Source organism: Bradyrhizobium symbiodeficiens (assembly GCF_002266465.3).
Classification (GTDB): domain Bacteria; phylum Pseudomonadota; class Alphaproteobacteria; order Rhizobiales; family Xanthobacteraceae; genus Bradyrhizobium; species Bradyrhizobium symbiodeficiens.
Genome location: NZ_CP029427.2, coordinates 57,672 through 114,586, shown reverse-complemented (window position 1 = coordinate 114,586; position 56,915 = coordinate 57,672). Strand labels below are relative to the sequence as shown.

Here is a 56,915-nt window from a genome sequence, read left to right as displayed (position 1 = left end):
GGCCATCAGCTTGTAGACCGGCTTCACGGCGCCGGTCGCAGCCATCATGGTGGCGGTGCCGACCTCGAACACCTGCATGATGTGCGGCGCGTTGCCGGCACGGAACGCCGCGATGCCCGCGTTCATCGTGTCGGCGTAATTGCCCTTGTAGGTCGGGACGACCTTGTAGTCGCTCTGCGCCGCGTTGAAGTCGTTGGCGAGCTTGACGATGACGTCGTTGTTGGCGCCGGTCATCGCGTGCCACCACTGGATTTCCGTCACGGCCAGCGCCGGCGACGCCGTCATGCCGATCGTGAGTGCAAATGCGGTAGCCGCGCCAAAATGTCGAAGAGCCATCAAGTAAACCTCCCTTGGCCGTCAAAAGATGCGCTTGCGCTAGCAGCGCCATATGACGTTCACATGACTGTGTAAGCGGGCGAAACGAAAGCGGCAAGCGCTGGAAAAGGGAAGCCGGCAAATAGGCGAAGACGGAGCGGGGCAGCCGCCTCCGTTCGCGGTGCACACGCGTGGATCGCGCCGCAGTGCGGCATTGATGTGAGGTTGGCGATCAGCTACTGGCTCGAAAACCTCCCCCGCGTGCGGGAGAGGGAGTGCACCACCGTTGACGCCCGTCTTACCTCAGCGCTTGCGCTCCGGCCCGCAGACGGTGCCCTTCTCGACCATTGCGTCGATCTCGGCCTTGGAATATCCGAACTCGCCGAGCACTTCCGCCGAGTGCTGGCTGAATTTCGGCGGCAGCCGGCGCAGGCTCGGCTTGCTGCGATCGAGCCGGATCGGCGATGCCACGCCCTTGTACCAGTCCTTCTCGATAATATCGCCGCGCGCGATCGTGTGCGGGTTCGTCAACGCCTGGTCGATCTTCTGCACGGGCCCTGCAGGCAGGCCCGCGGCGAGCAGGCGATTGCACAGCGGCTCGGCCTCGTGCTGGCTGAACACGGCGGCAAGCTCGGCGCGCAGCGCCTCGCGGTTGGCGATGCGGTCCTTGTTGCGGGCAAAGCGCGGATCGGTGCCGAGCTCGGGCTTGCCGATCTCCTTGGCCAGCTTGCGGAAGGTGCCGTCATTGCCGACGCCGATGAAGATGTTGTCGGTCTTGGTCGGGAAGATCGCATAAGGCACGAGGTTGGGATGCTCGTTGCCGGTGAGCGACGGCGGCTTGCCGTGCATGAAATAATTCGCGGTGTGCGGATGCATGATGGCAAGGCCGGTCTCGTACAGCGTGGTCTCAAGGAACTGGCCCTTGCCGGAGCGCTGCCGCTCCGACAGCGCCATCAGGATGCCGATCGCCGCGTAGAGGCCGGTGCCGATGTCGACCAGGGGCACGCCGATCCGCATTGGTCCGCTCTCGGGCGAGCCGGTCGCCGCGATCATGCCGGTCATGGCCTGGATGATGGCGTCATAGCCGGGATTGCCGCCGCGCGGACCGTCGGCGCCGAAGCCGCAGATCCGGCAATGCACGAGGCGCGGGAATTTCTTGCTGAGGATTTCGTTGCCGATGCCCCATTTCTCCAGCGTGCCCGGCTTGAAATTCTCGATCAGGACGTCGGCCGTCTCGAGCATCTTGAGCAGCACGATGCGGCCGCCCTCGGAGGCGAGGTCGAGCCCGATCGAACGCTTGTTGCGGTTGATGCCGATGAAATAGGCCGCGTCCTCTTCGTGGAAGGGAGGACCCCAGTCGCGCACTTCGTCGCCCGCGGGCGGCTCGACCTTGATCACGTCGGCGCCGTGGTCGGCGAGAATCTGGGTGCAGTAGGGACCGCCGAGCACGCGCGTGAGATCGATGACGCGCAATCCGCTCATTGCGCCCAATGCTGCTCCAGAACTGGCGGCTTCAGTCATGCCTTCGCGTCCCCTGTGTCGGTCATTTGATCACAGGCCTAGCGAGGTTTCCCGGTGCCAGCAATGGCGCCGAGCGTAGGGGGTCATGCAGGCGCACGCCGCATGCCGCGGCATGGCAAATGGCAGCGGCCGGCCCGGGGGGATCCCGGGCCAGCCAATCCGCAATTTCGGTCAGACGACCGTCAGGCGAACGTCGACATTGCCGCGCGTGGCATTGGAGTACGGGCACACCTGGTGCGCCTTCTCGACCAGCGCCTCGGCCTCTGCGCGGGCGAGGCCCGGCAGCGAGACGGCGAGATCGATGTCGAGACCGAAGCCGCCCTCGGAACGCGGGCCGATGCCGACGGTCGAGGTCACGGAGGCATCAGCCGGAACCTTCGGCCCGCCCTGCGACGATACGAACTTCATCGCGCCGATGAAGCAGGCGGCATAGCCGGCCGCAAACAGCTGCTCGGGATTGTTGCCGGCGCCGCCGCCGCCGCCGAGCTCCTTCGGCGTGGTGAGCTTGACATTCAGCGAGCCGTCGAGGGTCGCAGCCTTGCCGTCGCGGCCGCCGGTGGCCTTGGCGCTGGTCTTGTAGAGGACGTTCACGGACATTGTCGTCTCCTCGGGTCTTCCGGTTGGGGTAAGTTCTGTATCGCAGACAATTAGATTGTGCGCAATTGAAATTGGCATGGCTCACATTTAATTGTTCGCAATTGAATGTGCCGCCCGCCGGCACCAGAATGGGAGGAAATCCCGTGAGATTCTCCATGCCTCGAAAACACTCGGCAGCGGACGCGCCGCTGCGGCTCGACAACCAGATCTGCTTCGCGGTCTATTCGGCCGCGCACGCCTTCAACCGCGTCTACAAGCCGCTGCTGGACCGGCTCGGCCTGACCTATCCGCAATATCTGGTCATGCTGGCGCTGTGGGAGCGCGACGACGTGCCGGTCAAGGACATCGGCGAGAAGCTGTTCCTGGATTCGGGCACGCTGACGCCGCTGCTCAAGCGGCTGGAGGCCGCGCATCTCGTGAGGCGCACGCGTAGCAGCGAGGACGAGCGCCAGGTCCTGATCGCGCTGACGCCGCAGGGGCATGCGCTGAAGGAGAAAGCGCGCGCCGTGCCGCAATCGATCCTGGCAGCGTCGGACTGCTCGGTGTCGGAGCTGGTCGCGATGAAGGACGAGATCGTCGCGCTGCGGGATCGGCTGAATGCGGTGATCGGGGAGTAGGTGCTAGAGGCGCTTCTTGGCAAACGCTCGGCCGGAAGCTGACTTCAGGTACTTCTCGAATGCGACGGCCTGCTTCTCGTTGCTGAAAGCGATGTAAGTCTTGATGCGCCATGGCCCGTATCTCGAGGTATGCGGCACCTCGCCGGTATTGTGCTTTGCAAGCCGGGCTCGAAGGTCGTCGGTGATGCCGATGTAGAAGTGGAGCGAATCGAGGCTTTCGAGGATATAAACGTACTTCATGGCGGATCGTCCCCGCCGTTCAGCCTATTGGATATGCATGCGCTTTCCGAGGCCCGGCTTCGCCCTTCGGGCTACGTCGCGGCAGCCTTCGCTAGCTTCGCTACGATAGAGCGGAGCTGGCTTGCCGAGCCGAAGCTCGCGAAGCGAGCGAAGGCTGGTGGAGCCAGGCGGGATCGAACCGCCGACCTCTTGCATGCCATGCAAGCGCTCTCCCAGCTGAGCTATGGCCCCTTAGTCCTTGTGGGGATCCTGGTGGATCACCCGCACCGGCGAGCCCTGGTGACTCGCGCGGTGCACCCTTTTTCACAGATCAGGGCTGATCTCAAGTCTCTTCATCACCTCCGACATCACCAATGATGTCGGTAACGTCCTCATCGCCCTCTTCTTCGTCGGCAATGAAGGTCGAATCATCGTCATCGTCGTCGTCGAGGGTCTCGTCGACCTCGATATCGTCCTCGGATTCGGGCACGACGGCCTTGACCTTGCCGCTGTTCTCCTCGGCGTCGGCCTCCTCGAGCGAGACCTCCTCGACCTCCGCCGGCTCCGGCGTGGCATCCGCCGTCGCCGCGTGCCGGGCTTCGGCGCCGCGGGGCACGCGCGCGGGCGCGACGGGGGCGATCGGCACGACTTCGCCGGTATAGGGCGAGATCACCGGATTCTTGTTGAGGTCGTAGAACTTCTTGCCCGTGGTCGGGCAAATACGTTTGGTTCCGAGTTCTGACTTGGCCACGGCAGGAATCCTGGGAATGTCTGAAAAGCGGTGTTTCACTTGGCTAGTTGGCGGGCCGCTGTCAATAGCGCATTACGGGAGAACGACATGCCCGTGACGGGGTGCTGACCATGTGGTACCTGCGCCGAGCCCCCCTCGAGGGCGCATCCAAGGACCCAATCGTGACCCATTCCGACCAAACGAGGCCGCTCCAGGCTCGCGCCAGCGGGCCCCTGACCGGGAAAGTACGGGTGCCCGGGGACAAGTCGATCTCCCATCGTGCCCTCATCCTGGGTGCGCTCGCGGTGGGCGAGACCAGGATTTCGGGTCTGCTGGAGGGCGAGGACGTCCTCAACACCGCCAAATCGATGCAGGCGCTGGGCGCCACCGTGGAGCGGACCGGCGATTTTGCCTGGAAGGTGCAGGGCGTGGGCGTCGCGGGCTTCGCCCAGCCCAAGGCTCCGCTGGATTTCGGGAACTCCGGGACCGGCTGCCGGCTGGTGATGGGCGCCGTCGCCGGCTGCCCGATCTCGGCGGTTTTCGACGGCGACGCCTCGCTGCGCAGCCGGCCGATGCGTCGGATTCTCGATCCCCTGGAAAAGATGGGTGCGAAGGTCATCTCCGGCAGTGAGGGCGGCCGTCTGCCCCTGACCCTCCAGGGTGCGCGCGATCCGCTCCCGATCACCTACAAGACCCCGGTCGCCTCGGCCCAGATCAAATCGGCGGTGCTGCTGGCGGGCCTGGCTGCGCCGGGCACCACAACCGTGATCGAGAGCGAGGCCAGCCGCGACCATACCGAGCTGATGCTCAAGCATTTCGGCGCCGATATCACCTCCACGCGCGAGGGCACGCATGGCCGCAAGATCGCACTGGTCGGCCAGCCTGAGCTGCACGGCGCCACCGTCGTTGTGCCCGCCGATCCCTCGTCCGCGGCGTTCCCGATCGTCGCCGCGTTGATCGTCGAGGGCTCCGATGTCGTGCTGACCGACGTCATGACCAATCCGCTGCGCACCGGCCTGTTCACAACGCTGCGCGAAATGGGCGGCTTCATCGAGGAAAGCGAAGTTCGCGGCGATGCCGGCGAGCCGATGGCGCGCTTGCGTGTACGCGCCTCGAAGCTGCGCGGCGTCGTGGTGCCGCCGGAGCGCGCGCCCTCGATGATTGATGAATATCTGGTGCTGGCGGTGGCAGCCGCCTTCGCCGAGGGCACGACGATCATGCGCGGCCTGCAGGAGCTGCGCGTCAAGGAATCCGACCGCCTGGAGGCCACCGCCGCCATGCTGCGCGTCAACGGCGTCAAGGTCGAGGTCTCCGGCGACGATCTGATCGTCGAAGGCCGCGGTCACGTCCCCGGCGGCGGCACGGTCGCCACCCACATGGACCACCGCATCGCGATGTCCGCCCTGGTGATGGGCTGCGCCTCCGATCAGCCGGTGACCGTCGACGACACCGCCTTCATCGCCACCAGTTTCCCGGACTTCATTCCGATGATGCGTTCGCTAGGGGCCGAGTTTTCATGATCATCGCCATCGACGGGCCCGCGGCCTCGGGCAAGGGGACGCTCGGCAAGCGTCTCGCGCATCATTACGGCTATCGTCATCTCGATACCGGCGTGATCTACCGTGCGGTGGCTTATGCCCTGATGCAGTCCGGTCACGATCTCCGGGACGAGGAGGCTGCGGTCGCGGCGGCGCTGGAACTCGATCCCGAGAAGTTCGGCAATCCGGCCCTGAAGACCCAGAAGGCCGGCGAGGGCGCCTCGATCGTCTCGGCGATCCCGAGGGTCCGCGAGGCCCTGGTCAATTTTCAACGGCAATTCGCCGCCGATCCGCCCGGTGCCGTGCTGGACGGCCGGGACATTGGAACCGTGATCTGCCCGCATGCGGACGTGAAGATCTTCGTCGTGGCCGACCCAAAAGTCCGCGCGCGCCGCCGGACCATGGAGGCCAAGGCAAGGGGCGAGGAGGCCGACGAGGCCGCCGTGCTCGCCGACATCATCCAGCGCGACGAACGTGACAAGAACCGGGCCATTGCGCCTTTGAAACCGGCCGCGGATGCTTACTTGCTTGATAACTCCCAACTGGATATAGAAGGCGGCGTCCGGGCCGCCATCGACATTATCGAGGCCGTCCGAGCGGGCCGGTTGCGGGGTTAAGCCGCTGCCGTCATTGGAGGAAGCGCCCGCTCCCGCTCTTTGAGGTCGATACGTCGGGTCCTTCCGGGACCGGCGCGATCCAGGCTCCGGACATAAGATTTCCACGTATCGAACGCGCGGGCCTCAGCCGGCCCGCTTCCGCTGTTCCGGCGCAAACCGGAGCAACGAGCGGTCGCTCGAAGGTTTTGTGGACCTTCCGACACTGCGCGCCCGATACGCCCTTGAACCCAACGGCCGGCACGACTTCCGCAACTGGAGAACAAATGGCTTCGACTTCCGCTGATACCTATAGCCCGTCGCGCGACGATTTCGCCGCGATGCTCGATGAGTCCTTCGCAGGTGGCAACCTGCAGGAGAGCTCCGTCATCAAGGGCAAGGTTGTTGCAATTGAAAAGGACATGGCCGTCATCGACGTCGGCCTGAAGACCGAGGGCCGCGTCGCCCTGCGCGAATTTTCCGGCCCCGGCCGTGACAGCGAACTGAAGGTCGGCGACGAGGTCGAAGTGTTCCTCGATCGGATCGAGAACGCGCTCGGCGAAGCCGTACTGTCGCGCGACAAGGCGCGCCGCGAAGAGAGCTGGGGCAAGCTCGAGAAGGCGTTCCAGAACAACGAAAAGGTCAACGGCGTCATCTTCAACCAGGTCAAGGGCGGCTTCACCGTCGACCTCGACGGTGCCGTGGCCTTCCTGCCGCGCTCGCAGGTCGACATCCGTCCGATCCGCGACGTTGCGCCGCTGATGAACAACTCACAGCCGTTCCAGATCCTCAAGATGGACCGCCGCCGCGGCAATATCGTCGTGTCCCGCCGCACGGTTCTCGAAGAGACCCGCGCCGAGCAGCGTCAGGAACTGGTGCAGAACCTCGAAGAGGGTCAGGTCATCGACGGCGTGGTCAAGAACATCACCGATTACGGTGCGTTCGTTGATCTCGGCGGCATCGACGGCCTGCTGCACGTCACCGACATCGCGTGGCGCCGTGTCAACCACCCGACCGAGGTGCTCTCGATCGGCCAGACCGTGAAGGTCAAGATCATCAAGATCAACCACGAGACGCACCGCATCTCGCTGGGCATGAAGCAGCTGCTGGACGATCCGTGGCAGGGCATCGAAGCCAAGTACCCGCTGGGTGCCCGCTTCACCGGCCGCGTCACCAACATCACCGACTACGGTGCGTTCGTCGAGCTCGAGCCGGGCATCGAAGGCCTGATCCACGTCTCCGAGATGTCGTGGACCAAGAAGAACATGCACCCCGGCAAGATCGTTTCGACCTCGCAGGAAGTCGAAGTGCAGGTGCTGGAAGTCGATTCCGTCAAGCGCCGCATCTCGCTCGGCCTCAAGCAGACCATGCGCAACCCGTGGGAGGTCTTCGTCGAAGGTCACCCGACCGGTTCGACGGTCGAGGGCGAGGTCAAGAACAAGACCGAGTTCGGTCTGTTCCTGGGTCTCGAAGGCGACGTCGACGGCATGGTCCATCTCTCCGACCTCGACTGGAAGCTTCCGGGCGAGCAGGTGATCGACAACTACAAGAAGGGCGACATGGTGAAGGCCGTGGTGCTCGATGTGGACGTCGAGAAGGAGCGCATCTCGCTCGGCATCAAGCAGCTCGAAGGCGACCCCTTCGCCGAGCCGGGCGATGTCAAGAAGGGCGCGGTCGTGACCTGCGAAGTGCTCGAAGTGAAGGAAAGCGGTATCGAGGTGAAGATCGCCGGGACCGACTTCACCACCTTCGTCAAGCGCTCGGAGCTCGCCCGTGACCGCAACGACCAGCGCGCCGAACGCTTTGCCGTCGGCGAGAAGGTCGATGCCCGCGTGATCCAGTTCGACAAGAAGGCCCGCAAGGTCCAGGTGTCGATCAAGGCGCTCGAAGTTGCCGAAGAGAAGGAAGCCATCGCGCAGTACGGCTCCTCCGATTCGGGAGCAACGCTCGGCGACATCCTCGGCACCGCGCTCAAGAACCGCGACAGCAAGTAAGCGAAACGCATTTCGCTGCATCGAGCCCCGGCGCGAGCCGGGGCTTTTTTGTTGTGCTTATCGTTCTTGTAGCCCGGATTACGCTGCACTCGATCCGGGCTACGCAGCCGGGCCTCAAGAGGCCTTGTTTTCTTCAAATTGCGCCGCAATTGATGTATCCAGATAAGCCGTTGGTCACGCTGTGAGGGCACAACGCGTCCGGCCTTTCATTTGGAGATATCTAGATGTCGCTCGATTCGGACATCATCGTCGATCGCCGCAGGATCCGCCGCAAGCTGACGTTCTGGCGCGTGATGGCTGCGCTGATCGCGATAGCGGCGATTGCGGGCTTTGCGCTGATCGCGACACCCGGCGCGCGCGGCACCTTCGCATCCGCCGGCTCGATCGCGCGGGTCCAGATCGACGGCCTGATCCGCAGCGATTCCGATCGCACGCAGGCGCTGGAGCGGCTGGAGAATTCGCAGGCCGCGGCCGTCATCGTTCACATCAACTCGCCGGGCGGCACCACCGCCGGCTCCGAGCAGCTCTACGATTCGCTTGTCCGGCTTAAGGCGAAGAAGCCGCTGGTCGTGGTGGTCGAGGGCCTGGCTGCCTCCGGGGGCTACATCACGGCGATTGCCAGCGACCACATCATCGCCCAGCAGAGCTCGCTGGTCGGGTCGATCGGCGTGCTGTTCCAATATCCCAACGTCAGCGAGCTCCTGAAGACCATCGGCGTCAAGGTCGAGGAGGTGAAGTCGTCGCCGCTGAAGGCTGCGCCCAACGGTTTTGAGCCGACCAGTCCCGAAGCGCGGGCTGCCCTCGATGCGCTGGTGAAGGATTCCTATGCCTGGTTCAGGGGATTGGTGAAGGAACGGCGTGGCATGGATGACACGCAGCTCGAGAAAGTGGCTGATGGCCGCGTCTTCACGGGACGCCAGGCGATCGATCTCAAGCTGATTGATCAGATCGGTGACGAGAAGACGGCGGTGACCTGGCTGGTCGAGCAGAAGAGCGTCAAGAAGGGTCTTCCGGTACGCGACTACAAGCTCCAGCCGCGCTTTGGCGATCTGCCGTTCCTCAAGACGGCGGCTGCTGTCACGCTGGAAGCGCTCGGTTTGGGCTCGATTGCGCATCAAATCGGGCAAACCGGCGTCGCGCAAGCGGTCGATCGGTTTGGAATGGACGGAATGCTGGCCCTGTGGCAACCGGCCGCCTCAAATTGACGGGCCGGGCGAGCGCCTGAGGGTTTTCCCGTCCGACGGGCGTCGGGTCAGCCCGCTTTTTCGGCATTTGTCACGCATTTTCACGACGCCCAGCCTTGATTTAGCGTCTTGACAGATCAAGGTATTTTCACGGAAATGGTCATCCGCACGCTCCCGGGTCCTATCTCTCGATGATCAAATCCGAACTTGTTCAGCGTATCGCCGAGCACAACCCGCATCTATACCAGCGGGATGTCGAGAACATTGTGAATGCGATTCTCGAAGAGATCGTAGCGGCCCTCGCGCGCGGTGACCGCGTCGAGTTGCGCGGCTTCGGTGCCTTCTCGGTCAAGCATCGCCCTGCACGCGCCGGGCGCAATCCACGCACCGGCGCCCACGTGCCTGTCGATCAGAAGAGCGTTCCGTTCTTCAAGACCGGCAAGGAAATGCGCGAGCGGCTGAACCGCGACCATCCGGATCCCGGCGCGCCTGACTAAGGATGTCGTCGTCGGGGTTTAACCTGATAGCCGCATGATGCGGCCGCAAGCTTGATTCAAGACGAGCGATCGCGATGCGAAAGTTCCTGACCGCGCTGATCGTGATACCGCTGGGCCTGATCCTGGTGGCCTTCGCCGTTTCCAACCGGCACTTCGTCACGGTCTCGTTCGATCCCTTCATAGCGAACGACCCGTCATTGTCGGTGACGCTGCCGCTGTTCCTGCTCATGATCCTGGTCGCCGCCCTCGGCGTCTTCGCCGGCGGCTGTGCCGTCTGGTTCGGTCAGCGGCACTGGCGGCGCGCGGCGCGCCGCCACGAGGCGGATTCACGGGCTGCCAGGCTCGAACTGGCCGATTTGCGGGCCCAGGCGGCCGCGGCAAAGCCCGGCTCGCAGCGCCTTCCCGTTCCCTCCGGGGTCGGGCTTTACGGGCCCATCGGGCGAGACAAGCAGCGCGCGACGTTGTAGAAGCGGCCCGACCGAAAACCCCGTTTTCCGGCCGCACCTTGCGGCCTCCATTTGCTTTGAGACCATGTCCCTGCTCGTCAAAATCTGCGGCCTGTCCACGCGCGAGACGCTTCAAACGGCGCTCGAGGCGGGTGCGGATATGGTGGGGTTCGTGTTCTTCCCGCCTTCGCCGCGGCATCTGTCCCTGGAGCTCGGCCGGGATCTCGGCCGCCAGGCGAAGGGGCGCGCGCTCAAAGTGGCGCTCACCGTCGATGCCGATGATGCGACGCTCGACAACATCATGGATGCGCTGTCGCCGGACATTTTCCAGCTGCACGGCAAGGAGAGCGTGGCGCGGCTGCGCGACATCAAGCAGCGGTTTGGCCGCCCGGTGATGAAGGCGGTCCCGGTCGAGGTCGCTGTGGATCTTGCCGTGCTGCCCGGCTACACGGCGGTCGCCGACCGCATCCTGTTCGACGCGCGGGCACCGAAAGACGCGACGCGGCCCGGCGGCCTCGGTACGCCCTTCGACTGGCGCCTGCTCGGAAACCTCGAGCTCAAGCTGCCGTATATGGTTTCGGGCGGCCTTCATGCGCAGAACGTCGCCGAGGCTCTTCGCGTCACCGGCGCGGGCGGCGTCGACGTGTCCTCCGGTGTCGAGAGCGCTCCCGGCGTGAAGGACCCCGAGATGATCAAGGCCTTCATTCGCGCCGCGCGCGCTAGCCAAGAGTTGAGTGTTCGATGAACATCGCCAAACCCAATTCCTATCGCAGCGGCCCCGACGATCGTGGCCATTTCGGCATCTTCGGCGGCCGCTTCGTCGCGGAAACCCTGATGCCGCTGATCCTCGATCTGGAGAAGGCCTACACCGAGGCCAAGGCCGATCCGGCGTTCCAGACCGAGATGAACGGCTATCTCAAGAACTATGTCGGCCGGCCCTCGCCGCTTTATTTCGCCGAGCGCCTTACCGAGCATCTCGGCGGCGCCAGGATTTACCTGAAACGCGAAGAGCTCAACCACACCGGCTCGCACAAGGTGAACAACGTGCTCGGCCAGATCATGCTGGCACGGCGCATGGGCAAGAAGCGCATCATCGCCGAGACCGGCGCGGGTCAGCACGGCGTCGCCACCGCGACGCTATGCGCGCGCTTCGGGCTCGAATGCATCGTCTACATGGGGGCCGTCGACGTCGAGCGTCAGCAGCCCAACGTGATCCGCATGGAGATGCTGGGCGCCACGGTGATGCCGGTGCAGTCGGGCACGCGCACGCTGAAGGATGCCATGAACGAGGCGCTGCGCGACTGGGTCACCAACGTGCACAACACCTTCTACTGCATCGGCACGGTCGCAGGCCCGCATCCTTATCCGACGCTGGTGCGCGACTTCCAGTCGATCATCGGCAACGAGACCAAGGCGCAGATGCAGGAGGTCGAGGGCCGTCTGCCGGATTCGCTGGTCGCCTGCATCGGCGGTGGCTCCAACGCGATGGGCCTGTTCCATCCGTTCCTCGATGATCCCTCCGTCGAGATCTTCGGCGTCGAAGCCGCGGGCCACGGGCTGACGCAGCTCCACGCGGCCTCGATCGCGGGCGGCCGTCCCGGCGTGCTGCACGGCAACCGCACCTATCTCCTGATGGATGCCGACGGCCAGATCCAGGACGCCCATTCGATCTCCGCCGGCCTCGACTATCCCGGCATCGGCCCCGAGCATTCCTGGCTGCACGAGGTCGGCCGCGTGAACTATCTCTCCGCGACCGATGATGAAGCGCTCGCTGCATTCCAGCTGCTGTCGAAGCTCGAAGGCATCATCCCCGCGCTCGAACCCGCGCACGCCATCGCCAAGGTGATGGAGCTCGCGCCGAAGCGCCCGAGAGATCACCTGATGGTCGTCAACCTCTCCGGCCGCGGCGACAAGGACGTCCCGCAGGTCGGCGACATCCTGAGGGGCAAGAGCAAGTGACCACGCGTATCGACACTCGTTTCGCCGAGCTCGCGAAACAGGGCCGCTCGGCCTTTGTCACCTTCCTGATGGCGGGCGATCCCGATCCCGCGACCTCGCTCGAGATCATCAAGGCGCTGCCGAAATCGGGCGCCGACGTGATCGAGATCGGCATGCCCTTCACCGATCCGATGGCCGATGGTCCGTCGATCCAGGCTGCAGGCCTGCGCGCGCTCAAGGCCGGCATGACGCTGAAGAAGACGCTGGAGCTGGTGCGCGGCTTCCGCAAGGACGACAACGCGACGCCGATCGTGCTGATGGGCTATTACAATCCGATCTACATCTATGGCGTCGACAAATTTTTGGTCGATGCCAAGAGCGCGGGTGTCGACGGCCTTATCATCGTCGATCTGCCGCCTGAAGAAGACGACGAGCTCTGCCTGCCCGCGATGAAGGCCGGCCTCAACTTCATCCGCCTGGCGACGCCCACGACCGACGACAAGCGCCTGCCGGCCGTGCTCGCCAACACCTCGGGCTTCGTCTACTACGTCTCCATCACCGGCATCACCGGGGCCGCGACCGCGGACTCCTCGGCCGTGAGCGAGGCGGTTGCCCGCATCAAGCGGCACACCAAGCTGCCGGTCTGCGTCGGCTTCGGCATCCGCACCCCGGAGACCGCGCGCGACATTGCCTCCCATGCCAACGGCGCCGTGGTCGGCACCGCGCTGGTCGATGCGCTCAAGAACAGCCTCGACGTCGAGGGACGGGCGACCGGCAAGACCGTCAACGCCGTGGCGGAGCTGACGGCGGCCCTGGCCCAGGGCGTCAAGGGCGCGCAACAGGCGGCGGAATAGGCCATAATTCCGCTTTGGCTCTTTAGTTTGAGCATGATCTTGTCGGAAAACCGCGTCACACTTTTCCGGATCATGCTCTAAGGCGGGCGACACGGCGGCTTGCCGGGCAGCGGCCCGGTCGCCATATATCCCTTCAGGCGATCCGCGAGGCGGGTTCGCACATCGGAGCAAACCATGAACTGGCTTACCAACGTGGTCCGGCCGAAGATCCGCAACATGCTGCGGCGGGAGACGCCGGAGAATCTGTGGATCAAGTGCCCGGATTCCGGACAGCTCGTGTTCTACAAGGACGTCGAGGCCAACCAGTTCGTCATCCCGGGCTCGAACTACCACATGCGCATGGGCGCGGTGGCGCGTCTGAAGTCGATCTTCGACAACGAGACCTGGTACGACGTCGCGCTGCCCGAGGTCACGCCCGATCCGCTCAAGTTCCGTGACGAGAAAAAATACGTCGACCGCATCAAGGATGCGCGCGCCCGGACCAATCTGAACGACGCGGTCAAGGTCGGCTACGGCAAGCTCGAAGGCTCCGCCGCCGTCGTCGCCGTGCAGGATTTCGACTTCATGGGCGGCTCGCTCGGCATGGCCGCAGGCGAAGCCCTCGTGCGCGGGCTCGAGCTCGCGGTCGAGAAGAAATCGCCGTTCATCGTGTTCGCGGCGTCAGGCGGCGCGCGCATGCAGGAAGGCATCCTGTCGCTGATGCAGATGCCGCGCACGACCGTCGCGGTGCAGATGCTGCGCGAGGCGAAGCTGCCCTACATCGTCGTGCTGACCAATCCGACCACCGGCGGCGTCACCGCGTCCTATGCGATGCTCGGCGACGTGCAGATCGCCGAGCCCGGCGCGCTGATCGGTTTTGCCGGCGCCCGCGTGATCGAGCAGACCATCCGCGAGAAGCTGCCTGAAGGATTCCAGCGCGCCGAGTACCTGAAAGAGCACGGCATGGTCGACATGGTCGTGCATCGCCACGAATTGCGCCCGACCCTGGCGCGGCTCTGCCGTCTGCTGACCAGAGCGCCGGCGCTGGAGACTGCATCGAAGTCGGTGCAGCCGGTGGTCAGCCCGGCACAGATCGTCTCGGCCGCCGAGACGGCGTCGGCTGCGCCGCACGCGTGAACGCATCCCCTGACAGCGCGAAGACGCCGCTCGGCGAATTGATCGGGCGGTTGTCGGTCCTGCATCAGAAACGCATCAACCTCGGGCTGGAGCGGATGCACCGCCTGCTCGATCGGCTCGGCCACCCCGAACGCAAATTGCCGCCGGTGATCCACATCGCCGGCACCAACGGCAAGGGCTCGACGCTCGCTTATCTGCGCGCGACGCTGGAGGCCGCAGGCCTGCGCGTGCATGCCTACACCTCGCCCTATCTCGTTCGTATCAACGAATGCTTCCGCCTCGGCCGCGCCGGCGGTGGCGTGCTGGTCGGTGACGACGAATTGCGTGCCGCGCTGGAAGAGGTCGAACGCGTCAATGCCGGTGAAGCCGCGACATTGTTCGAGCTGAAGACGGCGGCCGCCTTCCATTTGTTTGCGCGGAACCCGGCCGACGTCGTGCTGCTCGAAGTCGGCCTCGGCGGCCGGCTCGATTCGACCAATGTGGTCGACACGCCGGCGGCCTGCGTGATCACGCCTGTCAGCATGGATCACATGGATTTTCTCGGGGACACCCTGACGTCGATCGCCGGCGAGAAGGCGGCGATCATCAAGCACGGTGTGCCCGTGATCTGCGCCGAGCAGGCGGGCGAAGCCATGGCTGTGATCGAGGCGCAGGCCAAGCGCATGCGCGCGCCACTGTTTGCGGCGAACGAGAGCTGGCACGTCAATGTCGAGCACGGTCGGCTGGTCTATTCGGACGATCGCGGCCTGATGGATCTCACGGCGCCGCGGCTGTTCGGCCGCCACCAGTTCGACAATGCCGGACTTGCGATCGCGACGCTGCGCGCCATCACCATCTTCAAGATCAGTCACGCCGCGTTCGAGGCTGGTATCGTCGGCGCCGAATGGCCGGCGCGGATGCAGCGCATCACCTCGGGCACGCTGCTGTCCTGGGGGCCGCAAGGCTCGGAGATCTGGCTCGACGGCGGGCACAATGCAGAGGGCGGCCGCGTCGCCGCGGCGGCGCTAGGCGATCTCGAAGAGCGGGTGTCGCGGCCGCTGGTGATAATTGCGGGCATGATGGCCAACAAGGACGCGCAGGCGTTCCTCGCCAATTTCGCCGGCCTCACCCGTCACATCATCGCGGTGCCGATTCCCGACATTGAGAACGCGATGCCGGTCGATCGCCTTGCGGATGCCGCGGGCAGCCTCGGCATGCGCGTCGAGATGGTCTCCGGCGTCGAAGCCGCATTGCGTGGCCTGTCGAAGCTCGCCTACGAGGTGCCGCCGCGCATCCTGATCACGGGCTCGCTGTATCTGGCCGGCCACGTGCTGGCGATCAACGGCACGCCTCCTGCATAGAGACCGCCAATGCGCTTCGCTGCCATCGCCGACGTCCACGGGAACTACCTCGCGCTGGAGGCGGTGCTCGCAGACATCCGCGCGCTTGATATCACCGACATCGTCAATCTCGGCGACATGCTGAGCGGCCCGCTCGATGCGCGTCGCACCGTCGAGATGCTGATGCGGCTCGACGCCGTGCACGTGCTCGGCAACCATGACCGCTATCTCCTCGACCGGCCGCCGGAGAAAATGGGCTCGTGGGATCGCCCCGCCTACGACGCGCTCGACGCCGTGCAGCTGGACTGGCTGCGCGCCCAGCCGATGATTCGGGTGTTTCGCGAGCAGGTGTTCCTCTGCCACGCGACGCCCGATAACGACGAGGTCTACTGGCTCGATACCGTGCATCCCGACGGCACGGTGGCACTATCGCCGCTCGACCGCATCGGGCAATTCGCGCAAAGCATCTCGCAATCCCTGATCCTGTGCGCCCACACCCATCTCGCCCGCGCCGTGCGGCTTCGCGATGGCCGGCTGATCGTCAATCCCGGCAGCGTCGGCAGCCCCGGCTATCGCGACAAGCATCCGTATCCGCATGTCGTCGAAGCCGGCACGCCGCACGCGCGTTATGCGATCCTCGAACTTGCCGACGGTGCCTGGCAGGTGACGTTCCGAAATGTTGCGTATGATCACGAGGCGATGGCGGCGCTGGCGCGGCGCAATGGTCAGCCGGAGCTGGCTAATGCGCTGGCAACGGGATGGATCGAGTAGGCGTCTTTCGCTTGGTATCCCGGATGGAGCGCAGCGCAATCCGGGGCTGCTATTGCTTGGGGCGAGAATCCCGGATTGCGCTGCGCTCCATCCGGGCTACGAATTTGCCTACTTCAGCAGCTTCATCGGATCGGCCACCTTCTGCTTCAGCTGATCGAAGCCGCATTGCCGCGGTGCCTTGTCGGGGCGCCAGCGCAGGATCGAGGTGCCGTGGCGAAAACGCTCGCCGCTGAAATGATCGTAGCAGACCTCGATCACCAGCTTCGGCTTGAGCGGGCACCATTTGGCCGAACGCTCGGTCGACCAGCGGCTCGGTCCGCCCGGCGCGTTGCCGGTGAAGCCGGGCTCGCCGTTCAGCGCCTCCAGCCGATCGGTCAGCGCCGGCTTCTCGTTCGCCTTGATCGCCGAGGTGAATCCGACATGGTGCAGCAGGCCGCCATCGTCGTAGAGCCCGAGCAGCAGCGAGCCAACCACCTTTCGACCGTCCAGCTTGTTGGTCGCGTAGCGGAAGCCGCCGACCACGCAATCGGCGCTGCGAAATTTCTTGATCTTCTGCATGCCGTCGCGATTTCCGGCCTGATAGGGCAGGTCGATCCGCTTGGCGATGACGCCGTCCGAGCCGCCGCCGGACTGAGCCAGCCATCTTTTCGCGGTAGGGTAGCTCGTCGTTGCCGGTGAGAGATGGAAGCTGCTGCCCTTCAGATTGGCCTTCGCAAAAGCCTCCAGCGCCGGCCGCCGTTCGCCGAGTGGCCTCTCGGCAAGCTGCTTCTGTTTTGCCGTCGCGAGCAGATCGAAGACGAGGTAAAGGGCCGGCGTTTCCTGCGAGAGCTTTTTCACGCGGCTCGCGGCAGGATGAATCCGTTGCAGCAACGCGTCGAAGGAAAAGCTTTTGCCGTGCGGAACCACGATCTCGCCGTCGAGCGTGAAACGATCGGCTTTCAGCTTCAGCGCGGCAGCGACGATCTCGGGGAAATAGCGCGTGAGGTCCTCGCCGGATTTTGAGCGCAGGTCAATGTGGCTGCCGTCGCGCGACAGCAGGCAGCGAAAGCCATCCCATTTCGGCTCGTACTGCCATTCCTTGCCGCGTGGAATCGCGTCGACCGACCGCGCCTCCATCGCAACGAGGGATGTCGATTTGCGCGCGCGCTTTGCGGGAGGAGCAGGCAAGGTCTGGGACTCGTCATACGCTGGACACGTCCCATCAACGCAAAACGGCCGGCTTTCGCCGGCCGTTGTCGAAAATAAACTTGCGAGAGGCGATCAAACCGCCGACGTGATCCACTGCTGCAGCTTCGCCTTCGGCGCCGCGCCGACCTGGCGGGAGGCCATCTCACCGCCCTTGAAGATCATCAGGGTGGGGATCGACATCACGCCATACTTCGAGGCGGTCTTCGGGCTCTCGTCGACGTTGAGCTTCACGATCTTGACCTTGTTGCCCATCGCGCCGGCGATCTCGTCGAGGGCGGGCGCGATCATGCGGCAGGGACCGCACCACTCAGCCCAGAAATCGACGACGACGGGGCCGTCCGCCTTGAGCACTTCGGCTTCGAAATCGGTGTCAGAAACCTTGCCAACGGCCATGGGAGTACCTCGTTCGGTTGAAAGAATCGGCGCGAATGGGAATCGCGCCCGGGATCATGCCGTCAACCTATGAACGGCCCCTTGCCGGGTCAAGGACGCTCACAGCGAGATGAAGGGATGCCAGCGCCGCGTCCAGCGCGGGGGCTGAAATCTCCATATATTCAAGGGCCTCGGTCCAGAGCAGGACGGCCCTGACAGGCTTTTGGGGATAAAGCCGCGCCAGCACCGCCCGGTACAGCGCAAGCTGCCGGACGTAGGCCGCGGGCGCCTCGGCCGCGCTTTTGGGCGCGGCCTGGTTGGTCTTGAAATCGACGATCAAAACCTCATCCGGACGGACGACCAGTCGGTCGATCTGCCCCGACACCAGCGCCGGTGCCCGGCCCGGCCGCTCCAGCCGGCCGGCGATGGCGACCTCCGCCCGGCTGCCGGCGGCAAAGACCGGCGCAAAGCGCGGTTCGGTGATCAAGGCCAGTACCTTGTCGGCCAAAGCGGCGCGATCGGCTTCCGGCCAGTCCGCGGCGTTGCGCGTCATGAAGCCGAGCGCGGCCTCGCGCCGGCGTTCCGCGGCGATATCGGGCAAGGATTGCAGCAGACGGTGCACCAGCGTGCCGCGTTGCAACGCGAGAGCGCGCGACTGCACTGATTCGCCTGTCCGCACGCTGCGGCCATCCTCGGCCGACTGACCGGAGGGACGCACCAGATCGTCGTCAACGGTCTCGCTCGGCGCCGGTGTTCGCAGCCACGCCGGCAGCGCGACCGCCTGATCCACAATCGCCGCCGGGATACCCTGCACGGCGACATCCTCCGGCCGGGCGAATCGGGTCACCTTGCCGAGCGGCGTCTCGATCACCTGCTTGTCCAGGCCCGAGCCTTTGAGCCCGGTGTCGACCAAATCGTACCAGCTCAGCTTGCGAACCGTCTTCATGTTGCCGGGCATGCAGCCGCCGACGATCAGGCGGTCGGCCGCACGTGTCATCGCGACGTAGAGCAGACGGCGATATTCGTCCTCGGTCTCCTCGAGCATGGCCTTGCGCGCGTCGGCGACGGGCTTGGGGTCGTCGGCCTTGCGGCCGGCCCAGACCACGACCTCGCCGCCATTGCCGCGCGGCACGTGGATCAGCCAGACCCGCTGCGAATCCGCCGGCGACGACGTGGTGTCGACCATGAACACGACCGAAGCTTCCAGCCCCTTGGCGCCGTGCACGGTCATCACCCGCACCTCGTCGCGCGAGATTTCCATGTCGCGCTTCACCTCGGTGTCGGCCGAGCGCAGCCAGGCCATGAAGCCTTGCAGCGAGGCCGGCGCCTTGCGCTCACAGCTGAGCGCCAGTTCGAGGAATTCGTCGAGTGCGTCGTTGGCCTCATGGCCGAGCCGTCGCAGGATGCGTGCACGCCCGCCGTCGCCCCCCAACAGCCAGGCGTAGAAGGCGAACGGCGTCTCCTCGCGCGCACGGGTCTCGCAGGCCTCCAGACGCCGCAGCACGGAAGCGAACTTCTCGCTCCCGGCCGCATGCTCGCCGAGTGCGCGGCGCAGCGAGCCCTTGCGCTCATGGGCCAATTGAAACAGGTCGTCGTCATCGAGGCCGAACAGCGGGCTCTTCAGCGCGACCGCCAGCGCGAGATCGTCCTGCGGCAGCAGCAGTGCGTCCGCAAGATTCATCAGGTCGATGATCGCGATATGCTCGGTCAACTTGAGCCGGTCGGCGCCGGCCACGGGAACGCCAGCATGCTTCAGCGCCTGGATCACCGCGTCGAACGCATTGCCGCGCCGTCGCACCAGGATCAGCATGTCGCCGTAACGCAGCGGCCGGCGCTCGCCCTCATGCCCGGTCAGGGTGCCGCTCTCGACCAACCGCTTGATCTCGGTCTGGATGCGGCGGGCGAGCTTGACCTCGGGGCTGGTGACCGCAACACCGTCGAACGGCGCGCGCCAGCCCTCGATGTCCTGCCGATCGTCGGCTTCCGCGAGATCCCAGAGCTCGACGACGCTTGGACCAGCATCGCTGAGCGAGTTGTGCAAGGGATGGCCGACGTCGATCGAATGAATGCTCTTGTAGATCGTGGGTTCGCGGAAGACGTGGTCGACCGAATGCAGGATCGCAGCACCCGAACGGAACGAGTAGGTGAAGGCGACGGGGTCGAACTTCAGCCCGGCAGCCCTGAATTTGCGATCCAGTTCTCGCTTACGTTTGTCGAATTCGTGCGGGTCAGCGCCCTGGAACGAGAAGATCGACTGTTTCTCGTCGCCGACCGCGAAGACGGTGCGGTTCAGCCCGTCGCGCGCGCCTTCGCCGGCCGTGAATTCGGAGATGATGTGCGCGACGATGTCCCATTGCCGCGGGCTGGTGTCCTGAGCTTCGTCGATCAGGACGTGATCGACGCCGCGGTCGAGCTTGTAATGCACCCAGCCTGAAGACACACGGTTCAGCATCGCCAGCGTCTTGTCGATGAGGTCATCGTAGTCCAGCAGGCCGCGCTCTTGCTTCTCGCGGCGATAGTTCGCAGCCGCCGCGGTCGCGATGTGCAGCAGCGCCGCGGTGCGGTCGCGCATGGTCACGGCGCGGCGCTTCTCGATCAATCCGGCGAGGCGCTGCGCCTCGTTCTCGAACAGGCGGGCGACGGACGGGTTGTGCTCGCCAAACTTCTTGGTCAGAACGGCCTTGCGCGGCAGCTTTTCGTCGGTAAGGAAAACGCAGAGATAGGCATCGACCTGCGCACTGCCGGAAAAGACCTTGGCCTCGCGAAGGCGGGAGGCCTGATCATTGTCCGACTTGCTGCCGTCCTCCAGCGCAAAGGCGATGTCCTCCCAGCGCGAGCGCGGCAGGTAGGGACCATCGAGAATGTCCGTCTCGACGTCCTCGATGCGGTCGCTCGCATCAACGCCCAGCGCCGCCGCCATCTGCGCAGCAGCCGCTTCGGCGTTGCCGGCCTCATCCGTCCAGGCCATGAAATGATCGCGGCTGAGACAGGCTTCGCGCACGACCTCCTTGAAGGTGACGTCGGCGGCGCTCGCCATCGCGGTCAGCAAGGCGCGGCCGGTGACGCTGTCGGGAGCGCGCGCGGCCTCCAGCAGCACCTTCAGATTGGCGCGCTCCATCATGTCGGTCTGGTCGCGCTCGTCGATCACGGCAAAGCGCGCGGGCACGTTGGCCTCGAACGGAAACTGCTGCAGCAGGCGCGTGCACAGTGCGTGGATGGTCTGCACCTTCAGCCCGCCCGGTGTTTCCAGCGCGCAGGCGAACAGTTTTCGCGCGTCACGGCGAATTTTCGCGCTGGGATGCGGGATGCCGACTGCGCGGATCGCTGCTTCGAGCCCGGTATCGTCCAGCGTCACCCAATGTCCCAGCGTGGTGAACACGCGCTCGGCCATGTTGGCGGCGGCCGCCTTGGTGAAGGTGATGCAGAGGATCTTTTCCGGCGGCACGCCCGATAGCAGCAGGCGGATCACCCGCTGCACCAGCACATGCGTCTTGCCCGAGCCGGCATTGGCGGACACAAACGCCGACGCAGTCGGATCGGATGCACGCGCCTGCCGCGCGCGCACCTCGTCAGGAATGGGGCGTGGCAGCTTCACCATTCCTCGATCCCCAGGCCGCCGGCCGCCGACCATTCCTTGATCCGGGCGAGATCGTCATAAGTGCCGTAGCGGTTGGTCCACATCGGCAGGTTCAGCGAGGTGTAGGGCTGGTTCTCGTCGTCGAAGGCGCGGATCAGCGCCTCCAGTTTGGCGCGCGCTTCGGCGGCCGCTGTGTCCGGCGGCTGCGGCTCGTCACCCTGCTTGTACTTGAGCTCGAGGATGCGTTCCTCCCCCGGCGGATTGTTACCGCTCAGGCGGACGTACACGAGCTGGCTCACCGAGGCGCCCGCGTGGATATCGGGGAAGCCGCCCTCGCGCAGGATCGCGGCCTCCAGCGTGAGCTGCGGCGACAGGCCCATGCGAACCTGCTTGCCGGTCGGCGGCTGTCCGGTCTTGTAGTCGAGGATGGCATAGCCGCCGCCCCGGCGCCGCTCGATGCGATCGGCGCGCGCCGAAAGACGGAAGCTGCGTTCGCTGTCGAGCGGGATCGAGATCTCACCGCGGGTCTCCGCCGTGATCGCCTCGATTGCATCGCGGCGCACCGTCTCCCATTCGCCGAACCAGCGCGCGATGCGCTGGAAGCGTGGCCACCACAGCGCGCGCGCCTCGGGCCGCTCCATCAGCGGCGCAAAATATTTTTCGCCGATCGCGCGCAGCACGCGTGCGGGATCGGCGGGCAGATGCGCGGCATAGGTTTCCGTGAACTCGCCGAGCGCATCGTGGATCGCCGAGCCGCGGTCGGCGGCCGACAGCGGCATGTCGACGGGATCGAGCGCGTCGAGTCGCAGGATGTGTTTGGCGTAGATCGTGTAGGGATCGCGCAGCCAGTCCTCGATTGCGGTGACCGACATCCTGAGCGGCCGGGTCGCCCGCGGCGGCCGCGGCTCGGGCTGCTTGATCGGCCTGACCTCGTCCGGCTGGTCCAGCGCGCCCGCGAACTGCACATATTTCTCGCCGGCGCGAACGGCCGCCTTCCAACGATCGTCGCCCGCAACCGCCTCGAGCCGATGCAGGAAGCGCGAAGCCACCGCCGGCGCGCCGCCGGCCTTGGCGGAATGGGTGAGGATCACCTCGCCACCGCCAAGCAGCTGGGCGAAGTCGTGTGCGGAGAGGCCGATGCGGCGCTCCGGAAGATCGAGACCAAGCTCGTGCCGCATCGGCCGGCTCAGCCAGGGATCGATGCGCGGCGCCGGCGGCCAGACGCCTTCGATCAGCCCGCCGACGATGATGCGGTCGGCCTGCATCAGGCGCGATTCCAGCGGTCCGTAAATCTGCAGCCGCGCACCTGGCTTGTCGCGCCGTCGCACCGCGCGGTCGCTGAACGCGGTCTGGAAGACGTCGGGATAGTCCGGCAGCGTCACCATCAAGCCGCTGGTGGTGCCGCCGCGCAGGAGATCGTCGAAGGCGCCGGCAAGCGCAAGGCCTTCGCGCTCCTCGAAGGCCAGCGGAAGGCCCTGCTCGTCGCGCGACAGCTCGATCATGATCTCGCGGTGCCGGTGCGCGAGCTCGGCGAAGTCGAATGGCTTTGACGATGCGAGGCTCTCGATCGGCACCAGCGCCTTCTGCAAAGTGTCGATCAGTGCCTGGATGCGATCGAGATCTTCGGCCTTGAGACGCGCACGGGGCTCGGCCTTGTGGAGCGCGGAGACCTCGTTGCGCCACAGCTTGGCCAGCTCCTCGCGAAAACGGTTGAATTCGCGCAAGAGGCCAGCCGCGCAGGCAGGCGGGCGCGTGCCGCGCAGGACTGCAAGCTCGAGGTCCTCGATCGCCGCCTTCCATGCGCCAGGCAGCCGGCCAAGTCGGCACAGCGGATGCTTCAGCATCGCCAGCAGCGTCGGCGGCACCAACCCCTTGGTCGCGGCTTCCGCTACGAGGCGCGCAAAGACGCCGGCAGAGGTTTCCATCAACACGTCGCCGCCGGAATCGTCGAACGCCAGATCCCAGCGCGTGAGTGCGGCCATCACCCGCCGCGCCAGCGCGCGGTCGGGCGTCACCAGCGCCGCCGATTTGTCGAGATGCCGTGCCTCGCGCATCGCAATGGCAATAGCGAGCGCTTCCATCTCAGGGTTGGGAGCTTCGACGACGGCGAGATTCTTCATGCCGCCCGCGATCTTTGCGGCGACATCCGGCTGCTTCAGCCGGTCGTGCCAGACTTCTGTCTTGGCGGAGGGCCGCATCGACTCGGATGCGAGCAGATCGCGGCCGCCGGCTGCCGGCGGCCGGATGATCTCGACGTCACTGCGCTTGATGCCGAAACGATCCAGCAGCGCGTTCAGGGCATATTGCGGATGGTTCGAGGCCGGATGCTCCGCGAACTTGCCGAGCGAATCACGCACACCGCCAATGCTGCGCCAGGCGTCGTCGTCGAGATCGGTGTCGAGGCCCGGCAGCACCACGGCGCCGTGCGGCAGCGAGGCGACTGCGTGCAGGAATTTTGCGGTCGCCGGCATCGAGCCGGTCGAACCCGCCGCGATCACGGGGCCGGTCGGATGTGCGGTCAGCCGTTTGGCTTCCGCTGCGATCAGGAGATCGCGCCGCGCCGCGGGCTCGATCCGATTGATCTCGGCGAGATGACCGGGCCAGGCGATGCGGGCGATACGCAGGAATTCGAGCGAGTGCTGCCAGTAGCGGTCGAGGTTATCAGGCACCAAGCCGTCGAGCGCGCTCCAGTCGACGCCGCGCGTCACCATGTCGTCGATCAGCCGCGCGAGGTCGGCTGCGAGAGCCAGCGTCGAAGCGGGCCCGCCGACCACCAGCGGCGACAGCACCGGACCCTTGGCCCAGGCCGCGACCAGTTGTGCCAGCGTCAGCCGTCGTTCGAGCTCGCCAAGCCGCGGCGGAATGTCGAGCGGCGTCGCGCCGGAGAACTGCTCGCCTTCATCGGCGAAAGCGAGCTCGTCCTCGTCGATGTCGCCGAGCGCGACGATGCGCGGCAGCACCACCGCGTCCGCCTTCATCTCGTCGAGGAAGATCTCGCGGACCACGCGCATCGCGCGCCGTGTCGGCAGATACAGCGTGGCATCGGCCAGCCGCGCCGGTTCCTTGCGCGCCTCGAATCCCTCGACCAGCCGGCCGTCGAGCAGAGCCGTGACGACCGTGCGCAGAAAGGGAACTGAGATGGGGACGCTGAAGACGCGCATGAGCTGCCTGATTCGGGATCAGGCGCCAATATAGGGACGCGGACTCAAATGGATATGGGTGCAGGGAGATCTTCCCCGCTGTTCGCCGGGCTAGAACAGGTGCTGTAGGGTGGGCAAAGGCGTACTTGCGCCGTGCCCACCATGGCTGCCGCGAGTTTCAGCTTAGATGGTGGGCGCGCTTCGCTTCGCCCACCCTACGGCACTGGGTTCGAGGCGAGTTACGCTACGCTCTCCAGGAACGCCTCTTCCGCGGCGTGGACCGCGTCGGGCGTGCCGACATGCATCCAGACGCCGTCGAGGCGGAGGCCGAACAGCCGCTCCTGCTCGCCCGCACGGTCGAACATCTTCGTCAGCGAGAACTCACCCTGCGGCGCGCCTTCGAAGATCGACGGCGACAGGATCGCGGCGCCGGCATAGACGAACGGAACGACTTCCTTTTCCTTGCGCTTGCGCAGGGCGCCGTCGGGCAACATGCCGTAATCGCCGCGCCCGCTATAGCCGATGCTGGTCGCGGTCGGCGCCATCAGCAGCAGGATGTCCATGCGCGCGGGGTCGAAGTTTTCAGCGAGCCGCGTCAAATTGGAGCGCACCCCGTCGATCCACAGCGTGTCGGAATTGACGTGGTAGAACGGTGCACCGCCGAGCAGCGGCAACGCCTTGACCACGCCGCCGCCGGTGCCGAGCACCTGGTCGCGCTCGTCTGAAATCGTCACGCGCGGAAGCTGGCGCGTTGCGACGTGGTCGATGATCTGATCCGGCAGGTAATGCACGTTGACCACGGCCTCGGTCACGCCGGCCTGGCCGAGCTTGTCGAGCACGTGGTCGAGCAGCGGCTGGCCGGCCACCGGCACCATCGGCTTCGGCATCTTGTCCGTCAACGGACGCATGCGCAGGCCGAACCCTGCGGCGAGCACCATGGCTTTGGTCGGTTTGACGGACATCCTTCGCTTTCCAGACCTTTCACGTTCGCGGCAATCTTAACACGAGGTTCGATCAGCCGCACCGCATCTCAATCGCCTTAACTACCCGCCGTGACGGTTGTACGACGGGTGCTGCCGTCATGCCCCGACGGCTGTGGAACGCGCCTTTTTCTTCTTGTCGCCGACTTTCAGGAAATTGACGCCGATCTGGTCGCCATTGACCCAGGCCAGTTCGCAGCGCCGGTACGCGAGTCCAGTGGACGACAGCAGCAGAAAGAACTCTTTCAAATGGAGGCCCTCCACCGAGCCGTCGATGGTCAGCTTGGCGCCGGTCTCGGAGACGTCCTCCATGGTGCAGTCGCGCCGCCAGGTGCCGTCGATCCCCATCATCTGGGCCGAGATCCCGCGCTCGAAAACAACCCGGCTATTGCCGCGCTGGTCCGTCTTTACCGCCATCTGACCTCCAGCCCCGTATTTATCCGGCTGCCTCGCCGCCAGAATACCGGCGTCTTGGCTAACAGCTGGTAAACCGGCCCCCGAATCAGGCCTTTGGCGGACTTTGGGGCGCCGGCACGTTGGCGAGATACCAGTCGCGCAAAGGGCTCAGCGCGGGATGTGCCAGCGAGCGCTGGAGATAGGTCCAGATCCGCGGCTGGTGACGCAAATAATGCGGCTTACCGTCGCGGCGGTTGAGGCGGGCGAAGGTGCCGAGCAGGCGCGTGTTCCGCTGTGCCGACATGATGGCATAGAGCTCGGCGAAGCCGGCCGGATCGAAGCCGGCATCGGCGGCGCGCCGGGCCTTGATGTAGCGCGACAGCAGCGTCAGCTCGACGGTCTCGGGCACGTCGATGCGGCCGTCCTGAAGCAGCGAAACCACGTCGTAGGATTGCGGACCGAGCACGGCGTCCTGAAAATCGATCACGCCGACGCGCGCGATTCCCGTGCGATCCCCAAGCCAGATCAGATTGGGCGAGTGATAGTCGCGGATGATCCACGTCTTCGGCGCGGACTGTGGCTTCTTCAGCAGCTCGCGCCACATCGCGAAAAATTCCGAGCGCGCCGCCGCGCTCAGCGGCGCGTTTCGATCGGGCAGGTACCATTCCGGCATCAGGCCGATCTCGATCAGCAGCGCCTCGGTATCGAAGACAGGTATGGCGTAGGTCTGATCCGCCAGCGGTAGTGTTTCCGGCAGCGTCTTACCGTGGAGTGCGGCCAGCACATCGGTCGCGGCCTCGTAGCGCTCGGCGATCGGGCGTGGCGGGTCGCCTTCGACCACGCTTTCGCTGCCGAAATCCTCGGTGATCAGGAAGCCATGGTCGAGGTCGGAATGGTAAATCGCCGGCGCCGAGATGCCCTGCGCACGCAGGCCTTCGTCGATGGCGACGAAGGGCTTTACATTCTCGGCGAGATGTACCGCGGCGCTGTAGGATTTTCCGTTGTACGTCGCGGCCCCATCCGGGCGCTGCGGAAAGTTCATGAGGATGACGATCTCGTCGTCGCGCGAGAGCCGCGCATAGGATCGGGTCGAGGCATCGCCGGCCATGCGCCGACGCGTCGACTCCAGATAGCCGGACGCATCGAGGAATTCGCGCAGCGCCTGCAGCCGCGCGACGGTGGCGGCGCTCTTGCCGTAACCGGTGATGTCGGCCGCGCGCGCGTTCGAGCCCAGTGCGGGGCGATGCGTCAGCGAAATGTCGATGCGATCCTGCGGCATCGCCGACGGCGCACGCTCCGGCCATTCGATCAGGACGAGCGTTGCATCGGGCAGCGGTGACAGCCCGATCTCCTCGAGTTCGCTCTCGTCCTCGACGCGGTAGAGATCGGCGTGCACCACCGGGAACGGCGGCAGCTCGTAGCCCTGCACCAGCGTAAAGGTCGGGCTCGGCACTTCCATCGTCTCGTCGCCGGCGAGGTAGCGGATGAGCGCGCGGGCGGCCGCGGTCTTGCCGGCGCCGAGATCGCCGGTGAGCGTGACGACATCGCCGGGGCCGACCAGCAGCGCGAGGTCGGCCATCAATTGCGCGGTGGCCGTCTCGTTGTGAAGCGCGACGGAGAATGTGGTGGGCGCGCTCATTCGGCGGCGTCGCGATGCGCCGCCTGGTCGGTCGGGAAGTCACAGATCACGACCGTGCCCCGGCCGACGATCGAATCAACCCGCACGTTGCCGCCATGCAGCTCGACGAAGGAGCGCACCAGTGACAGGCCGAGCCCGGCGCCGCGGTGACGCGAGCCCTGCGAGCGGCTTTCGAACCAGTTGAACACCTTGTCCTTCATGTCGGCAGGTATTCCAGGCCCTGAATCTGTCACGGTGAAGACCACGCTGCGTTCGGTGCGCCGCGCGCTGATCCCGACGGTGGAATCCTGTGGAGAAAACCCGACGGCGTTGGCGAGGAGGTTATAGAGCACCTGCACCACGCGCTTCTCGTCGCCGGAGAAGCTGCCGATATCGGGCGCGATCTCGACCTTGAGACGGATGCGGTCGGTGGCGAGCCGGTCCTGGATGCCCTCGGCGGCGAGCTCGATGGCCTTGCTGACGTCGACCGGTCCGAGTTCCAGCTTCATGGCGCCGGCGTCGATGGTGGCGAGATCGAGGATGTTGTTGGTCAGCGCGAGCAGCGCGTTGGTCGATTTGGTGACGTAGTCGAGATATTCGGCCTGTTTCGGCGTCAGCGGCCCGGTCGAGGGATCGCTGAGGAAATGCGCGAAGCCGATGATGGTTGTGAGCGGCGAGCGCAGCTCGTAGGAGACGTGGTGGACGAAATCCACCTTCATCTGGTCGGCAGCCTCCAGCGCCTCGTTGCGCTCGCGCAGCGCGCGCTCGACGTTCTCGGTGTCGGTGATGTCCTGGAACGTCAGCATGGTGGCGCCGTCATGCAGCGGGCGAATCATGCCGTCGAGCACGCTGCCGTCCTTGCGTTCCAGCTTCAGCGGCACGTCGGCGCGGCTCTCGATCGAGGTGACGGCCTCGCGGATCTGGCGCCAGACCGCGGGGTCGTCGAACAACTGGTGGCACCAGCCTTCCACCGTCTGGATGTGCGGTTCGTCGCGCATGGCATCGCTCGACAACTTCCACATCCGGACGAAGGCCGGATTGAACAATTGCGCCTTGCCGTTGCTGCCGAACACCGCGACGCCCTCGGCGAGGCTGTCCAGCGTCTCGCGCTGGACGCGGATCATGCCGTCGAAGCGGCGGGCGAGCTCGAGGCTCTCGGTGACGTCGTCGAACAGATAGGTGACGCCGCCTTCCGGGTTCGGCGTGGTGACGACCGACAGCGCGCGGCCGTCGGGCAGGTACCAGGTGTCCTTGGTGGTCTCGACCGCGCGATAGGCCTCGTGCAGCTTGGATTTCCAGGCGCGGAAGTCGGGCTGCTCCGGCAGTTTTCGCGCAGCACGGAGCTGATCCAGCACGCTGGAATCATCAGGATTGGCGTCGAGGAAGGTGCGGTCGAGGTCCCACAGCCGGCGGTAGGAATCGTTGTAGAAGGCGAGCCGGCGCTGGCCGTCGAACACGGCAACGCCGGAGGAGAGCTGGTCGAGCGTACGGCGATGCGCCTCCGCCATCCGCACCAGCGCCGAGCTGAGCGCATCCGCCTCGCTGGCGTCGATGGCGACGCCGACGCTGCCGCTGCCGACATTGACCGCGCGCACGTCGTAGATTCGGCGCTCGCCGCGGACCACGATCGGCAGCCGCGCATTGAAATTGGCGGCGTCCTTCAGTCCCCGCTCCATCGCGGTGCGGTCGGCGCTGTCGAGCAGCTCGAGCTTGCGCTCCTGCGCATCGGTGACGTTGTTCGCCTCGGTGGCACGGACATAGGCCGGGTTGGCGTAGGTCAGCGCGCCGTTCTCGCCCTTGGCCCAGATCGGCCAGGGTGCGTTGGCGGCGAAGCCGCGCAGCATCTCGGTCTCGTCGGAAAGCGCGTTGTAGCGCAGATTGGTCTCGGCCAGATCGCGGCGGAGCCCCGAGAGTTCGCGAATCCGGACAATGGCCTGGCCGCCGATGGCGCGGCCGATGGCTTCGAGCGTGTGGCCATGCGCGGTCGTCAGTGTCAGCTGGAACCCGTCGCCGCGGTCACGCAGCGCGTCGACGGCATGATCCATCTGGAGCGCGGGTTCCGGCGGCAGCCAGGTTCCGAAGGCGAGCACGCGTTGCGGCGAGGAGTCGCGCGGCAGCACCAGCGAGACGTCGCCGGAGATCTGCGCGCGGTTGTCGCCGGCGGGCCAGGAGATAAGGATTTGCGGCTCGGCGAACAGCAGCGCGCCGAAGCGGTCAGCCTGGAGCTGGAGTTCCCCAATTCGGGCACGCAGCCGCGCCTCGTTCTTCGCCGTGCGCACGCGCGTGCGCATCAACAGGATCGCGGCCATCACCGAGAAGCCGAGCAAGGCCAGCGCGGTGGCGAGCACCGCGAGTTCCTGCCGGTTGAAATCCAGCATGATGGAGAGGGTGTCGATGAGGTCGGCCGCCTCGGCCGGCGCAGCCGGCAGCAGCGCTGCAAGAGCGCCTCCCAACAAGCCGTTGCGCACGAGCGATGTGCACGACAGCAGCGTCCGACGCATCGACACGATCACGCCTGACATAGTTGCCCCAAGACCGCACGAATTTACACGCGGCGACCCCCGTCGCGTGCGAATCAAACGACAATACCCTCACCGTGACTCCGCCGGTAAGAGTCCAGATCGTGAACGCAAAGGCGGCCCCAAAAAAATGCCGGGCGAGGGGTTCCAACTCACGCAGGTCTTCGGGATGATTCGGCTGGAGCTGTGGGGCGTTAGCGGCCGGTCGAGCCGAAGCCGCCGGCGCCGCGGTCGGTCGCGGATAACGTCGCCACCGGAACCAGCGCGGCCTGCACGACGGGCGCGATCACCATCTGGGCGATGCGCTCGCCGCGCTTGATCGCGAACGGCGCCGCGCCGTGGTTGATCAGGATCACCTTGATCTCGCCGCGATAATCCGCGTCGATCGTGCCCGGCGAGTTCAGCACGGTGACGCCGTGCTTGGCGGCAAGCCCCGAACGCGGCCGTACCTGCGCCTCGTGTCCGGATGGCAGTGCGATCGCAAGGCCGGTCGGCACCAGCGCATATTGACCGGGGGCGAGCGTCATCGGCGCGCCCTCAGGCACCGCGGCCATCAGATCGAGCCCTGCGGCGTCAGCCGTTTGATAGGCCGGCAGCGCCAGGCCTTCGGCGTGGGCCAGTTGCTGCAGTTCGACGGTGACCTCAGTGCTCAAGATACGGACTCCCGGGATTTGCCGGTCACGCTCTTGGCGACATGCGCGACCAGCTCGATGGCGACCTGTTCCTTGGTCATCACCGGCCAGGAATCAACTGTGATCTCGCCGTTCCTCTCAGCATTCTTGCTGATGAGGTGCACGGTGTTGCGGTCGCCGCCCATCACGCCGGTGGCGGGCGAGACGTCATTGGCGACGATCCAGTCGCAGCCCTTGCGGGCAAGTTTTGACTTGGCGTTGTCGATCAGGTGCTCGGTCTCGGCGGCAAAGCCGATCACCAGCGGCGGGCGCTGGTCGGTCAGCTTCGAAATGGTGGCGAGGATGTCGGGGTTCTCGACCAGCTGAAGCGGCGGCATGCTGCCTGCGGTCTTCTTCAGCTTCTGCTCGCCTTCGCTCGCAACGCGCCAGTCGGCGACGGCGGCGGCGAAGATCGCGATGTCGGCGGGAAGCGCGGCCTGCACCTGCTCCAGCATCTGGCGCGCAGATTCGACGTGCTTGACCGTGACGCCCTGGGGATCGTCGAGATCGACCGGGCCGCTCACCAGAATCACCTCGGCACCGGCGGCCTGGGCCGCGGCGGCAATGGCAAAGCCCTGCTTGCCCGAGGAGCGGTTGGCAATGTAGCGCACCGGATCGATCGGCTCGTGGGTGGGGCCGGCGGTGATCAACACGCGCTTGCCGGCGAGCGGGCGCGGCACCGGCGGCCGCAGCAGACGCTCGGCGGCCGCGGCGATCTCGATCGCCTCGGACATGCGGCCGATGCCGGCCTCGCCCGCTTCCGCCATCTCGCCGGAATTGGGCCCGATCAGCACCACTCCGTCGCGCTGCAGCTGCGCGACGTTGCGCCGCGTCGCCGCATTGCCCCACATCAACGGGTTCATTGCCGGTGCCAGCAGCACCTTGCGGTTGGTCGCGAGCAGGATCGCGCTGGCGAGATCGTCGGCATGGCCGTTCGCCATCTTCGCCATCAGGTCGGCAGTCGCGGGCGCCACCACGATCAGGTCGCAGTCGCGCGCGAGCCTGATATGGCCGGCGTCGAACTCGCTCTGGGGGTCGAACAGGTCGGTATAGACACGCTCATGCGACAGCGCGCTCACCGCCAGCGGTGTGACGAATTGCTGGGCCGCCTTGGTCAGGACGCAGCGGACCTCGATGCGGCGCTCCTTCAGCCTGCGGATCAGGTCAAGCGATTTATAGGCCGCGATGCCGCCGCCGATGATCAGGGTGACGCTGGCCTCGGGAAGGGCGCCGGTGCGCTGGAGAGTGGGGACGGAGGATGCCGCAGGCGGTGCTGCAAAGGGCGTCAGCGGCTCCTCGCGGCCCTCGATCAGCTCCCGCAGGATGACCCGGACCTCTTCCTCGACCGACCTGCGGTTCTTGGCCGAGCGCAGCCGAAGATAGGTTTTGACGTGTTCGTCGAGCTTGCGGATGGTCAGGCTTGCCACAGCGCCACTCCAGCGTGGATGATGGCGATGCTATCATTCACACGATTGCAATGCAATCATCGGCAATCATAGATTTCTGACGGCGATCAGGATCCCGATGAAGGTCGCGGCGATGATCCAGAGCGCGACGGTGCGCCAGCGGTTCTTGCGGCCCTCGCTGCGGCCCATCGCGGCGATGCTCTCGGGCGACAGCCGGATACCCTCGCGCGTCATGGTCTCGAGCTGTTCCAGCACCTTCACCGACCGTTCGGCGATCTCAGGCAGGCGCATCAGCACGCGTGCGATGTCGCCGGTTCCGGCGAGCGCGCCCTGCACCCGACCGAGCGGTCCGAGATTACGCTCGATCCATTCGCGCACCACGGGGTCGGCGATCTTCCAGATGTCGAGCTTGGGATCGAAGCCGCGCGCGACGCCCTCGACCACCACCATGGTCTTCTGCAGCAGGATCAACTCGGGCCGCGTGGTCATGTCGAACAGGCCGGTGACCTCGAGCAGCAGCGTCAAGAGCCGCGCCATCGAGATCTCTTCCGCCGTGCGGTTGTGGATCGGCTCGCCGATGGCGCGGATGGCTTGCGCGAAATTCTCGACCGAGTGATGCGCGGGCACGTAGCCCGCCTCGAAATGCACTTCCGCGACGCGTCGATAGTCGCGGGTGATGAAGCCGAGCAGGATCTCCGCGAGGAATCTCCGCTCCTTCATGCCGAGCCGGCCCATGATGCCGAAATCGACCGCGACGAGTCGTCCTGCGTCATCCAGGAACAGATTGCCCGGATGCATGTCGGCGTGGAAGAAGCCGTCGCGCAGCGCGTGCCGCAGGAAGCTCTGGATCACCTTGCGGCCGAGATCGGGCAGGTCGACCTGTGATTCCGCCAGGCGCTTGTGATCGTTCAGCGCGATGCCGTCGATCCACTCCATCGTCAGCACGTTGTGCGTGGTGCGGTCCCAGTCGACATCAGGCACGCGGAAATCAGGATCGTCGCGCGTGTTCTCCGCCATCTCGGACAGCGCGGCTGCTTCCAGCCGCAGGTCCATCTCCATGGCGACCGAGCGCGACATGGTGTTGATGACCTCGATGAGGCGCAGCCGGCGCGCTTCCGCCGAATAGGTCTCGGCCTTGTGTGCGACGAAGAAGAAGTCGGAGAGATCGCGGCGGAAGCGTGCGGCCACGTTGGGCCTGAGCACCTTGACCGCGACCGATTTTTGGATCCCGTCGTGCAAGACTTCGCCGCGATGCACCTGCGCGATCGAGGCGGCCGCGACGGGGGGGCCGAAGCTGACAAACACGTCTTTCAGCGGCCGCTCCAGCGAGGTCGCGATCGTGGCTTCCGCTTCGTGCTGCGGAAACGGCGGCAGGCGGTCCTGGAGACTTTCGAGGTCGCGCGCCATGATCACGCCGACGACGTCGGGACGTGTGGCCAGGAATTGTCCGAGCTTGAGATAAGCGGGGCCCATCCGCGTCAGCGCGCGCGCGATCCGCGGGCCGTGCTTGACGCCACGTCGTTCGATCAGGCGCGCCAGCTTCAGCGCGAGCTGTCCCGGCGGCGGCACCAGGCTCGGATCGACCGAGCCAAACACGCCCTCGCGGGCAAACACGAACGCGGCGCGGATCAGGCGCGAAATGTGGGTGAAGGCAGAGATCACAAACGCCAGCCCGAATGCAGTGCGACGATTCCGCCGGACAATGTCTGCCAGCTGACGCGGGCGAAGCCGGCGTCGCGGATCATGTCGGCGAAGGCGTTGGGTTTCGGAAACTTGCGGATGGACTCGACGAGATATTGGTAGGACTCGGCATCGCCCGTGATCATGCGGCCGAGCGGCGGGATCACCTTGAACGAGAACAGGTCGTAGATCCGGTCGAGCCCGGGCATCTCGACGGTGGAGAATTCCAGGCACAGGAAGCGGCTGCCGGGCTTGAGCACGCGATGGGCCTCGCGCAGCGCGAGATCAATCCGGGGCACGTTGCGAATGCCGAAAGCGATCGTATATGCGTCGAAGCTGCGATCGGCAAAGGCGAGCGCCTCGGCGTTGCCTTCGACGAAATCGACCCGGGTTTCGAGATGGCGCTTCGCGGCGCGCTCGCGGCCCACGGCCAGCATGTCGGTGTTGATGTCGCAGACGGTGGCATGGAAGCCCGCGCCTGCGGCCTTGGCGGCGCGGAACGAAATGTCGCCGGTGCCACCGGCCACGTCGAGCAGCGCGAACGGCCGGTCGCCCCTCGGCGGGTCGAGCGCCGTGATCATGATGTCCTTCCAGACCCGGTGCAGGCCACCGGACATCAAATCGTTCATCAAATCATAGCGCGACGCCACGCTGTGAAACACATCGTTCACCAGCGTCTGCTTGTCCCCCAGGGGAACGTCCCTGAAGCCGAAATGCGTGGTTTCGCCCGGCCGATCCATTACTCTACTCCACTGGGCGAACCATAGCGCGCCCGCCGCAATGGCGCTATCACACCGCCCTCATAAGGTGAATGCCTGACCATGCCTGAATTGCCCGAAGTCGAGACCGTCCGCCGCGGCCTTCAGCCGGTGATGGAGGGCGCGAAAATCCTGGTCGCGGAGGCCCGCCGGCCGGATCTGCGCTTTCCGTTCCAGCCGGATTTCGTGGCGCGGCTGCAGGGGCAGGTCGTCACGGGGCTCGGCCGCCGTGCAAAATATCTCATGGCCGATCTCGCCTCCGGCGACGTGCTCTTGATGCATCTGGGCATGTCGGGCTCATTCCGCGTCATCAAGCCGGATAACGAGGCCGCGCCCGGCGAGTTTCACTATCCGAAGGGCAAGAATTCCACGCACGACCACGTGCTGTTTCGGATGTCCTCCGGCGCCGACATCGTCTTCAACGATCCGCGGCGCTTCGGTTACATGAAAGTGATCGCACGCAACGCGCTCGAAGATGAGCCGCTGCTGCGCGACCTCGGTCCCGAGCCGCTCGGCAACGAATTCGACGCCGCGATGCTGGCGCGCTCCTGCGAAGGCAAGACCACGAGCCTGAAGGCCGCGCTGCTCGACCAGCGCGTGGTCGCCGGGCTCGGCAACATCTATGTCTGCGAAGCCCTGCATCGCTCGCATCTGTCGCCGCGCCGGATCGCCGCGACGCTCGCGACCAAGGGTCGCAAGGGTGTTGGCGGCGGCGAGCCGACCGATCATGCGAAGCGGCTGGTGAGTGCGATCCACACCGTGCTGAACGACGCCATCAAGGCCGGTGGCTCGTCCTTGCGCGACCATCGCCAGACCTCGGGTGAGCTCGGCTATTTCCAGCATTCGTTCAAGGTCTACGACCGCGAGGGCGAGACCTGCAAGACGCCGGGGTGCGGCGGCACCGTCAAGCGGTTCACGCAGAATGGCCGATCGACGTTCTGGTGTCCGAAATGTCAGAAGTGACGTAGTCCGTAGACCGGATGGAGCTTCCGAAAAACGCGAAGCGAAGCAATCCGGCGGGGCTGGTGGCCGGATTGCTTCGTCGCTGAGGCCCTTCCGGATGGTGAAGGGCCGACTGCCGTCAGAGCGATTGCCCCGCTCAGGACGTCAGTGTCGTGGTCTCGTCCGCCGCCTGCTCGGCGGCGATATGCAGCATGCTGTCTGCGGCCGAGATGACCTGGTCGATCAGCACATTGGTGGTGGCTTCGAGATCGAGCCGGGTTTCGATCCAGCGCCAGAGGCTGCGGATCTCGTCCGCCGACTTGCCGTTCGGCGCGAATTCGCTCACCGCGAGGCCGCTCGCGAGCGAATCCTGGTGGTCGTTGCGCATCACGATCAGCGGGCGCGCCAGCACGTCCGAAAGATCGAGCGCGGCTTCCTCGCCGAGGGTGTTGGCGGCATTGTCGATGCGCTGGCCGCGGATCGGCGTCTGGTTGAGCACGAAGCTGTAGGGCCGCTTCCAGGCGCGCGCGACGCTGAGCGTTGAGATTGTCGCCTCGATGTCGGCAACGCTGGGGCGGGCTGGGATCAGGCAGAGATCGGAATGGCGGATCGCAGCGGTGGTCGCGGCGCTGAGGCCGGCGGCGGTGTCGACGATCGCAAGCTGCAGGCCGCTGTCAGCCAGCATTTTCAGGCGCGGCTCGATATCGGCGGCATGATAGATCGGCTCGACGACGACGTCGTCGTTGTTGCGGCGGCGCAGCCAGTTGGACAGGGTGCCCTGCGGGTCGGTTTCGATCAGGCGGACGGTGAAGCCGGCCTGCTTGGCCGCCAGCGCGAGGCCGATGGCGAGCGTGCTCTTGCCGCTGCCACCCTTTTGGGTGGCCAGTACGATCGTGTGCATTTGAAGATCAATCCTTTGGAGTGCTGGGTCTCGGGATAACGCCACGCGAACGCGCATCGCTCTCGATGCTGAGCTCTTCTCGCTCAGGACGTGCCTTGCCCGATCCAAAGGGGGACCGCGGATGTCCGAATCAACGCTGACAATGATGGCAGAATCGGGAATGCCAGCTAATCCGTACCATTACTGGACCCGTAATCGTGCGTGTGGTGTGCTCGCCGCCGTGAATAGAGGGACGAGCGGCATGAGCGGAAACTGGCGCGACCGGACGGCGACGACTTTTGACTGCCAGAAGATGCCGGCGGTCTCAAGCCGCGGCATGGTGGTCAGCAACCACCCGCTGGCCTCCAGCGCCGGCGCCGAGATGTTGGCCGCCGGCGGCAACGCCGTCGACGCCGCGATCGCCACCCTGTTCACGCTGACCGTGGTCGAGCCGATGATGGTCGGCATCATCGGCGGCGGCATGGCGCATATCAGGCTCGCCGACGGCAGCCATCGCTTCATCGACGGCCAGAGCACCGTGCCCGCAGCGGTGCGCGATACCAGCTACACGTCCAAGCCGGGCTCGGCGCATGACGTGTTCGACACCGTCGGCAACGAGAATCTCAACGGTCCGAAAGCCGTTGCCACGCCGGGCTCGCTGAAGGCCTGGTGCGAGACGCTGCGCCGGTTCGGTACGATGAGTCTCTCCGACGTCATGCAGCCTGCCATCAAGCACGCGGCGCGCGGCTATGCGGCGACCCCCTATTTGCACGAGTGCATCAGCGAGAGCGCCGCCGAAATGCGCAAGGACAGGCCGATCGCGGCGATCTTCCTCCCTGATGGCGGGCCGCTGAAGGTCGGCGAGCGCGTGGTGCAGGCCGAATATGCCGAGACCTTGCGCTACATCGCCGATCACGGTGAGACCGCTCTCTACGAAGGGCTGCTCGGCGACATCCTCGCCGACTACATGGAGAAGACCGGCGGCTTCATCCGTCGCAATGACCTCACCAGCTACAAGACCGTCGAGCGGCAGCCGATCCGTGCCGACTATCGTGGTTGGACCATCCTTGGCCCGCCGCCGCCCGCGGCCTCCGGCGTGCACATTGCGCAGATGCTGAACATCCTGGAGGGCTATGACATCGGCGGCCTGGGCTTCGGCACATCCGAGACGATTCATTACCTCGCCGAGGTCCTGAAGATCGCCTTCGCCGATCGTGCCGCGGCCAGCGGCGATCCTGACTATGTCGGCGTGCCCGTGGAGCAGCTGACCTCGAAGGCCTATGCCAAGGAGCGCCGCCGTGCCATCGATCCGGCGCGGGCGCAGGCCTGGGGCGCCGGTGTGTCGCCGCTCGAAGGCGCACACACCACGCATATGACGGCGGCGGATGCGTTCGGCAACGTGGTCGCGACCACGCAGACCATCAACAATCTGTTCGGCGCCAAGATCATGATCCCGGGGCTTGGCGCCATCGCCAACAACTACATGAATCTTTTCGATCCGCGTCCCGGCCATGCGCTGTCGCTGGCGCCGGGCAAGCGTGTGACGACCTCGATGTCGCCGATGATGGCGATGCGCGACGGCAAGCTGCGCTATGCGCTCGGCCTGCCCGGCGGCAAGCGTATCTTCCCGAGCGCGATGCAGGCACTGGTCAATTTGATCGACCACGGCATGACCTTGCAGGAAGCTGTCGAGGCGCCGCGGGTCTGGACCGAGGGCAACGCGCTTGAGGTCGAGCAGTCAATTCCCGAGGCTGTGCGCGCGAAACTCGCGGGGCTCGGCCACAAGGTGCAGCCGGTTGCGACTGTCGCCGGCGGCATGAACGGCATTGCGTTCGATGACGACGGTACCATGACTGGCGCGGCCTGCTGGCGCGCGGACGGCACGCCGATTGGGATCTCGGGTGGCCTTGCGCGCAGCGGCGTGCGGTTCAGGCTGAGTTAGTCGTTATTCCAAGACCGCCCTGGCGGTTTTTGGACTTCATTGGCAATTTTTGGACAGTGGCATTCGCTGGTTTCCGCAAGATGTCGCATGTTCGGCCTGGCCGGAGGCGGATGACGACATAAGTCGTGCACGGTATGATACGGAACTCCGACGACGAGATTGGCGGTGTTCGGTAAGGTTGTGCGTATGGGTGCAGATGAAGTCAGCCACTTCCTGGCCGAGGGCGGCGAGATGGGCGCTTTGACGCGCGCGCTCGACTGGTCGAAGACGCCGGTGGGCTCCCCGGAAACCTGGCCTCAAAGTCTTCGGGTGACGGTGCGGCTCGTTCTGACGTCGCGCCACCCGATGTTCATCTGGTGGGGGCCAGACCTCATCCAGTTCTACAACGACGCCTACCGGGAGACGATGGGGCCTGAAAGGCATCCAAGCGCCCTGGGAGCGCGGGGCCGCGAGTGTTGGGCTGAGATCTGGGACGTCATTGGTCCTCAGATCGAGCACGTCATGGCCGGCAAGGGCGCGACATGGAATGAGGACCAGCTGGTACCGGTGACGCGTCACGGCCGCCGCGAGGACGTTTGGTGGACGTATAGCTTTGGTCCGATCGATTTCGAGGGCAAGGTGGGCGGCGTGCTTGTGGTTTGCAAGGATGTCACGTCCGAGCATAGGGCGAGAGAAGCACTGGCCCTCATCAACGAAGAGCTGAAGCATCGCGTCAAGAATACCCTTGCGGTCCTGAGCGCGGTGGCCGCCCAGACATTTCGCGAGCCATCGAGCAAAGCCGATCTCGAAAAGTACCAGGCACGACTAGGCGCGTTCGGGCGCGCGCATGACCTGTTGACCGCAGGAAACTGGGCTGCCGCTCCCCTTCGGGATGTGATCGACACTGCGCTCACCCCTTATCGGACAAGCGAAGGCCGCTTCACGGTTTCGGGGCCGCCACTTGTCGTCAAGTCCCGACAGGCGCTCGGTCTGTCCCTGGCGATTCACGAACTCGCGACCAACGCTTTGAAGTATGGCGCTCTGACTGTGGCGAGCGGCCGGGTGTCGATTACCTGGACGGCGGGGGATCAGGGCGGAGAGCCAAAGTTCGTTTTCATCTGGCAGGAATTTGGTGGTCCAATGGCATCGAAGCCCTCCCGTGTGGGCTTTGGCTCACGTCTCATTTCCCGGGTGCTGGAAGACGATTTCGGAGGTCCCGTCGACGTTTCCTATGACGCGACCGGTCTCGTCTGCCGCCTGACAGCTCCCCTTGAAAATCTGGTACCTTCTCCAAAAGCCTGACGAGGCAAAGCGGAAGCAGCATGGCTTCGCGGCGCGACATGTCCTAACCGCACGCATCGAGACAGAAGAGGAAGCGCGGGCGTCGTCTGAATTACTTCCGTACGCAGATCACGCGAACGACGGCGGCCTTCGCATCCGTGGACGTGCCATTCGCAACGACACCGTTCGCCTTCAGGAAATCACGCGCGGTTTCCGCGGAGACCATCGCGGCCTGCGACGCCAACACCGATGTCGCGGGTCCCGCAACCATTGTCGGCTTCAGCAGCGCAACGCCGGCGAACTTGCCGTCGCCGTCGATCGCCGGAGCACCGGAAAACCCGACCGCCGGTGGTGGGGACAGCATGGAATCGCTGCTCGGGACCGGCGCCAATGCGGCCTTGACGACCGACACGCCGGCCGCGCCGCCCTGGCTCTGTGGATCGGCGATGCCGACGACATCCACGTTCGTCTTGGCCGAGCCGCCAGCAAGGCTGAACGGCTTCAGGCCGCGCGCGCCGTAGATATGCAGCAGTGCAAGACCGCGCTCCTTGTCCTCGGCGAGGCGATCGGCGCTGCCATAGCCGGCGATCGTGATGGCGAGACAGCTGTCGGTGACGAGCCGGTCGGCCAGAATCGCGCCGTCGTCACTGACGACGAGGCCGGTGCCGTATTCGACGGTCTTGCGCGGCGGCGGCCCGGCCTGCGCTCCGGACGGAAACGCATTGAACGCGCTCGACATCGCGATCACGACCGGCTCGACCGTGTTCTCGGTCGCCTGGTCGTAGAGGATCGTCATGGTGCGGACCTCGTCTCCCTTGAAGGTGCCGCGGACGTAAAACTTCTTCAGGCCCTGCAAGCCCGACAGCACGAAGAAATCGGGCTTCACCACGGTGTAATCGACCTTGCGCCCGGACGGCTCCTTCTCCAGTTCCGCGAGTTTTGCCGTGGTCGGGTTCGCCTCCTTGCGGCGGCTGAGCTGTATCTGCACCGTTCCGGTCGGGGAGGTCCATTTCGAGCCGTTGGCGTCGGTCGCCTGCTGCGGCACCAGTTTTGAGGGAATGCCAAGCCGCGCGCCGCTGGTCATCTCGGTCACGATCTTCCAGCCGACGCTCTCCTGCTTTTTTCGCGCTGTTTCGGCCAGCGCCGCGCGCTCCTGCGGATTGAGCACGCCGGTCGGCTTGCCGCCCTTGGCTTTCTGGTATTCCTTGATGGCCTCGACCATGCGCGTGCTGACGTCGCCGGTGATGGCTCCGTTGTATTGCCCGACCCAGGCGAGGTCGGATTGCAGCGACAGCCGCGCCGCCTGCGCCATCGCGTCCGCCGTCGCCGATGGCGTCTGCATTGCGGGTGGCCGGATCGGCACGGTCTGGATAGGCTTCGGCTTGGTGCCGGGGATCTGCGGCGTCGTCATCTGGGCGTTCGCGCCTGTGGCGGACGCAAACATCAGTGTTGCCGCAAGCATCGATCTCATGACAAATCCAGCCAGCCCATTGAACGCAATGTCATTCAAGCACATCTCGTTGGTCGCGAACAACGTTGCGGTGGTTCAGGCGAATGGCTGAGCCACGGACCAGGTCCTCATCCTGAGGAGCGGCCTATAGGCCGCGTCTCGAAGGATGGCTACAGGCGGGATCGGGGCCTTCATGGTTCGAGACGGCGCTTAGCGCCTCCTCACCATGAGGAGTGAGAGCGGTGGCTCGGTAGGAGAGACGGACGACGATGCTGAGCCCGGATGAACTCGAACGCTATGCCCGCCATATCGTGCTGCGCGACGTCGGTGGTCCTGGCCAGGCCGCGCTGAAGCGGGCCTCCGCGCTGGTGATCGGCGCCGGCGGGCTCGGCGCGCCGGCGCTGATGTATCTGGCCGCCGCCGGCATCGGCACGCTCGGCGTGGTCGATGACGACGTGGTGTCGCTGTCCAATTTGCAGCGCCAGGTCATCCACACCACGCCCGATATCGGCCGCCACAAGGTCGAGAGCGCGGCGGAGCGGATCGCGGCGCTCAATCCGCACGTCCGTTTCGTCGGCCACGCCACCTGGCTGAATGCCGACAACGCGCTCGACCTGATCGGCGAGTACGACCTCGTGCTCGACGGCTCCGACAATTTCTCGACGCGCTATCTGGTCTCGGACGCCTGCTTCTTCGCGAAGAAGCCGCTGATCACGGCGGCGCTCGGCACGTTCGACGGCTCGCTCACCACCATCCGCGCACACGAGACCAACGAACAGGGCGAATTCAATCCGACCTATCGCTGCCTGTTTCCGGAGGCGCCGCCGCCCGGTACGGTTCCGGCCTGCGCGGAAGCCGGCGTCATGGGCGCGCTGGCGGGCGTGATGGGATCGATGATGGCGCTGGAGGCGATTCGCGAGGTCGTCGGCTTCGGCGACGGCCTCGTCGGCCGCCTCCTGATGATCGATGCGCGCGCGATGCGTTTCGAGACGCTGCGCTATGGGCGCGATCCGACCAATCCGCTCAATGGCGACGGGCCCGTGGTCACCGACCTCAGCGCCCATCGCACTTGATTTGCTGCGTTACGCCGCGGCCGGCTTCTCGCTATCGAGATGGGCCATCTGCTCGGCGGCATAGCGCGTGCCCGAAGCGACGTCCGGCGGAAACGCCTTGGCCAGCGCCGCAAGATGTGCCGGTGTCAGCGTGACCCTGGTCGCGCCAAGCGCTTCGATGAGACGGGTGCGGGTCTTGGCGCCGACCAGCGGCACGATCTCTTGACCGCGCTCCTGTCCCTGCGCCGCCACCCAGGCGATCGCGACTTGCGCCGGCGTTGCGCCGATTTCGCCGGCGATGGCACGCAGGGACTCCACCAGCGCGAGATTGGCGTCGAGATTTGCGCCCTGGAAGCGCGGTGTCATCAGCCGGTAGTCCTTGCCGGCCCTGCCCGAATCCTTCGACCAATGGCCGCTGATCAGACCGCGCGCCAGGACGCCATAGGCGGTGATGCCAATGCCGAGCTCGCGGCAGGTCTTGAGAATGTCGCGCTCGATGCCACGCTCGATCAGCGAATATTCGATCTGGAGATCGACGATCGGATGCACGGCATGCGCGCGGCGGATGGTGTCGGATCCGACCTCGGACAGGCCGATATGCCTGATGTAGCCGGCCTTCACGAGATCGGCGAGGCCTCCGATGGTCTCTTCGATGGGAACGTTGGGGTCGAGCCGCGCCGGGCGGTAAATGTCGATATAGTCGGTGCCGAGCCGCTGCAGCGAATAAGCGAGGAAATTCCGGGTCGCGGCCGGGCGACAATCCATGCCGGTGAATTCACCGGCGGGGCCGCGCAGCGCGCCGAACTTGACGCTGATCTGCACTCTGTCGCGCGCCACATCCTTCAGCGCATCGCGGATCAGCATTTCATTGTGGCCCATCGCGTAGAAGTCGCCGGTGTCGATCAGTGTAATGCCGGCATCGAGCGCGGCGTGGATCGTGGCGATGCTCTCGCCGCGATCGGCCGGGCCATAGGCGTCCGACATGGCCATGCAGCCGAGGCCCAGGGCGGAGACGCTGGGGCCGGTTGAACCGAGTTTGTGCTGCTTCATGATGGCTCTCCTCGAAAAGGCGGCAGGCTGATGGCGCCGCGTGACGAGGAGGGATATGCGCCCGCTCCATTGCCCCGATAAGCTGGACAATGCCGAATGGCTTGTTCATCCTGTCGAACAATGACTGAACCTGATCTGCGCGATCTCGACCTCTTCGTGGCGATCGCCCGCACCCGGAATTTCCGGCGTGCGGCAATCGAAATTCGCGTGTCGGTGTCGAGCCTTAGCCAGCGCCTACGGGACCTCGAGGAGCGCCTCGGTGTCCGCCTGATGAACCGTACCACCCGCAGCGTCGCCTTGACCGAGGCGGGCGAGTTGCTGTTGTCGCGGGTGGCACCTGCGCTGCGCGATGTCGGCGATGCCCTGGCGGAGGTGCGGGGTCTGCGCGAGGTGGCCTCTGGCCGCCTGCGCATCAACGCGCCGCCCCCGGCCGTCGATCTCGTGCTGGCGCCGATGGTCGGGCCGTTTCTCGCCGCCCATCCGCAGGTCGATCTCGACGTCGTGTCCGAGAGCGGCTTCGTCGACATCGTGAGCGGGGGCTACGATGCCGGCGTGCGCTATGGCGAGCATCTGGCGCAGGACATGGTGGCGATTCCGCTGAGCGGTCCGCAGCACTATGTCGTCGTCGCCTCGCCCGATTATGTCGCGCGCCGCGGCGAGCCGAAGCATCCGAAGGATCTGCTCGATCATGATTGCATCCGCGCCCGCTATTCGAGCGGCGTGATGCATGATTGGGAGTTCGAGAAGGCCGGCCAGATCATGAAGGTCGATCCGCCGGCCAAGCTGATCTCGACCAACATGAACCTTGCGATGCAGGCCGCGCTCGCCGGCGCGGGCATCTGGGCAACGATCGACGGTTATGTCGGCGAAGCCCTGAAGTCCGGCGCGCTGATCAGCCTGATGGAAGATTGGTGCGAGCCGTTTCCCGGACCGTTTCTGTACTACCCGAGCCGGCGCCAGACGCCGCCCGCGCTGCGCGCCTTCATCGATTTCGTCGCCGACTGGCGCAAGCGCGAGACGCGCGGGAAATAGACCTCAGAGCATGCTCGGGAGCACGCGATCCGGCGGCTTGTGGGCGTCGAGGAAGGTGCGGATGTTGATGATCACCTTCTCGCCCATCTCGACGCGGCCCTCGATCGTGGCCGAGCCCATATGCGGCATCAGCGTCACCTTGCCGGCCCTGGCGAGCCGCACCAGCTTCGGGTTGACCGCGGGCTCGTGCTCGTAGACGTCGAGGCCGGCGCCGGCAATTTCGCCGCCCTCGATCAGCTTGATCAGCGTATCCTCGTCGGTCACCTCGCCGCGCGCGGTGTTGACGATGTAGGCGTCTTTCCGGATCAGCTTCAGCCGCCGCGCCGAGAGCAGATGATAGGTCGCCGGCGTGTGCGGACAGTTCACCGAGATGATGTCCATCCGCGCCAGCATCTGGTCGAGGCTTTCCCAATAGGTCGCCCCCAACTCTTCGGCGATGACGGGCGCCACGGGACGGCGGTTGTGATAGTGGATCTGCAGGCCGAAGGCGCGGGCACGGCGCGCCACCGCCTGGCCGATGCGGCCCATGCCGATGATGCCGAGCCGCTTGCCGCCGATGCGATGGCCGAGCATCCAGGTCGGCGACCAGCCGGCCCACGGCTTTCCTTCGGTCAGGATCGAGGCGCCTTCAATCATCCGCCTGGGCACGGCGAGGATCAGCGCCATGGTCATGTCGGCGGTGTCCTCGGTCAGGACTTTTGGCGTATTGGTCACGGTGATGCCGCGGGCATGCGCGGCCTCCACGTCGATATTGTCGACGCCGTTGCCGAAATTGGCGATCAGCCGCAGCTTGCAGTCGGGCTGGTTGACGATGTCGGCGCTGATATGGTCGGTGACCGTCGGAACCAGCACGTCGGCGGTGCGCGCGGCTTCCGCGATCTGTTCGGCGGACATCGGCGTGTCCTCGAGATTGATCCGCGCGTCGAACAATTCGCGCATCCGCGTCTCGATCGAATCCGGCAGCTTGCGCGTCACCACGACGAGGGGCTTTTTCTTCACCGACATGTCCTGCTCTCATGAGGCATCGCAAGCCGCCTCTGTCGCCAAAGGCCGGTCGTTGAGGTCTCATTAACCCGGTTGTTCGACACTGCCCTTGCCGTGTCCGTCCCCGGCGTTTCCTTCAAGCTCTCCCGATATTTCCGGCCGGAAAATCGGGGCAAACTGGTTGTTCAGATGCCCGTCCTCTCTAGCAGAAGGCCGGGCCAAGACAAGAACCACGGGTTTAAGGCTTGAAGGAGCCGGCTTGGGAACATCCGCGTGGGGCGGGTCAGGGTGGCGCGGCAGGGTTTTGGAATTTGGGGTGAGGACCCGGCTCGGGCCGGGTCTTCGACAGGAGACGGGTTGATGGCGTTGGGGCGTTTTTGTTCGGTGATGGCGCTCGTTTGCACGTGGTTGAGCGCTTCGGTCGGCCCCTCGCATTCGGCCAAGGACTCCACGCCCCAGACCGCCAGCGGCCTGCCGGTGCCGCGCTATGTCAGCCTCAAATCGGATCATGTGAACGTCCGTGCCGGCCCGACCAAGGACAATGACGTGGCCTGGGTCTACACCCGTTCGGGCCTGCCGGTGGAAATCACCGCGGAGTTCGAGAATTGGCGCCGGGTGCGCGATTCCGAAGGTGCCGAGGGCTGGGTCTATCACTCGCTGCTGTCGGGTCGCCGCACCGCGGTCGTCACCATGAAGCACAAGGACGAGCTCGCCCCGATCTACGATCGCGCTGATCCCGACAGCGCCGTTGCAGCAAAACTCCAGGCCGGCGTCGTCACGCAGGTGAAGAAGTGCGCTGCAAACTGGTGCCGTGTCACCGGCAACGGCTTCGACGGCTGGATCCAGCAAGAGCGCCTCTGGGGCGTGTATTCGGACGAGCAGGTCAACTGACGCGGTAGAGGCGAGATGCTCCCCGTCATGCCCGGGCTTGTCCCGGGCATCCACGGACTTCGCACGTGGCCCAAAAACGTGGATGGCCGGGACAAGCCCGGCCATGACGACGAATTCAGCAGTTTTGGATCGATCTCAGCGCTTCTTGCGCAGGCGCACGACCATGTCGATGCGCGCGATCTCGTAGCCCTCCGGCACCTCCGGCATCTTGGACAGCGCCAGATGCGGATCCTCGATATCGACCAGCTCATGGCTGTTCTCGAGGTAATAGTGGTGGTGGGTGGTGACGTTGGTGTCGAAATAGGTCTTGGTGCCGTCGACACTGACCTGCCGAAGCAGGCCGGCATCGGTGAGCTGGTTCAGCGTGTTGTAGACGGTCGCCAGCGACACCGGAACCTTGGCCAGCGTCGCTTCCTCGTACAGCATTTCAGCCGTGAGGTGGCGAGCACCCTTGCCGAACAACAGCCAGCCGAGCGCCATGCGCTGGCGCGTCGGACGGAGCCCCGCGGACTGGAGCATTTCGTTGACGTCGTGCCAGGGGCAGCCGGTCAAAGCCGGCTGGCGGCCGGACAGGAGGGCCGCGGCATGGACGTCGTCGTCGTGATGGGGCGCGGTGTTCTCGTTCATTTCCAGACTTCGGCACGCGTGAACAATATCTCTCCGTAATATAAGAACAGAAAGATGCAGATGCAAGTTTCTCGCAACTAGAGAGGTTCTAATCAGGCTTGGAACCGGCCCGGGGATCGCGTCATTTTACCTTCATGTATCTGCTTTGCCACCCGAAATGGCCTGTGTTAGAGCAGCGCGCGGTTCCGCTTAACCGACTTTGGTGCAGCCGGGCATCGAGGCCCGGCCCGCAGTCCATCCGGGGCAAGCGGGCGCAGCGCCTGACAGTGGCAATTGGCGTTGCTCTCCGACCGAGACGGGGCCCATTTTCGCCAAGAAGCGCCGCTCAATCGGAATTCAAACAGAGGCTCGTGCATGCTGAACAGGCGCAACGGTTACGAATACGAAGATCTGCTGGCCTGTGGCCGCGGCGAGATGTTCGGCCCGGGCAATGCCCAGCTGCCGTTGCCGCCGATGCTGATGTTCGACCGCATCACTGACATCAACGACAATGGCGGCGAGTTCGGCAAGGGGCTGGTGCGCGCCGAGCTCGATGTGAAGCCCGATCTCTGGTTCTTCGGCTGCCACTTCAAGAACGATCCGGTGATGCCCGGCTGCCTCGGTCTCGACGCGCTGTGGCAAATGGTCGGCTTTTTTCTGGGCTGGACCGGGGGCGAAGGTCGCGGCCGTGCGCTTGGCTTGAACGAATTAAAGTTCAGCGGCCAGGTGCTGCCCGAGGCCCGCAAGGTTGTGTACAACGTCGATATCAAGCGCGTGATGCGTTCAAAGCTCGTGCTTGGCATCGCCGATGGATGGCTTTCGGTCGACGACCAGATTATTTATCGCGCCAAGGACTTGAAGGTCGGCCTGTTCAAGCAGGGCACGGACCTGGGCTGAGCGCATCACCAAGCAACAACGATTAAGGCGAGGCTGTCATGAGGCGGGTTGTGGTCACCGGGATGGGCATCGTCTCGTCGATCGGAAACAACACCCAGGAAGTGCTTGCGAGCCTTCACGAGGCGAAGTCGGGCATTTCGCGGGCTGAGAAATATGCCGAGCTAGGCTTCCGTTCGCAGGTGCAGGGCGCGCCGACGCTCGATCCTGCGACGGTGGTCGACCGCCGCGCGATGCGTTTCCTCGGTCAGGGCGCGGCGTGGAATCACGTCGCGATGGAGCAGGCGATCCAGGACTCCGGCCTGTCGCCCGACGAAGTCTCCAACATTCGCACCGGCATCATCATGGGCTCCGGCGGCCCTTCTGCCCGCACCATCGTCGAATCCGCCGACATCACCCGCACCAAGGGACCGAAGCGCGTCGGACCTTTCGCAGTGCCGAAGGCGATGTCGTCCACGGCGTCCGCGACGCTTGCGACCTGGTTCAAGATCAAGGGTGTGAACTATTCGATCTCCTCGGCCTGTGCGACGTCGAACCATTGCGTCGGCAACGCCTATGAGACGATCCAGATCGGCAAGCAGGACGTCATCTTTGCCGGTGGCTGCGAGGAGCTGGACTGGTCGCTCTCCGTGCTGTTCGACGCCATGGGCGCGATGTCCTCGAAGTACAACGACACGCCGGCCACCGCGTCGCGTCCCTACGACGTCAACCGTGACGGCTTCGTCATCGCCGGCGGTGCCGGCGTGCTGGTGCTGGAAGAGCTCGAGCATGCCAAGGCGCGCGGCGCCCGCATCTACGGCGAGATCGTCGGCTACGGCGCGACCTCGGACGGCTACGACATGGTTGCACCCTCAGGCGAAGGCGCCGAGCGCTGCATGCGCATGGCGATGTCGACGGTGAAGACCAAGGTCGACTACATCAATCCGCACGCGACCTCGACGCCGGCCGGCGATCCTCCGGAGATCGACGCGCTCCGCCGCGTGTTCGGAAGTGGCGAGAAGTGCCCGCCGATCTCGGCGACGAAGGCGCTGACCGGCCACTCGCTGGGCGCCACCGGCGTGCAGGAAGCGATCTACTCGCTGTTGATGATGAACAACGGCTTCATCTGCGAGAGCGCCCACATCCAGGAGCTCGATCCCGTGTTCGCCGACATGCCGATCGTGCGCAAGCGCATCGACAACGTCAGGATCGGCACCGTGCTGTCGAACTCGTTCGGCTTCGGCGGCACCAACGCCACGCTGGTATTCAGCCGAATGGACGTGTGACGTCGTTGCGGACGTCCCGGTAGTTTTTTCGTCATGGCCGGGCTTGTCCCGGCCATCCACGTCTTTGCTACTGGTTTCGGAAGATCGTGGATGCCCGGGACAAGCCCGGGCATGACGGAGAGCGGAGAGTAGTCGCAAGATGGAAGGTCTGATGAAGGGCAAGCGCGGTCTGATCATGGGCATCGCCAATGATCATTCGATCGCCTGGGGCATGGCGAAGACGCTGCATGCGCACGGCGCCGAGCTCGCCTTCACCTTTCAGGGCGAGGCGCTGGGCAAGCGCGTCAAGCCGCTGGCGGAGCAGCTCGGCGTCGATCTGGTGCTGCCCTGCGACGTCGAGGACGTCGCCAGCGTCGATGCGACCTTCGACGTGCTCCGCGAAAAATGGGGCAAGCTCGACTTCGTCATCCACGCCATCGGCTTTGCCGACAAGAACGAGCTAAAGGGCCGCTACGCCGACACCAGCCGCGAGAACTTCTCGCGCACCATGGTGATCTCCTGCTTCTCGTTCACGGAGGTGGCCAAGCGCGCCGCCGAGCTGATGACGGAGGGCGGCAGCATGATCACGCTGACCTTCGGCGCCTCCGAGCGCGCAATGCCGAACTACAACGTGATGGGCGTGGCCAAGGCGGCGCTGGAGGCCTCGGTGCGCTATCTCGCCTCCGATTTCGGACCGCGCGGCATCCGCGTCAACGCGATCTCCGCAGGCCCCATCCGGACACTCGCAGGTTCGGGTATCGGCGAGGCGCGCGCGATGTTCGCCTTCATGCAAAAGCACTCGCCGCTCCGCCGCGGCGTCACGCTCGACGAGCTCGGTGGCTCGGCGCTGTATCTCTTGTCGGATCTCTCCGGCGGCGTGACCGGCGAGATCCATTATGTCGATTCCGGCTACAACATCGTCCTGATGCCGCGGCCGGACGATTTGAAGGCCCCGGAATAGGACTTCGCAGGGTGGGCAAAGGTGCGCAAGCGACGTGCCCACGACTCTCAATAATCGCAGATCGTGGGCACGGCGAAGGCGCCTTTGCCCACTCTACGAGAGCTGCTTCAACCCGCTGCGATCTTCTCCGCACGCTGGAACGCCGGCCGCGCCATGCAGCGCGCGAGATAGGCATCGAAGGCGGGGCGCGACGGCACCATCTTGAACTGCCGCACCGCGAAATTCAGACCCGAGCCGATCGTGATGTCGGCGGCCGAAAAATCCTCGCCGAGAATCCACGGCCCCTTGGCGAGCGCAGCTTCTAGCACGTCGAACACCTGCGTTGCGCTGCCCCAAGCGGCGGTCGAGGTCGGGATCTCGATCTTGGTGAAGATCTGGATGATGGCGGGTTCGATGCAGCCCGGCGAGAAGAACAGCCATTGCAAATACCGCCCACGGCGCGGATCGGTCGCGGCGGGCGCTAGCTTCGTCTCGGGATAACGGTCGGCAATGTAGGCGCAGATCGCAGCGGCTTCGCCGAGTGCAATCTCGCCATCGGCGATCGCCGGCACCTTACCCATCGGATTGATCTTGAGAAAATCCGGCGCCTTCTGCGCGCCGGTCGAGATGTCGGTCAGCACGCGCTCATAGGCAAGGCCGCTCTCTTCCATCAGCCAGAGTGTCGTGAACGAGCGCGAGCGGGGCGACCAATAGAGCTTGATCATGACGGGGAACCTTCCATCGGCGCGAGGCGGGCGAGGCTTATTCATCGCGTGTCTGCTTTGAAATCGCAACGTACTACGGTTGGTCCGATGCAGCGTTCGCTCGTCAACATCTTGGTCGACGCGAATGAGTGCGTGTCAGTCTTGCTTCAGATAGCCGGGAAGCCCCCGATCGAGCCTGTCGGTGATGAGCGCCCGCGTTTTCTCGCGCAGAATCGTGCTGCTCGAAGCGGTCGCGGGCGGGTTGGGAAACTGGTCATTGTCGAGCTTGTTAAGCGGGTCTTCGGTCAGTCGCATACTTGCGGCGAAGTTCGCGCCGAAATTCACAAAGGGGCGCTTGATCTCCTCGTAGCTCCGGCCGTCGATCAGGTTGATCGAGATGTTTGCGAACAAATGTGAATGCCGGATCAGATTTCCGAGCCCTTGATTGAATGTGCCGATGCCGTTCAACATCATGCGGCTGCCCGGCAATTCCCCCTTGTACGTGGTCGCAACCAGATAGCGATCGCAGCTCACGTTCGGCGTGATGCCCCGCACGATCGCTGGCAGGCGTTCGTTGGGATCGGGAATGAATCGCGATTTCGGATTGTAGAAGGGTTCGAAGGCTCCCTTGGGAAAGGCGATCCTGCGAACGCCGGGATCGCCGCCCGTTGCGGCTTTCACTCGCGCGAACACGAGATCGTCGAGACCCCAGTCGATGGGGACTTCGGTCTCCTCGTTCTCGAAAATGGTGAGCCCGAATTTCTGGACGGAGTAGCGCTCTCCGATCACCGAGATCACGCCGAGCTTGCAGGGGCCGCTCTCGACCGCAACCGGCTGCTTCGCCATCGGTTTGGCCTTCGGCGCGGCTTTCTTGGCAGCCGGCCTTGCTGGTGCGGGAGACGCGGAGGTTGCAGGAGGAGTTTGCGCTGATGCGGAAGCCAGAAGGGACAGCAGGACGAGCAATGAGGCAGCAGATCGAAACATGGATTCCAGGGGGATCAGAAACAGGAGGCCAACACTAGGCCGGGATCATGACAACCGCAAGCTGTACCCGGTGGTCGTAATCTATCCGGTTGGTCGCCGCCGCTTCCACCGATAATATTTCATCACAAACCCGTTCGACGGCTCGATCTCTTCCTTCTCGAACACGAAACCTTCGCGCTCGTACCAGCGCCAGGCCTTCTCGTTTTCGCGCACGCAGCGCAGGTACATCTCGTCGGGCATCTGCGTGCGCGCGAAGGCGAGCAGTTTTCGCCCGAGCGACTGCCCCTGATAGGCAGGCCCGACGAACAGCATGTCGAGATAGAGCTTTGGCGGATGCAACGCCAGCATCGCGGCGATCGTGCCGTTATCGTCGGCGACGTAAAGGGCCCAGCCGTCTTCGATCTCGCGCCGGACACGTGCGCGCAGGTTTGCCAGCAGGAACTCGCTCGCCTCGCCGAGCCTGGTCGAGACCCAGCTCTCCATCCAGACGCGGCCGACCTCGTCATATTCGTCGGCGCGTGCGGGGCGGATGATCGGATGCGACATCGGGACGTCAAGCCCGCGGGCTGCGCGCGGGTTGACGTGCCCGCACCTTGCCGGCCGACAGGCACACCACCTCGGAAATCTGGAGCAGCTGTCGCGCCAGCGGGCTGGTCTTGCGCCAGACCATGCCGATGGTGCGGGATGGCTCGGGGTCGCGGAAGCGCGCCAGCGAGACCGAGGCCGACCGGGTCTCCACCGGCACGGCCATCTCCGGAATCAGCGTAACGCCGATGCCGGCGCTGACCATCTGGACCAGCGTCGACAGCGAATTCGCGTCCAGCATCTCGCGCGGCGGCGCCGATTGCATGTTGCAGAACGACAGCGCCTGATCGCGGAAGCAGTGCCCCTCTTCGAGCAGCAACAGCCGCATCTCCCGCATCATCTCGCGCGACGGCGCCGGCGTCCCCTCATCCGCGCCCGGCCGCACCAGCAGGAATTTTTCCTCGAACAGGGCAACCTCGGTCAGCGAGGGCTCGGACACTGGCAGCGCCACGATGGCGGTGTCCAGCCGTCCCTCCACCAGCTCCTGGATCAGCCGCGGCGTCATGGTCTCGCGCACACGGATGTCGAGCTCCGGATGCATGCGCGTGAGGTTCTTGGTGATGGTGGGCAGCAGATAGGGCGCGATCGTCGGGATCATGCCGATGCGCAGCCGACCGGCAAAGCGGTCCTGCGAGGCGCGGGCGAAATCGCCGAGCTCGTCGACCGAGCGCAGGATGTCGCGGACGCGCGGCGCGAGCTCTTCGCCGAACCGGGTCAGCGCCACCTGCCGGGCGCTCCGCTCCAGCAAGAGGCCGCCAAGCGCGTCCTCCAGTTCCTTGATCTGCATCGACAGGGCTGGCTGCGAGATCGAGCTTGCCTCGGCCGCACGGCCGAAATGGCCGTGGCGCGCCAGCGCATCGAAATACCGGAGCTGGCGCATCGTCACGTTAGCCATCAGAAAATCCTATCGCAGCGATCATTAAAGTCAACTTCCCCTGATGGAATGGGAGGCTTAGAGTGGTTCTACCTGGTCGAAGGTGCGAACTCGCGCCACCAGAGGAGGTATTCATGGACGACACTTCAAAGTGCCCGTTTTCGGGTGGAAAACGCGTGCCGGCGAACCGCGATTGGTGGCCAACCCAGCTCAGCATCGAGATGCTGCACAAGAATTCCGACAAGTCCGACCCGATGGGCAAGGACTTCGACTACGCCAAGGAATTCAAGTCGCTGGACCTCAACGCGGTCATCAAGGACCTGACCGCGCTGATGACGGATTCGAAGGAATGGTGGCCTGCCGACTTCGGGCACTATGGCGGCTTGATGATCCGTATGGCCTGGCACAGTGCGGGCACCTATCGCACCACCGACGGCCGCGGTGGTGCCGGCGCCGGCCAGCAGCGTTTCGCGCCGCTCAATAGCTGGCCCGACAACGCCAATCTCGACAAGGCGCGCCGTCTGCTCTGGCCGATCAAGCAGAAATACGGCCGCAAGATTTCCTGGGCCGATCTGATGGTGCTCGCCGGCAACGTCGCGCTGGAGTCGATGGGCTTCAAGACGTTTGGCTTTGCCGGCGGTCGCGTCGACGTCTGGGAGCCGGAAGAGCTGTATTGGGGCCCCGAAGGCACATGGCTGGGCGATGAGCGCTACAGCGGCGAACGCGAGCTCGCCGAGCCGCTCGGCGCGGTGCAGATGGGCCTCATCTACGTCAACCCGGAAGGTCCGAACGGCAAGCCGGATCCGGTTGCCGCAGCCAAGGACATCCGTGAGACCTTCGCCCGTATGGCGATGAACGACGAAGAAACCGTCGCTCTGATCGCGGGTGGCCACAGCTTCGGCAAGACCCATGGTGCAGGCGATCCCTCGCTGGTCGGGCCTGAGCCGGAGGCGGGCGCTCTGGAAGATCAGGGCCTCGGCTGGAAGAGCAAGCACGCGTCGGGCCACTCGGGCGATGCCATCACCAGCGGTCTCGAAGTCACGTGGACGACCACGCCCACCAAGTGGAGCAACAACTTCTTCGAGAACCTGTTCAACTTCGAATGGGAGCTGACGAAGAGCCCGGGCGGTGCGAACCAGTGGACGGCCAAGGGTGCGGACGCCATCATTCCCGACGCCTTCGACAAGTCGAAGAAGCATCGGCCGACGATGCTGACCACCGACCTCTCGCTGCGCTTCGATCCGGCCTATGAGAAGATCTCGCGGCGCTTCCTGGAGAACCCGGCTCAGTTCGCCGACGCCTTTGCCCGCGCCTGGTTCAAGCTCACCCATCGCGACATGGGCCCGATCCAGCGCTATCTCGGCCCGCTGGTGCCGAAGGAGACGCTGATCTGGCAGGATCCGATCCCGGCGTTGGATCACGAGCTGGCCAGCGATCAGGACATCGCTGCGCTGAAGACCAAGATCCTGGCCTCGGGGCTCTCGGTGTCCGAGCTGGTCTCGGCGGCGTGGGCGTCGGCCTCGACGTTCCGCGGTTCGGACAAGCGCGGCGGCGCCAATGGCGCGCGCATCCGTCTTGCCCCGCAGAAGGATTGGGAGGTGAACGAGCCGGCCCAGCTGTCCAAGGTGCTCGGCAAGCTCGAAGCGATCCAGAAGGACTTCAACGCGTCGTCAGGCGCGAAGAAGGTCTCGCTGGCCGACCTGATCGTGCTCGGCGGCACCGCGGCGGTCGAAAAGGCCGCCAAGGATGCCGGCATCGACGTTAAGGTTGGTTTCACCCCGGGGCGCATGGATGCCTCGCAGGAGCAGACTGACGCTGCGTCGTTTGCTCCGCTGGAGCCGCGCGCCGATGGTTTCCGCAACTTCATCGGCAAGCGGCATCAGTTCATGCATCAGGAAGAAGCCCTGGTCGACCGCGCGCAACTGCTCCGGCTCACCGGCCCGGAGATGACGGTGCTTCTCGGCGGCCTGCGCGTACTCGGTGCCAATGCGAATGGTTCGAAGCACGGCGTCCTCACCGCGAAGGTGGGAACGCTCAGCAACGACTTCTTCGTCAACCTGCTCGACATGAGCACGCAGTGGTCCCCGGCCGGCACGGACGGCACCTACGAAGGCCGCGACCGCAAGACCAATGCGGTCAAGTGGACCGGCACGCGCGTCGACCTGATCTTCGGGGCGCACTCGCAGCTTCGCGCCTACGCCGAGGTCTATGCGACCTCGGACGCCAAGGAGCAGTTCGTCAAGGACTTCGCCAAGGCCTGGACCAAGGTGATGAACCTCGATCGCTACGACATCGTGGCCTGATCCCGATCAGCAAGCGACAGACAGAAGGGGCGGCCGAGAGGCCGCCCCTTTCGTGACCCGGATCGTTGTCACACGTCGAGTGTGCCGGCCTTGGCTGCGGCGTAGCGTTCGCCGACGACTTTCCAGTTTACCGTGTTCCACCATGCCTTGAGATAATCGGCGCGACGGTTCTGGTAGTTCAGGTAATAGGCGTGCTCCCAGACGTCGTTGCCGAGCAGCGCGCGCTTGCCGTCCATCATCGGATTGTCCTGGTTGGGGCGCGTCTCGATCGCGAGCTTGCCATCCTTGCCGACTGTCACGAACACCCAGCCGGAGCCGAATACACGTCCGCCGGCAGCGTTGAAGTCGGTCTGGAATTTCTCCATGCCGCCGAGATCGCTCTCGATTGCGGCGAGCACCGCACCTTGCGGCTTGCCGCCATTCGGTCCCATGATCCGCCAGAACATGGTGTGGTTGGCGTGGCCGCCCATGCTGTTGCGGACGCCGGTGCGGATCGCTTCCGGCACGGCGCCGAGATTGCCCAGCACTTCGGCGACCGGTTTTTCCGCGATCTGCGGATTGTCCTTGGCGAAATTGTTCAGGTTGGTGATGAACGCCTGGTGATGGCGGTCGTGATGGATTTCCATCGTCCTGGCATCGATATGCGGTTCCAGCGCGTTCGCCGGATAGGCCAGAGGATCGAGCTTGAACGGACCTGCGGGCGCCGCGGCGGCCTGCGCAAACACGAGGCGTGGAGCCGCGGCAGCGGCAACAAGGCCTGTTGCAGCGAACATGAGACGGCGCCGGGATATGGATGACATGTGATTCTCCTGTCTGGGGACGATCCGCTGATCAAGCGTGAGAACAGCTACGCAGCAGCGACCCCCGCCGGTTTCGATCACAGTCATTGTGACGCTGCGGCGGAATCGCGCATTGCTATCTCGATGATGCCCGCCGCAGACAGCCAATAAAAAGGGCGGCCTTTCGGCCGCCCTTCGTGTTTCCGATGGTGCTCAGCGATTACTCGCCGGCTGCCTCGCGCGGAGCCTTGTCGCCGTCGCCGACCTTGCCCTCGAGGTCTTCGCCGGTGGTCTGGTCGACGACCTTCATCGACAGGCGGGTCTTGCCGCGGTCGTCGAAGCCGAGCAGCTTGACCTTGACCTTGTCGCCTTCCTTGACGACGTCGGAGGTCTTCTGCACGCGCGCCGAAGCGAGCTGGCTGATGTGGACGAGGCCGTCCTTGGAGCCGAAGAAGTTCACGAAGGCGCCGAACTCCATCACCTTGACGACGGTGCCGTCATAGATCTGGCCGACTTCCGGATCGGAGGCGATCGACTTGATCCACTTGATCGCGGCCTTCATGGCCTCGCCGTCGCTGGACGCAACCTTCACGGTGCCGTCGTCCTCGATGTTGACCTTGGCGCCGGTCTTCTCGACGATCTCGCGGATCACCTTGCCGCCGGTGCCGATCACTTCGCGGATCTTGTCGGTGGCGATCTTGAAGGTCTCGATGCGCGGCGCGTATTCGCCGAGCTCGGCGCGGGCGTTGGTGAGCGCCTTGGACATTTCGCCGAGGATGTGGATGCGCCCATCCTTGGCCTGGCCGAGCGCGACCTTCATGATCTCTTCGGTGATGCCCTCGATCTTGATGTCCATCTGGAGCGAGGTGATGCCTTGCTCCGTACCGGCGACCTTGAAGTCCATGTCGCCGAGATGGTCCTCGTCGCCGAGGATGTCCGAGAGAACCGCGAAGCGCTTGTCTTCG

The 56,915-nt window shown here is 65.1% G+C and carries 51 protein-coding genes and 1 tRNA gene (2 of these 52 cut by a window edge); 23 read left to right on the top strand and 29 right to left on the bottom strand.

Features of this window, described 5'->3' with window-relative positions; translation table 11 throughout:
* The 3 genes from ugpB to CIT39_RS00495 all read right to left on the bottom strand — a co-directional run.
* Positions 1–336, bottom strand: partial view of a sn-glycerol-3-phosphate ABC transporter substrate-binding protein UgpB gene (gene ugpB / locus CIT39_RS00505; protein WP_094976059.1) — the 5' end (the start) only. It extends 981 nt beyond the left edge of the window; the window shows 336 of its 1,317 coding nt (coding positions 1–336); its start codon is at positions 334–336; its stop codon lies off the left edge, out of view.
* 282 nt (positions 337–618) lie between these two features.
* Positions 619–1,797, bottom strand: coding sequence for a CaiB/BaiF CoA transferase family protein (locus CIT39_RS00500; RefSeq protein ID WP_408612827.1), 1,179 nt, complete (start codon positions 1,795–1,797; stop codon positions 619–621).
* A gap of 210 nt (positions 1,798–2,007) precedes the next feature.
* A complete protein-coding gene (locus CIT39_RS00495) occupies positions 2,008–2,433 on the bottom strand; it encodes an organic hydroperoxide resistance protein (protein WP_094976061.1) in 426 nt (141 codons plus the stop codon).
* A 155-nt stretch (positions 2,434–2,588) separates the two neighbouring features.
* Between CIT39_RS00495 and CIT39_RS00490 the strand changes: the two genes are divergently transcribed.
* Complete coding sequence (locus tag CIT39_RS00490) at positions 2,589–3,050, top strand: MarR family winged helix-turn-helix transcriptional regulator (protein WP_094976062.1); 462 nt, start codon at positions 2,589–2,591, stop codon at positions 3,048–3,050.
* A 3-nt stretch (positions 3,051–3,053) separates the two neighbouring features.
* Here CIT39_RS00490 and CIT39_RS00485 read toward each other — a convergent pair whose 3' ends face one another.
* The 3 genes from CIT39_RS00485 to CIT39_RS00475 all read right to left on the bottom strand — a co-directional run bounded on the left by CIT39_RS00485 (position 3,054) and on the right by CIT39_RS00475 (position 4,020).
* Positions 3,054–3,290, bottom strand: coding sequence for a GIY-YIG nuclease family protein (locus tag CIT39_RS00485; RefSeq protein ID WP_094976063.1), 237 nt, complete (start codon positions 3,288–3,290; stop codon positions 3,054–3,056).
* A gap of 155 nt (positions 3,291–3,445) precedes the next feature.
* Positions 3,446–3,521 (bottom strand) — tRNA-Ala (locus CIT39_RS00480).
* A 91-nt stretch (positions 3,522–3,612) separates the two neighbouring features.
* A complete protein-coding gene (locus tag CIT39_RS00475; RefSeq protein WP_094976064.1) occupies positions 3,613–4,020 on the bottom strand; it encodes a TIGR02300 family protein in 408 nt (135 codons plus the stop codon).
* 110 nt (positions 4,021–4,130) lie between these two features.
* Here CIT39_RS00475 and aroA point away from each other — a divergent pair, with 110 nt between their 5' ends.
* From aroA to CIT39_RS00415, 12 genes are all read left to right on the top strand, one after another.
* The gene (aroA, locus tag CIT39_RS00470; RefSeq protein WP_244607492.1) at positions 4,131–5,519 is read left to right on the top strand and encodes a 3-phosphoshikimate 1-carboxyvinyltransferase; all 1,389 of its coding nucleotides are present in this window, start codon (positions 4,131–4,133) and stop codon (positions 5,517–5,519) included.
* On the top strand, positions 5,516–6,154 hold the full coding sequence (cmk, locus tag CIT39_RS00465) for a (d)CMP kinase (RefSeq protein ID WP_094976066.1): 639 nt from the start codon (positions 5,516–5,518) through the stop codon (positions 6,152–6,154). Before aroA ends, cmk begins: the two co-directional genes overlap by 4 nt.
* 263 nt (positions 6,155–6,417) lie before the next feature.
* Positions 6,418–8,124, top strand: coding sequence for a 30S ribosomal protein S1 (rpsA, locus tag CIT39_RS00460; RefSeq protein ID WP_162308826.1), 1,707 nt, complete (start codon positions 6,418–6,420; stop codon positions 8,122–8,124).
* A 224-nt stretch (positions 8,125–8,348) separates the two neighbouring features.
* A complete protein-coding gene (gene sppA, locus CIT39_RS00455; protein ID WP_094976068.1) occupies positions 8,349–9,329 on the top strand; it encodes a signal peptide peptidase SppA in 981 nt (326 codons plus the stop codon).
* A 170-nt stretch (positions 9,330–9,499) separates the two neighbouring features.
* Positions 9,500–9,805 carry an integration host factor subunit beta gene (locus CIT39_RS00450; RefSeq protein WP_007598410.1) on the top strand — a complete coding sequence of 102 codons (306 nt, stop codon included), beginning with the start codon at positions 9,500–9,502 and terminating at the stop codon, positions 9,803–9,805.
* 74 nt (positions 9,806–9,879) lie between these two features.
* Positions 9,880–10,272: a DUF1049 domain-containing protein gene (locus tag CIT39_RS00445; protein ID WP_094976069.1), complete on the top strand. Its 393-nt coding sequence runs from the start codon at positions 9,880–9,882 to the stop codon at positions 10,270–10,272.
* 64 nt (positions 10,273–10,336) lie between these two features.
* Positions 10,337–10,996: a phosphoribosylanthranilate isomerase gene (locus CIT39_RS00440; protein ID WP_094976070.1), complete on the top strand. Its 660-nt coding sequence runs from the start codon at positions 10,337–10,339 to the stop codon at positions 10,994–10,996.
* Positions 10,993–12,210, top strand: coding sequence for a tryptophan synthase subunit beta (gene trpB, locus CIT39_RS00435; protein ID WP_094976071.1), 1,218 nt, complete (start codon positions 10,993–10,995; stop codon positions 12,208–12,210). Before CIT39_RS00440 ends, trpB begins: the two co-directional genes overlap by 4 nt.
* Positions 12,207–13,043: a tryptophan synthase subunit alpha gene (trpA, locus tag CIT39_RS00430; RefSeq protein WP_094976072.1), complete on the top strand. Its 837-nt coding sequence runs from the start codon at positions 12,207–12,209 to the stop codon at positions 13,041–13,043. Before trpB ends, trpA begins: the two co-directional genes overlap by 4 nt.
* A 174-nt stretch (positions 13,044–13,217) precedes the next feature.
* Positions 13,218–14,159, top strand: a complete 942-nt coding sequence (gene accD / locus CIT39_RS00425) for an acetyl-CoA carboxylase, carboxyltransferase subunit beta (RefSeq protein WP_094976073.1) — start codon at positions 13,218–13,220, stop codon at positions 14,157–14,159.
* Positions 14,156–15,499: a bifunctional folylpolyglutamate synthase/dihydrofolate synthase gene (locus CIT39_RS00420; RefSeq protein ID WP_094976074.1), complete on the top strand. Its 1,344-nt coding sequence runs from the start codon at positions 14,156–14,158 to the stop codon at positions 15,497–15,499. The genes accD and CIT39_RS00420 overlap by 4 nt, the downstream gene beginning before the upstream one ends.
* A gap of 9 nt (positions 15,500–15,508) precedes the next feature.
* The gene (locus CIT39_RS00415; RefSeq protein WP_094976075.1) at positions 15,509–16,249 is read left to right on the top strand and encodes a metallophosphoesterase family protein; all 741 of its coding nucleotides are present in this window, start codon (positions 15,509–15,511) and stop codon (positions 16,247–16,249) included.
* Between the two features lie 108 nt (positions 16,250–16,357).
* Here CIT39_RS00415 and CIT39_RS00410 read toward each other — a convergent pair whose 3' ends face one another.
* From CIT39_RS00410 to ubiE, 12 genes are all read right to left on the bottom strand, one after another.
* Positions 16,358–17,365: an ATP-dependent DNA ligase gene (locus CIT39_RS00410; RefSeq protein WP_094976076.1), complete on the bottom strand. Its 1,008-nt coding sequence runs from the start codon at positions 17,363–17,365 to the stop codon at positions 16,358–16,360.
* Positions 17,366–17,509: 144 nt separating this feature from the next.
* Positions 17,510–17,830, bottom strand: coding sequence for a thioredoxin (gene trxA, locus CIT39_RS00405; protein WP_094976077.1), 321 nt, complete (start codon positions 17,828–17,830; stop codon positions 17,510–17,512).
* Positions 17,831–17,897: 67 nt separating this feature from the next.
* Positions 17,898–21,407, bottom strand: coding sequence for a double-strand break repair helicase AddA (gene addA / locus CIT39_RS00400; RefSeq protein WP_162308825.1), 3,510 nt, complete (start codon positions 21,405–21,407; stop codon positions 17,898–17,900).
* Positions 21,401–24,547, bottom strand: a complete 3,147-nt coding sequence (addB, locus tag CIT39_RS00395; RefSeq protein WP_094976079.1) for a double-strand break repair protein AddB — start codon at positions 24,545–24,547, stop codon at positions 21,401–21,403. The genes addA and addB overlap by 7 nt, the downstream gene beginning before the upstream one ends.
* A 218-nt stretch (positions 24,548–24,765) precedes the next feature.
* Complete coding sequence (locus CIT39_RS00390; RefSeq protein WP_094976080.1) at positions 24,766–25,488, bottom strand: nucleotidyltransferase family protein; 723 nt, start codon at positions 25,486–25,488, stop codon at positions 24,766–24,768.
* A 117-nt stretch (positions 25,489–25,605) separates the two neighbouring features.
* Positions 25,606–25,923: a PilZ domain-containing protein gene (locus CIT39_RS00385; RefSeq protein WP_091962288.1), complete on the bottom strand. Its 318-nt coding sequence runs from the start codon at positions 25,921–25,923 to the stop codon at positions 25,606–25,608.
* An 85-nt stretch (positions 25,924–26,008) separates the two neighbouring features.
* Positions 26,009–27,541, bottom strand: coding sequence for a tRNA (adenosine(37)-N6)-threonylcarbamoyltransferase complex ATPase subunit type 1 TsaE (tsaE, locus tag CIT39_RS00380; RefSeq protein ID WP_094976081.1), 1,533 nt, complete (start codon positions 27,539–27,541; stop codon positions 26,009–26,011).
* A complete protein-coding gene (locus tag CIT39_RS00375) occupies positions 27,538–30,042 on the bottom strand; it encodes a sensor histidine kinase (RefSeq protein WP_094976082.1) in 2,505 nt (834 codons plus the stop codon). Before CIT39_RS00375 ends, tsaE begins: the two co-directional genes overlap by 4 nt.
* A 191-nt stretch (positions 30,043–30,233) precedes the next feature.
* Complete coding sequence (dut, locus tag CIT39_RS00370; protein WP_094976083.1) at positions 30,234–30,692, bottom strand: dUTP diphosphatase; 459 nt, start codon at positions 30,690–30,692, stop codon at positions 30,234–30,236.
* Complete coding sequence (gene coaBC, locus CIT39_RS00365) at positions 30,689–32,137, bottom strand: bifunctional phosphopantothenoylcysteine decarboxylase/phosphopantothenate--cysteine ligase CoaBC (RefSeq protein ID WP_094976084.1); 1,449 nt, start codon at positions 32,135–32,137, stop codon at positions 30,689–30,691. The genes dut and coaBC overlap by 4 nt, the downstream gene beginning before the upstream one ends.
* A gap of 66 nt (positions 32,138–32,203) precedes the next feature.
* Complete coding sequence (gene ubiB, locus CIT39_RS00360; RefSeq protein WP_094976085.1) at positions 32,204–33,778, bottom strand: 2-polyprenylphenol 6-hydroxylase; 1,575 nt, start codon at positions 33,776–33,778, stop codon at positions 32,204–32,206.
* On the bottom strand, positions 33,775–34,536 hold the full coding sequence (gene ubiE, locus CIT39_RS00355; RefSeq protein WP_094976086.1) for a bifunctional demethylmenaquinone methyltransferase/2-methoxy-6-polyprenyl-1,4-benzoquinol methylase UbiE: 762 nt from the start codon (positions 34,534–34,536) through the stop codon (positions 33,775–33,777). Before ubiE ends, ubiB begins: the two co-directional genes overlap by 4 nt.
* A gap of 81 nt (positions 34,537–34,617) precedes the next feature.
* Between ubiE and mutM the strand changes: the two genes are divergently transcribed.
* Positions 34,618–35,517, top strand: coding sequence for a bifunctional DNA-formamidopyrimidine glycosylase/DNA-(apurinic or apyrimidinic site) lyase (gene mutM / locus CIT39_RS00350; RefSeq protein ID WP_094976087.1), 900 nt, complete (start codon positions 34,618–34,620; stop codon positions 35,515–35,517).
* A gap of 136 nt (positions 35,518–35,653) precedes the next feature.
* Here mutM and CIT39_RS00345 read toward each other — a convergent pair whose 3' ends face one another.
* Positions 35,654–36,397, bottom strand: a complete 744-nt coding sequence (locus CIT39_RS00345; RefSeq protein ID WP_094976088.1) for a ParA family protein — start codon at positions 36,395–36,397, stop codon at positions 35,654–35,656.
* Positions 36,398–36,638: 241 nt separating this feature from the next.
* On the opposite strand from CIT39_RS00345, the gene ggt reads away from it, so the two are divergent.
* Positions 36,639–38,318: a gamma-glutamyltransferase gene (gene ggt, locus CIT39_RS00340; protein ID WP_094976089.1), complete on the top strand. Its 1,680-nt coding sequence runs from the start codon at positions 36,639–36,641 to the stop codon at positions 38,316–38,318.
* A gap of 165 nt (positions 38,319–38,483) precedes the next feature.
* Positions 38,484–39,599: a sensor histidine kinase gene (locus CIT39_RS00335; RefSeq protein ID WP_244607491.1), complete on the top strand. Its 1,116-nt coding sequence runs from the start codon at positions 38,484–38,486 to the stop codon at positions 39,597–39,599.
* 91 nt (positions 39,600–39,690) lie between these two features.
* Here the strand turns inward: CIT39_RS00335 and CIT39_RS00330 are convergent, their stop codons facing one another.
* Positions 39,691–41,049: a peptidoglycan-binding protein gene (locus tag CIT39_RS00330; RefSeq protein WP_162308824.1), complete on the bottom strand. Its 1,359-nt coding sequence runs from the start codon at positions 41,047–41,049 to the stop codon at positions 39,691–39,693.
* Between the two features lie 248 nt (positions 41,050–41,297).
* Here CIT39_RS00330 and CIT39_RS00325 point away from each other — a divergent pair, with 248 nt between their 5' ends.
* A complete protein-coding gene (locus CIT39_RS00325; protein WP_094976091.1) occupies positions 41,298–42,101 on the top strand; it encodes a HesA/MoeB/ThiF family protein in 804 nt (267 codons plus the stop codon).
* A gap of 9 nt (positions 42,102–42,110) precedes the next feature.
* Here CIT39_RS00325 and CIT39_RS00320 read toward each other — a convergent pair whose 3' ends face one another.
* A complete protein-coding gene (locus CIT39_RS00320) occupies positions 42,111–43,130 on the bottom strand; it encodes an aldo/keto reductase (protein WP_094976092.1) in 1,020 nt (339 codons plus the stop codon).
* Positions 43,131–43,250: 120 nt separating this feature from the next.
* Between CIT39_RS00320 and CIT39_RS00315 the strand changes: the two genes are divergently transcribed.
* Complete coding sequence (locus tag CIT39_RS00315) at positions 43,251–44,162, top strand: LysR family transcriptional regulator (protein WP_094976093.1); 912 nt, start codon at positions 43,251–43,253, stop codon at positions 44,160–44,162.
* A 3-nt stretch (positions 44,163–44,165) separates the two neighbouring features.
* Here the strand turns inward: CIT39_RS00315 and CIT39_RS00310 are convergent, their stop codons facing one another.
* Positions 44,166–45,167: a 2-hydroxyacid dehydrogenase gene (locus CIT39_RS00310; protein WP_094976094.1), complete on the bottom strand. Its 1,002-nt coding sequence runs from the start codon at positions 45,165–45,167 to the stop codon at positions 44,166–44,168.
* A 339-nt stretch (positions 45,168–45,506) separates the two neighbouring features.
* Here CIT39_RS00310 and CIT39_RS00305 point away from each other — a divergent pair, with 339 nt between their 5' ends.
* On the top strand, positions 45,507–46,037 hold the full coding sequence (locus tag CIT39_RS00305) for an SH3 domain-containing protein (RefSeq protein WP_094976095.1): 531 nt from the start codon (positions 45,507–45,509) through the stop codon (positions 46,035–46,037).
* Positions 46,038–46,172: 135 nt separating this feature from the next.
* On the opposite strand, the gene irrA is transcribed toward CIT39_RS00305, so the two are convergent.
* Positions 46,173–46,664, bottom strand: coding sequence for an iron response transcriptional regulator IrrA (gene irrA / locus CIT39_RS00300; RefSeq protein WP_094894280.1), 492 nt, complete (start codon positions 46,662–46,664; stop codon positions 46,173–46,175).
* A gap of 354 nt (positions 46,665–47,018) precedes the next feature.
* Here irrA and fabA point away from each other — a divergent pair, with 354 nt between their 5' ends.
* The 3 genes from fabA to fabI all read left to right on the top strand — a co-directional run bounded on the left by fabA (position 47,019) and on the right by fabI (position 49,742).
* Positions 47,019–47,540 carry a bifunctional 3-hydroxydecanoyl-ACP dehydratase/trans-2-decenoyl-ACP isomerase gene (fabA, locus tag CIT39_RS00295; protein WP_094894282.1) on the top strand — a complete coding sequence of 174 codons (522 nt, stop codon included), beginning with the start codon at positions 47,019–47,021 and terminating at the stop codon, positions 47,538–47,540.
* 38 nt (positions 47,541–47,578) lie between these two features.
* Entirely contained in the window at positions 47,579–48,802 is a 1,224-nt protein-coding gene (gene fabB / locus CIT39_RS00290; RefSeq protein ID WP_094976096.1) for a beta-ketoacyl-ACP synthase I, read from the top strand.
* Between the two features lie 139 nt (positions 48,803–48,941).
* On the top strand, positions 48,942–49,742 hold the full coding sequence (gene fabI, locus CIT39_RS00285) for an enoyl-ACP reductase FabI (RefSeq protein WP_094976097.1): 801 nt from the start codon (positions 48,942–48,944) through the stop codon (positions 49,740–49,742).
* A 107-nt stretch (positions 49,743–49,849) separates the two neighbouring features.
* Here the strand turns inward: fabI and CIT39_RS00280 are convergent, their stop codons facing one another.
* The 4 genes from CIT39_RS00280 to CIT39_RS00265 form a co-directional block, all read right to left on the bottom strand.
* Entirely contained in the window at positions 49,850–50,446 is a 597-nt protein-coding gene (locus CIT39_RS00280) for a glutathione S-transferase family protein (RefSeq protein ID WP_094976098.1), read from the bottom strand.
* Positions 50,447–50,581: 135 nt separating this feature from the next.
* Positions 50,582–51,271: a hypothetical protein gene (locus tag CIT39_RS00275; protein ID WP_244607490.1), complete on the bottom strand. Its 690-nt coding sequence runs from the start codon at positions 51,269–51,271 to the stop codon at positions 50,582–50,584.
* A gap of 219 nt (positions 51,272–51,490) precedes the next feature.
* The gene (locus CIT39_RS00270) at positions 51,491–51,955 is read right to left on the bottom strand and encodes a GNAT family N-acetyltransferase (protein WP_094976100.1); all 465 of its coding nucleotides are present in this window, start codon (positions 51,953–51,955) and stop codon (positions 51,491–51,493) included.
* 7 nt (positions 51,956–51,962) lie between these two features.
* Positions 51,963–52,889: a hydrogen peroxide-inducible genes activator gene (locus tag CIT39_RS00265; RefSeq protein ID WP_094976101.1), complete on the bottom strand. Its 927-nt coding sequence runs from the start codon at positions 52,887–52,889 to the stop codon at positions 51,963–51,965.
* Between the two features lie 113 nt (positions 52,890–53,002).
* Here CIT39_RS00265 and katG point away from each other — a divergent pair, with 113 nt between their 5' ends.
* Positions 53,003–55,171, top strand: a complete 2,169-nt coding sequence (gene katG / locus CIT39_RS00260) for a catalase/peroxidase HPI (RefSeq protein WP_094976102.1) — start codon at positions 53,003–53,005, stop codon at positions 55,169–55,171.
* A gap of 68 nt (positions 55,172–55,239) precedes the next feature.
* On the opposite strand, the gene CIT39_RS00255 is transcribed toward katG, so the two are convergent.
* Both CIT39_RS00255 and pnp read right to left on the bottom strand, forming a co-directional pair.
* Positions 55,240–55,971, bottom strand: a complete 732-nt coding sequence (locus CIT39_RS00255) for a superoxide dismutase (protein ID WP_094976103.1) — start codon at positions 55,969–55,971, stop codon at positions 55,240–55,242.
* Between the two features lie 199 nt (positions 55,972–56,170).
* A protein-coding gene (pnp, locus tag CIT39_RS00250) for a polyribonucleotide nucleotidyltransferase (protein ID WP_094976104.1) crosses the window boundary here: on the bottom strand, positions 56,171–56,915 show its 3' portion. 1,412 nt of this gene lie beyond the right edge of the window; the window shows 745 of its 2,157 coding nt (coding positions 1,413–2,157); the start codon falls outside the window, past its right edge — the gene reads right to left on this strand; its stop codon occupies positions 56,171–56,173.

Bases quoted from the DNA above. Each gene is read 5' to 3' on its own strand.
- fabA (WP_094894282.1), top strand. From the start codon at position 47,019: ATGCTGAACAGGCGCAACGGTTACGAATACGAAGATCTGCTGGCCTGT.
- aroA (WP_244607492.1), top strand. From the start codon at position 4,131: ATGTGGTACCTGCGCCGAGCCCCCCTCGAGGGCGCATCCAAGGACCCA.
- CIT39_RS00450 (WP_007598410.1), top strand. From the start codon at position 9,500: ATGATCAAATCCGAACTTGTTCAGCGTATCGCCGAGCACAACCCGCAT.
- CIT39_RS00345 (WP_094976088.1), bottom strand. From the start codon at position 36,397: ATGCACACGATCGTACTGGCCACCCAAAAGGGTGGCAGCGGCAAGAGC.
- CIT39_RS00265 (WP_094976101.1), bottom strand. From the start codon at position 52,889: ATGGCTAACGTGACGATGCGCCAGCTCCGGTATTTCGATGCGCTGGCG.
- ubiE (WP_094976086.1), bottom strand. From the start codon at position 34,536: ATGGATCGGCCGGGCGAAACCACGCATTTCGGCTTCAGGGACGTTCCC.
- cmk (WP_094976066.1), top strand. From the start codon at position 5,516: ATGATCATCGCCATCGACGGGCCCGCGGCCTCGGGCAAGGGGACGCTC.
- CIT39_RS00385 (WP_091962288.1), bottom strand. From the start codon at position 25,923: ATGGCGGTAAAGACGGACCAGCGCGGCAATAGCCGGGTTGTTTTCGAG.
- addB (WP_094976079.1), bottom strand. From the start codon at position 24,547: ATGCGCGTCTTCAGCGTCCCCATCTCAGTTCCCTTTCTGCGCACGGTC.
- CIT39_RS00485 (WP_094976063.1), bottom strand. From the start codon at position 3,290: ATGAAGTACGTTTATATCCTCGAAAGCCTCGATTCGCTCCACTTCTAC.
- accD (WP_094976073.1), top strand. From the start codon at position 13,218: ATGAACTGGCTTACCAACGTGGTCCGGCCGAAGATCCGCAACATGCTG.
- CIT39_RS00280 (WP_094976098.1), bottom strand. From the start codon at position 50,446: ATGATCAAGCTCTATTGGTCGCCCCGCTCGCGCTCGTTCACGACACTC.
- CIT39_RS00490 (WP_094976062.1), top strand. From the start codon at position 2,589: ATGCCTCGAAAACACTCGGCAGCGGACGCGCCGCTGCGGCTCGACAAC.
- tsaE (WP_094976081.1), bottom strand. From the start codon at position 27,541: ATGAGCGCGCCCACCACATTCTCCGTCGCGCTTCACAACGAGACGGCC.
- CIT39_RS00445 (WP_094976069.1), top strand. From the start codon at position 9,880: ATGCGAAAGTTCCTGACCGCGCTGATCGTGATACCGCTGGGCCTGATC.
- mutM (WP_094976087.1), top strand. From the start codon at position 34,618: ATGCCTGAATTGCCCGAAGTCGAGACCGTCCGCCGCGGCCTTCAGCCG.
- CIT39_RS00320 (WP_094976092.1), bottom strand. From the start codon at position 43,130: ATGAAGCAGCACAAACTCGGTTCAACCGGCCCCAGCGTCTCCGCCCTG.
- fabB (WP_094976096.1), top strand. From the start codon at position 47,579: ATGAGGCGGGTTGTGGTCACCGGGATGGGCATCGTCTCGTCGATCGGA.
- CIT39_RS00315 (WP_094976093.1), top strand. From the start codon at position 43,251: ATGACTGAACCTGATCTGCGCGATCTCGACCTCTTCGTGGCGATCGCC.
- CIT39_RS00440 (WP_094976070.1), top strand. From the start codon at position 10,337: ATGTCCCTGCTCGTCAAAATCTGCGGCCTGTCCACGCGCGAGACGCTT.
- CIT39_RS00305 (WP_094976095.1), top strand. From the start codon at position 45,507: ATGGCGTTGGGGCGTTTTTGTTCGGTGATGGCGCTCGTTTGCACGTGG.
- CIT39_RS00270 (WP_094976100.1), bottom strand. From the start codon at position 51,955: ATGTCGCATCCGATCATCCGCCCCGCACGCGCCGACGAATATGACGAG.
- addA (WP_162308825.1), bottom strand. From the start codon at position 21,407: ATGGTGAAGCTGCCACGCCCCATTCCTGACGAGGTGCGCGCGCGGCAG.
- ggt (WP_094976089.1), top strand. From the start codon at position 36,639: ATGAGCGGAAACTGGCGCGACCGGACGGCGACGACTTTTGACTGCCAG.
- irrA (WP_094894280.1), bottom strand. From the start codon at position 46,664: ATGAACGAGAACACCGCGCCCCATCACGACGACGACGTCCATGCCGCG.
- rpsA (WP_162308826.1), top strand. From the start codon at position 6,418: ATGGCTTCGACTTCCGCTGATACCTATAGCCCGTCGCGCGACGATTTC.
- CIT39_RS00325 (WP_094976091.1), top strand. From the start codon at position 41,298: ATGCTGAGCCCGGATGAACTCGAACGCTATGCCCGCCATATCGTGCTG.
- CIT39_RS00375 (WP_094976082.1), bottom strand. From the start codon at position 30,042: ATGTCAGGCGTGATCGTGTCGATGCGTCGGACGCTGCTGTCGTGCACA.
- CIT39_RS00495 (WP_094976061.1), bottom strand. From the start codon at position 2,433: ATGTCCGTGAACGTCCTCTACAAGACCAGCGCCAAGGCCACCGGCGGC.
- CIT39_RS00500 (WP_408612827.1), bottom strand. From the start codon at position 1,797: ATGAGCGGATTGCGCGTCATCGATCTCACGCGCGTGCTCGGCGGTCCC.
- fabI (WP_094976097.1), top strand. From the start codon at position 48,942: ATGGAAGGTCTGATGAAGGGCAAGCGCGGTCTGATCATGGGCATCGCC.
- CIT39_RS00330 (WP_162308824.1), bottom strand. From the start codon at position 41,049: ATGAGATCGATGCTTGCGGCAACACTGATGTTTGCGTCCGCCACAGGC.
- CIT39_RS00255 (WP_094976103.1), bottom strand. From the start codon at position 55,971: ATGTCATCCATATCCCGGCGCCGTCTCATGTTCGCTGCAACAGGCCTT.
- katG (WP_094976102.1), top strand. From the start codon at position 53,003: ATGGACGACACTTCAAAGTGCCCGTTTTCGGGTGGAAAACGCGTGCCG.
- trxA (WP_094976077.1), bottom strand. From the start codon at position 17,830: ATGGCCGTTGGCAAGGTTTCTGACACCGATTTCGAAGCCGAAGTGCTC.
- sppA (WP_094976068.1), top strand. From the start codon at position 8,349: ATGTCGCTCGATTCGGACATCATCGTCGATCGCCGCAGGATCCGCCGC.
- CIT39_RS00390 (WP_094976080.1), bottom strand. From the start codon at position 25,488: ATGTCCGTCAAACCGACCAAAGCCATGGTGCTCGCCGCAGGGTTCGGC.
- CIT39_RS00415 (WP_094976075.1), top strand. From the start codon at position 15,509: ATGCGCTTCGCTGCCATCGCCGACGTCCACGGGAACTACCTCGCGCTG.
- CIT39_RS00310 (WP_094976094.1), bottom strand. From the start codon at position 45,167: ATGTCGGTGAAGAAAAAGCCCCTCGTCGTGGTGACGCGCAAGCTGCCG.
- CIT39_RS00410 (WP_094976076.1), bottom strand. From the start codon at position 17,365: ATGGAGGCGCGGTCGGTCGACGCGATTCCACGCGGCAAGGAATGGCAG.
- trpB (WP_094976071.1), top strand. From the start codon at position 10,993: ATGAACATCGCCAAACCCAATTCCTATCGCAGCGGCCCCGACGATCGT.
- CIT39_RS00275 (WP_244607490.1), bottom strand. From the start codon at position 51,271: ATGGCGAAGCAGCCGGTTGCGGTCGAGAGCGGCCCCTGCAAGCTCGGC.